The organism is Clostridium tertium (assembly GCF_017873245.1).
Classification (GTDB): domain Bacteria; phylum Bacillota; class Clostridia; order Clostridiales; family Clostridiaceae; genus Clostridium; species Clostridium tertium.
Map to the genome: position 1 here is coordinate 1 of NZ_JAGGJY010000009.1, position 57671 is coordinate 57671.

At 26.8% G+C, this 57671-nt stretch carries 47 protein-coding genes and 1 pseudogene; 9 read left to right on the forward strand and 39 right to left on the reverse strand.

What is annotated here, in order from left to right:
* The 11 genes from J2Z25_RS10880 to J2Z25_RS10930 all read right to left on the reverse strand — a co-directional run.
* The coding region (locus tag J2Z25_RS10880) for a hypothetical protein (protein WP_209740462.1) at positions 1-391 on the reverse strand (391 nt) is incomplete at its 3' end.
* A complete protein-coding gene (locus tag J2Z25_RS10885) occupies positions 392-1120 on the reverse strand; it encodes a LytR/AlgR family response regulator transcription factor (protein ID WP_097032957.1) in 729 nt (242 codons plus the stop codon). It abuts the gene before it with no gap.
* A gap of 307 nt (positions 1121-1427) precedes the next feature.
* Entirely contained in the window at positions 1428-2663 is a 1236-nt protein-coding gene (locus J2Z25_RS10890) for an MFS transporter (protein ID WP_245173276.1), read from the reverse strand.
* Positions 2664-2966: 303 nt separating this feature from the next.
* Positions 2967-4553 carry an alpha-glucosidase gene (locus tag J2Z25_RS10895; protein ID WP_209740464.1) on the reverse strand — a complete coding sequence of 529 codons (1587 nt, stop codon included), beginning with the start codon at positions 4551-4553 and terminating at the stop codon, positions 2967-2969.
* 11 nt (positions 4554-4564) lie between these two features.
* Positions 4565-5482, reverse strand: coding sequence for a DUF1861 family protein (locus J2Z25_RS10900; protein WP_209740466.1), 918 nt, complete (start codon positions 5480-5482; stop codon positions 4565-4567).
* Positions 5483-5532: 50 nt separating this feature from the next.
* Complete coding sequence (locus J2Z25_RS10905) at positions 5533-5922, reverse strand: cytidine deaminase family protein (protein WP_209740468.1); 390 nt, start codon at positions 5920-5922, stop codon at positions 5533-5535.
* Positions 5923-5938: 16 nt separating this feature from the next.
* Positions 5939-6979 carry a LacI family DNA-binding transcriptional regulator gene (locus J2Z25_RS10910; RefSeq protein ID WP_008680745.1) on the reverse strand — a complete coding sequence of 347 codons (1041 nt, stop codon included), beginning with the start codon at positions 6977-6979 and terminating at the stop codon, positions 5939-5941.
* A gap of 307 nt (positions 6980-7286) precedes the next feature.
* Positions 7287-8372 carry a glycoside hydrolase family 130 protein gene (locus J2Z25_RS10915; RefSeq protein WP_209740470.1) on the reverse strand — a complete coding sequence of 362 codons (1086 nt, stop codon included), beginning with the start codon at positions 8370-8372 and terminating at the stop codon, positions 7287-7289.
* Between the two features lie 14 nt (positions 8373-8386).
* Positions 8387-9214 carry a carbohydrate ABC transporter permease gene (locus tag J2Z25_RS10920; RefSeq protein ID WP_008680747.1) on the reverse strand — a complete coding sequence of 276 codons (828 nt, stop codon included), beginning with the start codon at positions 9212-9214 and terminating at the stop codon, positions 8387-8389.
* Between the two features lie 22 nt (positions 9215-9236).
* A complete protein-coding gene (locus tag J2Z25_RS10925) occupies positions 9237-10133 on the reverse strand; it encodes a carbohydrate ABC transporter permease (RefSeq protein WP_111928294.1) in 897 nt (298 codons plus the stop codon).
* A 64-nt stretch (positions 10134-10197) separates the two neighbouring features.
* Positions 10198-11580: an ABC transporter substrate-binding protein gene (locus J2Z25_RS10930; protein ID WP_209740472.1), complete on the reverse strand. Its 1383-nt coding sequence runs from the start codon at positions 11578-11580 to the stop codon at positions 10198-10200.
* 340 nt (positions 11581-11920) lie between these two features.
* On the opposite strand from J2Z25_RS10930, the gene J2Z25_RS10935 reads away from it, so the two are divergent.
* Positions 11921-12223, forward strand: a complete 303-nt coding sequence (locus J2Z25_RS10935) for a hypothetical protein (protein WP_209740474.1) — start codon at positions 11921-11923, stop codon at positions 12221-12223.
* Between the two features lie 614 nt (positions 12224-12837).
* Here the strand turns inward: J2Z25_RS10935 and bsh are convergent.
* The 9 genes from bsh to J2Z25_RS10980 form a co-directional block, all read right to left on the reverse strand.
* Positions 12838-13830 (reverse strand): choloylglycine hydrolase, encoded by a 993-nt coding sequence (gene bsh / locus J2Z25_RS10940; RefSeq protein ID WP_209740476.1) that lies wholly within the window; start codon positions 13828-13830, stop codon positions 12838-12840.
* Positions 13831-14272: 442 nt separating this feature from the next.
* Positions 14273-14527 (reverse strand): PspC domain-containing protein, encoded by a 255-nt coding sequence (locus J2Z25_RS10945; protein WP_245173278.1) that lies wholly within the window; start codon positions 14525-14527, stop codon positions 14273-14275.
* 16 nt (positions 14528-14543) lie between these two features.
* The gene (locus J2Z25_RS10950; RefSeq protein WP_209740478.1) at positions 14544-15275 is read right to left on the reverse strand and encodes a lantibiotic immunity ABC transporter MutG family permease subunit; all 732 of its coding nucleotides are present in this window, start codon (positions 15273-15275) and stop codon (positions 14544-14546) included.
* Positions 15272-16033 carry a lantibiotic immunity ABC transporter MutE/EpiE family permease subunit gene (locus J2Z25_RS10955; protein ID WP_209740480.1) on the reverse strand — a complete coding sequence of 254 codons (762 nt, stop codon included), beginning with the start codon at positions 16031-16033 and terminating at the stop codon, positions 15272-15274. The genes J2Z25_RS10950 and J2Z25_RS10955 overlap by 4 nt, the downstream gene beginning before the upstream one ends.
* Entirely contained in the window at positions 16033-16734 is a 702-nt protein-coding gene (locus tag J2Z25_RS10960) for a lantibiotic protection ABC transporter ATP-binding subunit (protein WP_209740482.1), read from the reverse strand. Before J2Z25_RS10960 ends, J2Z25_RS10955 begins: the two co-directional genes overlap by 1 nt.
* Before the next feature lie 248 nt (positions 16735-16982).
* Positions 16983-18320: an ATP-binding protein gene (locus J2Z25_RS10965; RefSeq protein ID WP_209740484.1), complete on the reverse strand. Its 1338-nt coding sequence runs from the start codon at positions 18318-18320 to the stop codon at positions 16983-16985.
* The gene (locus tag J2Z25_RS10970) at positions 18296-18970 is read right to left on the reverse strand and encodes a response regulator transcription factor (RefSeq protein WP_209740486.1); all 675 of its coding nucleotides are present in this window, start codon (positions 18968-18970) and stop codon (positions 18296-18298) included. The genes J2Z25_RS10965 and J2Z25_RS10970 overlap by 25 nt, the downstream gene beginning before the upstream one ends.
* A gap of 646 nt (positions 18971-19616) precedes the next feature.
* Positions 19617-20525 carry an ROK family protein gene (locus J2Z25_RS10975; RefSeq protein ID WP_209740607.1) on the reverse strand — a complete coding sequence of 303 codons (909 nt, stop codon included), beginning with the start codon at positions 20523-20525 and terminating at the stop codon, positions 19617-19619.
* Between the two features lie 64 nt (positions 20526-20589).
* Positions 20590-22008, reverse strand: a complete 1419-nt coding sequence (locus tag J2Z25_RS10980; RefSeq protein ID WP_209740488.1) for a glycoside hydrolase family 1 protein — start codon at positions 22006-22008, stop codon at positions 20590-20592.
* Between the two features lie 313 nt (positions 22009-22321).
* On the opposite strand from J2Z25_RS10980, the gene J2Z25_RS10985 reads away from it, so the two are divergent.
* Entirely contained in the window at positions 22322-23035 is a 714-nt protein-coding gene (locus J2Z25_RS10985) for a GntR family transcriptional regulator (RefSeq protein ID WP_209740490.1), read from the forward strand.
* A gap of 68 nt (positions 23036-23103) precedes the next feature.
* On the opposite strand, the gene J2Z25_RS10990 is transcribed toward J2Z25_RS10985, so the two are convergent.
* The 7 genes from J2Z25_RS10990 to J2Z25_RS11020 all read right to left on the reverse strand — a co-directional run bounded on the left by J2Z25_RS10990 (position 23104) and on the right by J2Z25_RS11020 (position 36577).
* Positions 23104-25065 (reverse strand): beta-N-acetylhexosaminidase, encoded by a 1962-nt coding sequence (locus J2Z25_RS10990; RefSeq protein ID WP_209740492.1) that lies wholly within the window; start codon positions 25063-25065, stop codon positions 23104-23106.
* Between the two features lie 113 nt (positions 25066-25178).
* Entirely contained in the window at positions 25179-27695 is a 2517-nt protein-coding gene (locus J2Z25_RS10995) for an FN3 associated domain-containing protein (protein ID WP_209740494.1), read from the reverse strand.
* Positions 27696-27856: 161 nt separating this feature from the next.
* Entirely contained in the window at positions 27857-30988 is a 3132-nt protein-coding gene (locus tag J2Z25_RS11000) for an alpha-mannosidase (protein WP_209740496.1), read from the reverse strand.
* 85 nt (positions 30989-31073) lie between these two features.
* Positions 31074-32036, reverse strand: coding sequence for a carbohydrate ABC transporter permease (locus tag J2Z25_RS11005; RefSeq protein ID WP_008680783.1), 963 nt, complete (start codon positions 32034-32036; stop codon positions 31074-31076).
* Positions 32037-32055: 19 nt separating this feature from the next.
* Positions 32056-33015, reverse strand: a complete 960-nt coding sequence (locus J2Z25_RS11010; RefSeq protein WP_008680784.1) for an ABC transporter permease — start codon at positions 33013-33015, stop codon at positions 32056-32058.
* A gap of 307 nt (positions 33016-33322) precedes the next feature.
* Complete coding sequence (locus tag J2Z25_RS11015; protein WP_209740498.1) at positions 33323-34843, reverse strand: response regulator transcription factor; 1521 nt, start codon at positions 34841-34843, stop codon at positions 33323-33325.
* Positions 34844-34846: 3 nt separating this feature from the next.
* Positions 34847-36577 (reverse strand): sensor histidine kinase, encoded by a 1731-nt coding sequence (locus tag J2Z25_RS11020; RefSeq protein ID WP_209740500.1) that lies wholly within the window; start codon positions 36575-36577, stop codon positions 34847-34849.
* A gap of 282 nt (positions 36578-36859) precedes the next feature.
* Here J2Z25_RS11020 and J2Z25_RS18595 point away from each other — a divergent pair.
* A pseudogene (locus J2Z25_RS18595) lies at positions 36860-37063 on the forward strand (DUF624 domain-containing protein); the annotation flags it as partial.
* A gap of 47 nt (positions 37064-37110) precedes the next feature.
* Here the strand turns inward: J2Z25_RS18595 and J2Z25_RS18600 are convergent.
* The gene (locus tag J2Z25_RS18600) at positions 37111-37407 is read right to left on the reverse strand and encodes a hypothetical protein (RefSeq protein WP_245173285.1); all 297 of its coding nucleotides are present in this window, start codon (positions 37405-37407) and stop codon (positions 37111-37113) included.
* 261 nt (positions 37408-37668) lie between these two features.
* Between J2Z25_RS18600 and J2Z25_RS11030 the strand changes: the two genes are divergently transcribed.
* Complete coding sequence (locus tag J2Z25_RS11030) at positions 37669-38958, forward strand: glycoside hydrolase family 125 protein (RefSeq protein ID WP_209740505.1); 1290 nt, start codon at positions 37669-37671, stop codon at positions 38956-38958.
* Positions 38959-39008: 50 nt separating this feature from the next.
* On the opposite strand, the gene J2Z25_RS11035 is transcribed toward J2Z25_RS11030, so the two are convergent.
* The gene (locus J2Z25_RS11035) at positions 39009-40778 is read right to left on the reverse strand and encodes an ABC transporter ATP-binding protein (protein WP_209740507.1); all 1770 of its coding nucleotides are present in this window, start codon (positions 40776-40778) and stop codon (positions 39009-39011) included.
* Positions 40779-42521 carry an ABC transporter ATP-binding protein gene (locus J2Z25_RS11040; RefSeq protein ID WP_209740509.1) on the reverse strand — a complete coding sequence of 581 codons (1743 nt, stop codon included), beginning with the start codon at positions 42519-42521 and terminating at the stop codon, positions 40779-40781. It lies immediately after the preceding gene.
* A gap of 212 nt (positions 42522-42733) precedes the next feature.
* Here J2Z25_RS11040 and J2Z25_RS11045 point away from each other — a divergent pair, with 212 nt between their 5' ends.
* The gene (locus tag J2Z25_RS11045; RefSeq protein WP_008680800.1) at positions 42734-43588 is read left to right on the forward strand and encodes an AraC family transcriptional regulator; all 855 of its coding nucleotides are present in this window, start codon (positions 42734-42736) and stop codon (positions 43586-43588) included.
* A gap of 181 nt (positions 43589-43769) precedes the next feature.
* On the opposite strand, the gene J2Z25_RS11050 is transcribed toward J2Z25_RS11045, so the two are convergent.
* From J2Z25_RS11050 to J2Z25_RS11075, 6 genes are all read right to left on the reverse strand, one after another.
* Entirely contained in the window at positions 43770-45221 is a 1452-nt protein-coding gene (locus J2Z25_RS11050) for an ABC transporter substrate-binding protein (RefSeq protein WP_008680801.1), read from the reverse strand.
* A 175-nt stretch (positions 45222-45396) separates the two neighbouring features.
* The gene (locus J2Z25_RS11055) at positions 45397-46389 is read right to left on the reverse strand and encodes an aldo/keto reductase (RefSeq protein WP_209740511.1); all 993 of its coding nucleotides are present in this window, start codon (positions 46387-46389) and stop codon (positions 45397-45399) included.
* Positions 46390-46425: 36 nt separating this feature from the next.
* Entirely contained in the window at positions 46426-47337 is a 912-nt protein-coding gene (locus J2Z25_RS11060; protein ID WP_209740513.1) for an ROK family protein, read from the reverse strand.
* A 241-nt stretch (positions 47338-47578) separates the two neighbouring features.
* The gene (locus J2Z25_RS11065) at positions 47579-48289 is read right to left on the reverse strand and encodes a GntR family transcriptional regulator (protein WP_209740515.1); all 711 of its coding nucleotides are present in this window, start codon (positions 48287-48289) and stop codon (positions 47579-47581) included.
* A 208-nt stretch (positions 48290-48497) separates the two neighbouring features.
* Positions 48498-49433, reverse strand: coding sequence for a type I phosphomannose isomerase catalytic subunit (locus J2Z25_RS11070; protein WP_209740517.1), 936 nt, complete (start codon positions 49431-49433; stop codon positions 48498-48500).
* Between the two features lie 231 nt (positions 49434-49664).
* Positions 49665-50423: an HAD-IIB family hydrolase gene (locus tag J2Z25_RS11075; protein WP_209740519.1), complete on the reverse strand. Its 759-nt coding sequence runs from the start codon at positions 50421-50423 to the stop codon at positions 49665-49667.
* A gap of 186 nt (positions 50424-50609) precedes the next feature.
* Here J2Z25_RS11075 and J2Z25_RS11080 point away from each other — a divergent pair, with 186 nt between their 5' ends.
* The 3 genes from J2Z25_RS11080 to J2Z25_RS11090 all read left to right on the forward strand — a co-directional run bounded on the left by J2Z25_RS11080 (position 50610) and on the right by J2Z25_RS11090 (position 53057).
* Complete coding sequence (locus J2Z25_RS11080; protein WP_099345776.1) at positions 50610-50840, forward strand: hypothetical protein; 231 nt, start codon at positions 50610-50612, stop codon at positions 50838-50840.
* Between the two features lie 95 nt (positions 50841-50935).
* Complete coding sequence (locus J2Z25_RS11085) at positions 50936-51094, forward strand: hypothetical protein (protein ID WP_008680812.1); 159 nt, start codon at positions 50936-50938, stop codon at positions 51092-51094.
* Positions 51095-51257: 163 nt separating this feature from the next.
* A complete protein-coding gene (locus tag J2Z25_RS11090) occupies positions 51258-53057 on the forward strand; it encodes a methyl-accepting chemotaxis protein (protein ID WP_209740521.1) in 1800 nt (599 codons plus the stop codon).
* Between the two features lie 46 nt (positions 53058-53103).
* On the opposite strand, the gene J2Z25_RS11095 is transcribed toward J2Z25_RS11090, so the two are convergent.
* From J2Z25_RS11095 to J2Z25_RS11105, 3 genes are all read right to left on the reverse strand, one after another.
* Entirely contained in the window at positions 53104-53436 is a 333-nt protein-coding gene (locus J2Z25_RS11095; protein ID WP_209740523.1) for a hypothetical protein, read from the reverse strand.
* A gap of 158 nt (positions 53437-53594) precedes the next feature.
* Positions 53595-54968 carry a HAMP domain-containing sensor histidine kinase gene (locus tag J2Z25_RS11100; RefSeq protein WP_209740525.1) on the reverse strand — a complete coding sequence of 458 codons (1374 nt, stop codon included), beginning with the start codon at positions 54966-54968 and terminating at the stop codon, positions 53595-53597.
* Positions 54968-55636, reverse strand: coding sequence for a response regulator transcription factor (locus J2Z25_RS11105; protein ID WP_209740527.1), 669 nt, complete (start codon positions 55634-55636; stop codon positions 54968-54970). The genes J2Z25_RS11100 and J2Z25_RS11105 overlap by 1 nt, the downstream gene beginning before the upstream one ends.
* A gap of 525 nt (positions 55637-56161) precedes the next feature.
* On the opposite strand from J2Z25_RS11105, the gene J2Z25_RS11110 reads away from it, so the two are divergent.
* Positions 56162-57115, forward strand: a complete 954-nt coding sequence (locus tag J2Z25_RS11110; protein ID WP_245173280.1) for an IS1595 family transposase — start codon at positions 56162-56164, stop codon at positions 57113-57115.
* Positions 57116-57671: the final 556 nt, after the last annotated feature.

Here is a 57671-nt window from a genome sequence, read left to right on the forward strand (position 1 = left end):
CAATCCTGCTTATTATAATATTATCATTATTAACATATAAATTATAAGTATAAAAAGGAACTGAAATTTTTTTTATAAAAAATAATACTAACTCTATAATTGTAAATATTAGATATGATAATCCATTAGATAAATAAGCTATGCTCCATTTGTAATTATGTAATATTAATGATTCTATTAATATTATTAAATAAAATCCTATAATTACTTTATTATTAAATAGATTATATAATGTAAAAATTATTGAATTAAAAAGAAATAATAATATGAACTTTAAAATTTTTCTTTTATCAACTTTATGACAATTATATAATTTACTGTTGTCTTTCATTATAACTATACTTGTTATTACTCCTAATAACATATTAATTAATACATTTTTTAAATCCATTTATTCCTCCTTATTATATTCAAAAATATAATCTAGATATGCTTTTTTTACCCCTTTACTCCTTAATCTACTTAGTAAAACTTCTTTTCCAGACTTTAATTCTATACTGCTTGTACCTATATGTTTTATTTTTCTCACATTAACCAAATAAGATCTATGGGTTAATATAAAATTTTTACATAATAATTCATTTTGCATATCTTCCATTTTTCCATTAAAATCTATAGTTTCATAATCCGTATTAATTGTAATTGTTCTATTTCTTACCTCAATAAATTCTATGTTTTTCAAGCATATTGTTCTTATAAAACTTCCTGATTTAATCATAATATAGTCATCATAATTTTTGTCAGTCTTCTCTATTGCTTTTAATAAGACTTCTTCAAGTTTTTTATCTTCTTGTCCTTTTATTAAATATCCAAGTGCTTCAACATCATACCCCTGCAATATGTAATCACTAGAACTAGTTAAAAATATTATTTGCATTCTGTTGTCGAAGGTTCTAATTTCTTTTGCTACGTCCAACCCATTTATATCACTCATTAATATATCCAGAAATAAAATATCATATATACCTTTATTTTCTTTTAAAAATTTTATCAATTTATCTCCAGAATCGTAGCAATCTATTTGTGCTTTAATGCATTCTTTTTTTAATAGCAAATTCAATTTATTTTTTATAGTTCCTTGGAAAATATCTTGATCATCACATATTGCAATCCTCACCATATTACCAATCTCCTTTTAATATAATTTAGATTAATCTACTATCAAGTAAAGCCTTACTTTTTATTAAATTTTTCAAACTATTTCGCTCATATTATTTGATGATATATATTATAAAATGATAGTATTTAACATTGTTTAACTTTATATAAACATAATATATATTAATAATTTAACATAATTATATCCATTTTTATATATTTTTCTTCTTATAATGTTAAATAAAAATAGACTATTAAATAGTTTTTACAGTCTATTTTTTATTTATATATATCACTGTATAATTGTCTTTTCCATTATTATTTTTATTTTAATTTTTTATTTCATAAGATTTTAATTTTTTATTTTTTAAAGCATTATATATTAATACAAAACTAGCTATTAATGATAGCACTAAATATACAAATCCAAATACTTTTATCCCAAACTTACCATACAAATCTCCAGTTATTAAATTTAATAAACTTGGTAGTATTGTTGTGGATAAAGAACTTATAAGCATAAATGCTAAAAAGTGCTGATTTGATGAGACAACCTTGCCAACTATTTTATTCTGAATTTGTAATACTATTCCCGTTACTATCCCATGAAGCATAGTAATTATTAATATCAATATATATGATTTAGCAAAGAACATTATACTCCACCTAAAAACTAAAATTACTAATGCTATTAATAGTGCTAAATCATTTTTTCTTAAAATCCTAACCTTATCAAATACTAATAGAAATATAACTTCAAAAATAACCATTATAAAAGGAATTAATCCTATAATAACTTTAGATACATTTAAATCAATCATCATTATTTGAATTCCATATCCTGAAGCTGCATTTTGCGTTCCCCAAATAATAGATATTATTATTAGATATTTAAGATACATTTTGTTTTTTATAAGATCAAATAAAGACTTAAAAGTATTTCCTTTATCATTTTTCATATCTTTATTTATTGATACATGATCATCACTTATTTCTGGTACTTTACTTAATAATATAATACTAAAAGAAATTAAAATCATTCCAACTATTATCGCTAAATATACATCACCAATTCTTATGGCTATAGGACATATTATCCCTGCCAAGCCATATCCTATAGTTGAACGTACTCTTATCTTCCCATAAGTACCTTTATTAATACTAGAGATGTTTAACATGTACTTGTCATTTAATGTCCCACTAGGCTGAAGTAAAATAGATCTTATTATATTAATGATAAAAAACAATATAAAATTATTTGTTATAATTAATAATCCCATAGTTATTATATTTGATAAATTTAACAATTTACTAAATCCTACTACCCTTTGATATTTGTCCAACAAACTTCCCCATAAAAAAAATATTGGGAATATTATTAGTGGTGTTGTTCCTACAATTAAGCTTATTTCTTTAGCATTAAAGCCTTTTATGGAACTTAAGAAAAGAACAAATATACTCCCAAGGATATTTCCCCCTAAAGAAGAAATAAGGAGATAATTTGAAAATTTTTTAGATAAGTTCTCCATTATTTTAATTCTTCCTTCCCTTTTTTTATTCTTCATAAATTAGCTTACTACCTATATAACTTTAATTAAATAACTAGTTACTTTAAATAACTTAATTAAAAATAGATGTTATTTATCCAAACTTTAATTTACTATTTTACTCTTATATTCTAAAAATAAATAGCACCAAATAAGACGTAATTTCTCTTATTTGGTGCTCTTATTTTTCATTATAAAGTAGTTAAATTAATCTATTATTTTTAATATTTGCTATCTCTATACAAATACTTATATCTAATTATTTAAGTACTTTAATTATTTCTGAAATTATTTTGTACTTTAATTATTTATATAATTATTTTAACACTTTATTATTGCAAACTCATATTGTGCTAAAGAAATCTTGTCCACTTCCTTGCTTAAGCTATACAAAATATTTCCATTAATATCTTCTTCATAAATATTTTCGCTAAAGTTAATTATAACTTTTATTACTTCATCATTTAATTTTCTTTCAAAAGAAATTACATCATCTTCTAAACATACATTATTATATCTGCCATATAATAAGCATTGATTGTCATACCTAAGCTTAATTAACTTTCTATATATTTTTAACAAGCTATTTTCATTACTTTCGCACATCTCAACAGTCTCAATATCTTTTTTATCATCAATATTAATCCAAGGTTCTACTTGTGAAAAACCATAATATTTGCTATTATCCCATTGCATAGGACTTCTAGATTTATCTCTCGAACTTTTATTTGCGCTTTCCAATGCTTCTTTTTCACTTTTCCCGTTATTTATCTCTATATTGTATTTTGTAACTCCTTGTATATCATTCATCTTGCTTATTTCTTTACAAAATAAATTCTTCATTCCAATTTCTTCTCCAAAATACATAAAAGGTACTCCATAAGAAGTTAATAAAAGTGCTGCCATAGCTCTCTCTATGCCATCTTTATCTCCATTCGGATTAAATCTTGATATACTTCTTTCCATATCATGACTATTGAAAAATATAGTTGGAATTTGATCTTCTGAACATCTATTATCCATTCCAATAATTTCCTTATATATTTTTTCTGTTGAAAAGTTCTCCATGCTTCCTAAATTGAAATTAAAAACTACATCTAAAAGATCTTTCCCTGAGTAATCTATTAATTCATCTAAATCTTCTGAACCAACTTCACCAACAAGAAATGCATCTTTCTTTATATTTTTAATATCTTTTGCAAGCTTTTTAATTATATCCAATACTCCATTTTGGTCCTTATCAAATTTATGAATTTGCTCACCTTTTTCATCGTAAGGATTATTATTTGATAAATCTTCATTAACAGTTAGGAAATTAATTACATCAAATCTAAATCCATCAACTCCAAGATCTAACCAAAATCTTAGAACCTTTATCATCTCATCATAAACCTTTGGATTAGCCCAATTTAAATCTACTTGCTCTTTTGCAAAAGCATGATAATAATATTCTTGAGTTACATTATCATATTCCCATGCATCTTCACCGAAAAATGATTCCCAATTGTTAGGTTTATCATTTCTCCATATATAAAAGTCCCTCTTTTCATTATCCTTTGAGCTTTTTGACTCCTTAAACCAATGATGTTCACTTGAAGTATGATTAAGTACTATATCGCCTATTACTTTAATATCTAATTTATGCGCTTTTTCTAAAAAGTCTTTAAAATCTTCTAGAGTTCCATAATCTTTATCTATATTATAGTAATCCGATATATCATACCCGTTATCAACCTTAGGTGATGGATAAAACGGAGTTAACCAAATCCCCTTAACTCCAAGTTTATGTAAGTAATCTAATTTTGAAGTTATCCCTTTAAAATCACCTATTCCATCATTATTGCCATCCTTAAAGCTCGGCATATAAATTTCATAAAAAACAGTTTCTTTCCACCATATTTTCCTCATGATAATTCTCCTTACTTAAATGGATTATCTATTTCTATTAATTGAGCTTCTGCATCACTGATTCCTGCATAAAGAACTGCTTTATCTCCATTTAAAACTAATCCACCACTGAAGACTACATCTTCTAAATCTGCTCGTTTTGCTTCACCTGGTTTGAAATTTTTTCTAATTGCTATAATTTTTTGGTTCTTTACTTCCAATGTATTTATATTTAGCTTAAAAGTCATAGGATAATAATGCCTATTACCAACCTCATCAAAACAAGCAATATGGCCAAGAATTCCTAGTGTAGAATCATCTAAATATCTTGCTTCATTAGCTCCTCCCCATTCTTCATCAATGAATAAATCTTCTAGTAAAGGAGCTTCATTTATAATATTTATATCTAAATCATCTAAATTATCTATTGTAGCAAATCCAATTTTACCTCTACCACCTTTTTCTCCTTGTGGTCTTGTAAGAATTCCAATTTTGTTATTCTTTACTTGAACTAGTCTTAAATCCTTCATTCCATCTGGGCCAACAAAGAATTTTTCTAGTGAACATATATCTTTTCCTTTATAAAAAATAGTTCTCCACTTCAAAGTATTTTCTAATTCAGGATGTGGAAATACTTCAACTCCTCCAAATATTAACTCATCATTTATTCGTGTAAAAAATGGATCTTGAAGCTTAAATTTTGGGTATCCTTCTACAGGTGACCAACTATCGCCTATATTTTCAAAAAAACAAACAGTAGAATCTTCACTATCTCTAGCTTCTACTCTACCTGCAATAATTGTTTTCATATTATCTTTAAAAGGAGCTGATATATTATAAACATCGTTTTCCCCTACATTAATAAATTTTAATTTTTCTACATTATATATATTTGAATTATTTTTTAAATATTTTTCTAATAGTGTTGAACATGTTTCCTTAATATTCATATCTTTACTCCTCCACTAGGTAGTTAATTATATAACTTCTTTTATTGATTTTAATTAGCACTTTCTCTCCAGTCATATGGAAGAAGTTCCTTTAGCTTAACTACTATATCTTCTTTTACCATTATCTCTGCATTTTTATTTTTATCATTAATTTGCATTATAAATTCTCTACATCTTCCACATGGTGGAATAACACTTCCATCCCAATTTATTGCTACTAATTTTTCTATTTCACTTTCTCCATTAGTAATCATTGCTGCTGCAGCTGAATGCTCGGCACAAACCCCCATTGAACAAGCTGTATCTATACAAACACCTCTATATAAATTACCTGATGTGGTTAGTATTGCAGCTGCCACTCCTCCAACTTCTACACAATCTGAAAGTCTTCTTGGCTTAAGCACTTCTTTTGCATATTCAATTAGTTTATCAAAATCCATAATTACCTCCGGCAAATTAAATATTTTTATTTCCAACTGAATCTCTTTCAATTACTTCTACACTAAGTATTGTTTTTTCATCTGGATCTTTTTTATTTTCAATTCTCCAAAGTAATCTATCTACTGCTTTTCTTCCCATAAAATCCTTTTCAACTCTAACAGTCGTGAGCTTTGGCTCTATAAGCGAACTTAATACTATATCATCAAAACCAACTACAGCTATATCTTTTGGAACCATATAACCTAACTCTTTCAAAGAAGTTATTAGTGCTATTGCAGCATTATCGTTAGAACATACAAAAGCTTCTGGAATTTTATTAATTCTATTTATTCTTTCCTTAATTCCTTCAATATTCTTATCGATTATATTTTGCTCAACATCGTATAATACAGATTGCTCCTCTATAAACACTTCTGCTTCTTTAAAATTATTAAACTTTAAGAACTTCTTTATAGCCTCTCTATATCCAAAGAATCTTTCCTTAATACTTAGTGAATACTCTAAGTCCCCAAAAAAGCCTATATCTTTATAACCTTTTTCTATAAGTAACTTTGTTATATTGAAACTTCCTAACTTATTGTCAGTTAATATGCTATCTGTGCTTTCTAATAGTGATGTATGATCTACAAGCACTACAGGTATCTTATAATTTTTTAATTTTACTAGATACTCATCTTCTATAGTTCCTATAACTATTATCCCGCATACTTTCTTACTTTCTATACAGCTTGGAATACTTTCTTCTGTTTCATTTATTAAGCATGTAATTATATCGTACCCTTTGCGTCTTGATTCTTCTCCAATACCCATCATTATTTTTGAATAAAATGTATTATCCTCAAAATAATATTTCTTTATAATAACGCAAATATTCTTATTAGCAAATGATTTTACAAATTTAGGCGATTTATCTAAATATCCTAATTCTTCTGCTACATCTAAAACCTGTTTTCTAGTTTCTTCACTAACTCCAGCTTTACTATTTAATGCTAATGATACTGCATTTATTGAAATATCTAATCTTTCTGCTATATCCTTCATCGTTATTTTTCCCATACTCAATCTCCTAATAATCTCATTATTGATTCTAATTAAATAATTCTCTATATTGATATATTAATCCTTCATTTAAATCTACATTTTGCCTATGTTTTATTAATTAGTTTTTAATATATTAATAATTTTTTATAATATTTTTAGATATAAATTAATATGTGCTACTTTCTACCTCATTTATAATTTATTTTACTATTTCTATATATTACTACAACTTAAAAAGATTAAGATTAGGAATCATAATTTACTTTTCTTTATAAATATTGGCTACTACAACTTATTCTTTTTTTGTAATAGCCAATATGTATTATTTAATTAACTTGAAAATTTCTTCAATTTTTATATCTGCTCTACAAACTTTATCATCTGCGGCTCCATAATAAATTTTTACGATTCCGTCTTCATAAATACATCCACATGTGAATACTACATTTCCAAAGAATCCTTCTTTTTCATAGTCAGCTTCTGGCTCTAATATTGCTTTTTCTGTTTTACCCAATATTTTGCTTGGATCATTTTTATCTAATAAAAAGGCACCTAGACAATATTTATCATTTTTATCTGCTGCATGATAAATCTTTATCCATCCTTTCTCTGTTAAGAAAGGTACTGCTCCTCCACCAACTCTTCCATTTTCCCAAGATTCTTCATTGGAAACTCCATAAAAATGTTTTTGTTTTCCCCAGTGTATTAAATCTAATGACTCAGCAATCCACATATCAGGTCCTCCAATTGCTGAAGGTACTGGTCTATTAAATGTCATATACTTTCCATTTATCTTTTCTGGGAATATTGTTACATCCTTATTTTCTGGTGCAAATATAATTCCATGTCTTTCATAACTCTCAAAATCTTTTGTTGATACTAAAGATGTCGCAGCCCCATTCCTAGTAACCGATGTATAATTTATATAATAAGTATCTTCTATCTTAGTTATTCTTGGATCCTCTATTCCCCACTCTTCTTCTGAAGCAATTGGTTTTATAAATGCTTCATCATCAATTTCAAAATTTTCTCCATCTTTTGATCTAGCTATTCTAATATGAGATAAAGATGTTAAATAAGCTATTTTTTTAGCTCCTTTACTATTTAAAGTCCATAAAGAACGGGAGTCTGAATAGTCATATTGTGTATCTATCTTTTTATTGAATGAAATAATATCTATAACATCTTTTCCATCTTTATTAACTACCACTGGTATCTTAACATCGTCTTCATTTTCTACTTTAACTGACTCTGCTACTCTACAAAGTAATATATATTCATCTTTATATTTACATACTCCACAATTAAATACACCATCAACCTTAAAATCTTCTCTGCTAGGTTTAACATCACTAGGCTTTATTAGTGGATTTCTTTCACTTCTTTTAACTACTATATTATTTGTCATATCTAATTCTCCTTTTACTTTAACATAAAGTTTATACCCTCTTTAAAATATTTAGAGAAGCATAAGAACATGATTACTATTGGTAATGTTAATATTACTGATGCTGCATACATAGGTCCTGGTAAATTTCCCATTGGCTTAAATTGTGTTGAAATCAATACATTTAATGTTTGCATATTTATCTTTGGTGATATAAGCATATCCCACATAAGTTCTGACCATCTTGTCATAAATGTTGATAAAAACACTATAGTAGTAACTGATTTTGTTACTGGAAAGGCAATATGCCATAATATTTTCAGTTCTGAAGCTCCATCAATTCTAGCAGCTTCAAATACTGCATCTGGTAATGACTTAAGATAATTTATATACATAAATATACCCCAAATTGATACTGATAACGGTAATATCATTCCTAAATATGTGTTTGTTAATGGTTTTGATATCATATATCTAGGAACAAGTAATATTATTACAGGGAAAAACATTTGAAATAATAATGAATTCATTACTAACTTTTCGCCTCTAAAATTCTTCATCTTAGAAACTGAATAACCAACTAATAATCCTACTAATACTGAAACTATTGCAGTAGGAGCAGAAACTATAAAGGAATTTAGTAATGCTTTTATCCACATACCTGCGCTTGCTCCACCGCTTCCCCCTAATAAATATTCATAGCTTTTTAATGTAATCCCACTTGGAATAAATACTTTATCGGTTTGATCCCATGGTGCTAGTGATTGAATTATCATATAGAAGTATGGGAATAATGAAATTCCTAGTATTATAATAGTTGCTACTATTACTAAAATAGTTTTTATATTTAACTTCTTTTTCATAACTTATCCTCCAACTTAATATTTACATACCATACTTTTTATTAATCTTTTCCATTATAAATGTGATTATCTTAATTGATACAAAAATATGCACTGCATTAGCTATTGCAATAGCTGCACCATATCCTGATTGGAAATTAGTAAATGACGTATTATAAATTTCAAGTTGCCATGTGGTTGTTGCTAAGTTTGGTCCTCCACCTGTTAATAAATATGGCTCTGTAAAAATACCAAATGCAAGACCAGCTGCTAATACGACTACTGTTGTTAAAGTTGGTATAATCATTGGTAATGTCACACTTATAAACTTTCTTAACCCAGTTGCTCCATCTATCTTACATGCATCATGTACATCATCTGAAATAGATTCTAATGCTGATAATATAAATAGTGCATAATAACCTGACATTTTCCAAACTACTATTCCAACAACTATTATAAATGCCCACTTTGGATCTCTAAACCAATCTATATTAATTCCTTTTTCTCTTAAGAAAACATTTAATGCTGAATTATAACTAAAGAAATATCTTACAACTACTGATATAGCAACACCTGAAGTTAAGTAAGGTATAAAAAATAATACTGATGTGATTCCTTTAACCTTATCTGGTAACTTATGAACTAATAATGCTATAACAATTGCTATTGCTACAGTAAAAATAACAATAGGTATTAAATATTTAAATGAATTTATAAATGCTGCTTTAATTCTTGGATCGGTAAATAATAATTTAAAGTTATCTAACCCTACGAAATTTTTATTCTTAGACATTAAGTTCCAATCTGTCATAGACAACCAAAATGCCCATACTAATGGTATTAAAAAGAAAATAATTGAATATGCCAAATATGGTATGTTAAATAGCCATCCTAAAAATCCGCCCTTATTTTTTAAACTTTCTATTTTATTCTTCATTTAGTGCCACTCCTTTACAAATAAAGCAAAGATAAATTTCTCATCTTTGCTTTATTATAATAAACTATTCTAAGCCACCAGCTTGTTTCATTGCATCAAATGCTTCATCTACATACTTTGTAGCATCAGTTACAGTTAAAGCATCTGATGATAATGTAGTTTCTAAGTATGCAGCTAAACTATTACCTAACGCTTCTTGTATTTGTGCCATTTTATCGTGTGGCATACCTGGAATAGCATATTCTACTTGTCCAGCTAAAGCCTTTAACTCTTCATTTTCTGCTAAATACTTAGAAAACTCTTCATTTTCTAATAAGTCTCCTCTTACTGGTAACATTGTAGTAGCTTCTAACCATTCTAAATCTGTTTTTGCTGAATTTTCTTCATTATATAACCATTTCATAAATTCTATGGCACCTTGATGAATTTCATCTGTAATATTATCAGCTTTATATAAAACTAGTCCCTTTGCATCTGCATAGTTATAAGGTGTATCTCCTTGATTTTTCACTATCATTGGACCATAAGTATAATTTTCTCCATAAACTTTTCCGCCTTCTCTTAAAGCTTGAATTTCCCATGGAGCTGCTATTGTGAATAAAACTTGTGGATTTTCTTCTGCCCATATATTAGGTACTTCTGATGTTAATAGTGTGTTACCTAATGATCCAAAGAATTCAAATGATTCCTTTGCAATTTCTTTATCTAAAACTAACTTATTTCCCTCTACCCATGACTTTCCGCCACTAAATGCTAAGTAGATATTTTGGAAATCTGATGATCTGTCCCACCATTGATCTGGTCTAATTAAAGAGTTTCTATAGAATACATGTGTCACTCCTATAGCTGACATCTTATCCTTATTTTCATTAAACTTAGCAATTACACTATCAAATTCTGCTTTAGTTTCTGGTGCTTTATCAAATCCTAACTCTTTTAAAGCTTTTGTATTCCATTGTAATACCATTGGATTAACATACATTGGAATTACATATTGACTTCCTTCAATTTCCCAACCTGGCATTACTGATTCTAATGCTCTGTTTTTTACTATATCTTTAAACCAATCTTCATTTTCTAATGAGTAAACTGCTTCTGATTGCGCTAATGTTGTAGCAAATCCCCTATTTATATTTTCTGAAATCGCTGGTGCTGTTCCTGTTGCTAGTGCATTTTGTATTCCGGCTTCTGATGATGGTGTTTCAGGCATTTGTTGAACTTCAAGTTTTACAACCTTGTCCCCTACCTTAGTATTAGTTGCATTAAATGCTTCTGCTTTACTTGTCCAGAAATCATATTGAACTTTTTGAGGTGCTGTCCAAAAATTTACTGTTATAGTATCTCCTGATGAAGACCCCTCATTATTTCCACCTGAGCATCCAACTAATGAAGTTACCATCATTGTAGATAAAGCTAGTGCTGATATAATCTTAGTAATTTTACTCATAAAAAAATCCTCCCTTTAATTTACTTTAAATTTAATTTATTATTAATTATAAATATTTAATTTTTAATATAAATTAGGCTTAATTTCTAAAAATTAATACTATAATTTTAGTAAAAACTCTTTTGTAAACCTTTCAATTATTATTTTAAATTTACTTTACTTTAATTTCAACGCCAATTTACTTTAATTTTATAAATTTTATAAATTACTGTCCTTATTTTTTTAATTTAAATTACCTTTGTTTTATACATTTAAGGTGATTCAAGTGATACTCCTAAAAAATCAGAAAATGTAGTTACTGATTTTAATAATACAGTAACCACCTCAAATAAAATAAATAATGAATAATCCAACAAAAGAAAAAACTATTAATGTTAAATTAGACTATGATGGGGAACTTACTTCTACTTATCCTACTTACAACAATGGATGGACTTTTGATGCTAAACCAGACGGTACATTAACTAACTTAGAAGATAATAAGGAATATTCTTATTTATTTTGGGAAGGAAATCCAAATGTAGACTTAAATATTTCAGAAGGATTTGTTGTAAAAGATGAGCATACAAAAGATTTTCTACAAGAAAAACTAGAATATCTAGGCTTAACACCAAAAGAATATAATGAATTTATAGTTTATTGATTTGAAAAAATAGGTTTTTCCGTTGTAGAAACAAGTAGACTAAGAGTTATTTAGTTTTTAAGCTCTTTTTAATATTTACAGCTTCCATTTTTTATTACTATCGGTCCATTGTAAACATTTTGATAAATCAATCGTTTATTAGAGTTTCTAAGAATTTACCATTGATTTATTTCTATATATTAATCCATGTAAAATTCCATTCTTATCTAAAGGAAATCAGTTTATCAACATCAATTTATGTACAATCTATTTTATCTTGAAAATTTAATTTAGCGAAATAATTATTTCTATAAAGCATTTAGGGAGAGTAGATAGGTTTTGTTCTACACAATCCCTCTACTCTCCCTAATATTAAATTTTCTTATTAAAATACTGTATAAAAATAACTTGGTCACAATAAATTTATATTAGGCTAATTTTAAATTTCTTATATTTAAATATGTTGAAGGCTAATTTAAGATTGCCATAACTCATTTATAAACTACATTCTACAATATATTTGTTTTCAATAGATTTTACTTCTTTTGCTTCTTACCCACTTATTACTCAAGTAGCTATATGGAGTTTTTGAATCTCTTTATTATTCGCATGAACTTTAGCTAAATTTATTAATTCTATCTATTTTCAAAATTTACAAAAGGCTTATCTCTATATTCAAATATCTTTATTTCTTTGGCATCTAAATTTTCTTTATTCATATCAATTGCATTTATTGTACTATTATTATAAGTATTGTAATAGTAGATTCCTTTTTCTTGAATCATACAAGAAGTATATTGTGTTATATCATTAAGGTTTTGTGGAGTAACAACTGATCCTTTTACCATTGCTACTGAATTTAATATATGAAAAAATTCATTGATTGCTGATATATAATCATCTCCAACTACTGCATTACTTCTTAAAAAAGTAGCTTTTACAAATCTTGATGGTGATGAAAAATCTCCTGGCAGACCTCTTCCTCCTGCACCTTGACCCAAAGCTTTTAATTCTATATCTCCCCATTTTACTTCTGATGGTTGATGCGAAGATACACCCATATATTGGGTCAAGTTAGTCATATGCCAATCAAAGGTTGGAGCATTAGTTAAAATTCCTATCTTATTTTCAAATATACGAAGCCCATCCTTTGTCTTTTCTACAACTAAACATTCACCTTTTGCATCATATATAATCCAGTGAAGCGCTGGTAAAGGTACATTTTCATTTACAGGCCTTGCTACTAAATTTAGATTTTCTAAATGTCCCCTTAAATCTTCAATACATTCAAAGTTTCCTAAAGCCCATAATATTAAATCATATGGAACAATATTTATTTTTCCATCTACACCATCTTCTTCCCAATAAGAATATCCAGGAAAGTTTAATCCAGCACAAGCCAATCCTTTTTCATTCATTGCTTCAGCATAACATGGATGTTCGTCTATTATAGTTCCCATTCCAATCATTGCATATTTAGTATTTTCCATTTCATTTGTAGCTCTATTTTTATAGGTAAAATTTCTTGGAACAAGTGCTACTGATTGATTAAAAGAGACCTCTATATCCATATTCCTTCCAAATAAATGATATCCTTCTTTTGTTTCTAAAGTTAAAGCTGTACACATATCGCTCCTCCTATATACTTCTATGATTTTCTTTTATATTTTTATTTGTATTATCTTTACTTGTATTATTTTTGCTTTATTTATATTCCCCTAAAATACTTAATTTAATTTATTATTACTTTATTTAATTATTAGGCTCTGTTTTTATTAAATGTTGATTTATTATACTATTGTGAAGTAATTAAAAAATATAATATTAATATTTTTATGTAAATATAACATATAATTAATATATAATAAAAATATTCACTAATTGTCAATTGTATTATAAGACGAGTTAGGTTTATTTCAAACTACTTTATAAATAGGAATTTATCAGGAAATTAATTATTAAAATATAAAAGTTAAAACAGGTAATACAGCTATCTTATATTTACTGTAGTACCTGTCTCTATTTAAAGTTTATTTAATATTATGCAATATAAATCAATGCTATTTGGATTTATATTAGAGTATTATGTATTGCTATCGTCTTAATTCTTAAGTTTTTTGGGAATAAAATTGCAAATATAATATATGCTAATATTCCATTTGCATACGCTGCACAAAATACTACAAAAAGCAATCGCACAATATTAGGTTCTACATCAAAGTATTGAGCAATTCCACCACACACTCCAGCAATAAATTTACCTTCATTAATTCTATATAACTTTTTCTTCATAAATATATACATTCCCTTTCTTTGTTTCAACATAATCTTTACGTGTATTTTACTCTTGTGTCATTCTCCCTTCCCATCTGTTGAACCATAAAATTGATAAAATCAGAATAATGGAAGTCAAAATAATCATAGAAATAATTCCAGAAATAATAGGTGAATTTAAAAAATTAAAATAGTTTTCTAAAAATCTTATACTGCATTCCCAAGGAATGATTGGCCAAATTTTATCTCCGATAGCAGTTTGAAAGTAACCTGCTAGAATTGTACCAGCTACTCCTAGTAACACAGAGACAGTAGAACCGAATCGAAAAGCAACTGATAAATGTAATGAGTATATAGACAAATTACTGAGTAAGAATATTAGAAATATACCAATATATAAATTCAATGAAAATGCATCCATATCTAAAAATAAATTGACACCAATATAAAAACATAATTCATACAATATTAAATTTATAGCTGATAGAAATAGTATAAATAATAGTTTCCCTAGGTACATACTTATTCGTGATTCCACTAGTCCTAGAGTATTTTGAATAGCGTTTATATTTCTTTCCAATTGAGTAAATGCAGATACAGAAATACCTATAAAAATTGGATAACACATCTGTAATATAATAAAAAATACCCTCACGTCAGTAATGATGCGATATCCTGCAATAGTGTAATAGTATAAAAATAAAAATGTAATCACTATAGGTGTTAACAAATGTAATAAAAGAAGGGGAGTTCGTTTTAGTTTGATAAAATTAGAACTGAACTCTCTCAAAATTATCATTTACGATACACCTGCTTTCCATACCAAACTGAAAACAAGACGGTAAATGCAACTACAATAAATATCGAAATTAACACTAAAAATGAACTTTGTCCTAAACTTAAAATATATCTTGAACCTGATTCAACTAATAATCCGTTTGGTAAAACTCCAAATAATGTAGTCATCAATCTAGCAGTCCAGCTATATGGAAAAATCCAAAATAAAGGAGTCAATGCAAAGAATAATCCGCCGAAAGCACTTAAAAATAAACTTAATATCATAGAAGCAATAAAACCTACTTTTTGATCTAAAAATAAGCATAAGGGTATCTGCCATAATAAAGAAAACCATAATAGAATATATCCTAAAATATAATATCCAATATACCCAATTGCTACTGAAAATCCTGATAATACAAATTCAGAGATAATAGATATAAATGACAATAGCAATGATATTACTAAAAGGTTAAGTGCTATCAAAATCGTCTTTGAAATAAATATTTTCTTTAGATCAATAGGTAAACTATAAAGCGTTCTGTATTGATGTTTTTTTTCTTTGTTATTCACTTGATGACATAAAAACATAATTGATAATGATGCAATGGGCATACTCCAATTACAAACTATAGAACTCGAAAAGCCTCCTAAACCAATACCAACAAACATGAAAATCATAGCTATCAAAATTAAAACTAATGGTATTAATATGGTTAGTTTTCTGAATAGTGAGTGCTTCAATTTTAAATTTTCTGCTTTTAAATATGATTGTAACATTAGGCTTTACGCTCCTTTCTGATAATATCCATAAACAATTGCTCCAAATCTTCACTTGTATCAATTGAACCTTCATATATGAGTGTTCCATCATATATAATTCCAATATCATCAGCAACTTGTTGTATTTCGCTTAAAATATGGCTAGATATAATAATAGAAATTCCTGAGTCTACTAAGCTTCGAATCATTTTTCTTAATTCTTCAATTCCAAAAGGATCTAGTCCATTTGTAGGCTCATCTAAAATAAGTAGTTTAGGATTATTTAATAGTGCTAATGCAATTCCCAACCTTTGCTTCATTCCTAATGAGAAATCCGATATTTTTTTATTTTTTGTATCCATTAAGTCCATTTTTTCTAAAACTTCACTACACTTCTTTAGTGGAATACCTAAAAGTATTGCACGAACTTTTAAATTTTCAAATGCGGTTAAGTTCTCATATAGTGGTGGTGATTCAATCAATGAACCAATATTTAATAAGTCTTTTCGTGTCCAATCATGATTATTGAATAATATTTCACCTGATGTGGGTCTAACAATTCCTGTAATCATCTTTAATAAGGTAGATTTGCCTGCACCATTAGGTCCTAATAAACCATAGACAGAATTTTTTCTTACAGAGATAGATAAATTTTTTACTGCATATGTCTTTTTAAATTTTTTAGAAACACTATTTGTTTTCAAAATATATTCATGCATTATTATTACCTTCTTTCCTTTTGTATTTAATAAATCGCATTCCGTAGAGTATATTTTCTATTATTTATAACTCCTACGTTTCATCATAATTATAGTAACAACCAATTATAAGGATTTTATAAGGAAAGAAAAATATTCTATTTGAATAAAAAAAGTAAGTCACTAGAATGCCTTCCAGTGACTTAAATCTTTCGATTGATGCATGACTAAATAGTAAATTGGTAATCACTTAGTTTTTTTGGGGAAGTTTATGTGTATTGAAATTCAATTGTTACCAATCCACCACAATCATAATTTTGTAGTTTAATCTGGCCTGCATGCATTTCTACTACTTGCAAAGCAAACCATAGCCCAATACCATTATGATTACTCTTAGCACGAGCTGTATCATCACGCCAAAGGCGTTCAGTTGCGTGTTGTAATGCTACATTACTGAAACCAGGACCTTCATCACGCACAATAATTTGCCATCCGCTATTTATCATCTTTCCTTCTAAGTAAACATTTCTGCCTACCTCTGTATGTTCAATGGCATTTTGTACTATGTTTCCCAAAGCTCGAAGCAAGCGTTCTTCCTGTATATTTGCAATACCATCTAATCTATTTTGTTTTTGCAAACAAACTTTCTTATTTTCTGCAATAGGCATAGTATTTTGATATAACTTATTAAGTAAATCGTATAAGCTTATTTTTTCAAATTCTTCATCTATACCTATTGAAGTTTCTAGTAAACTCGCTACATAGTTTTTTGATCTATCATTGCTTGATATGATTGTTTTCACCATTTTCAGAGTATTATCAGGTAAGCCTTCATCTAACAGAAGTTCAGCATTCCCACCTATTAAGGTAAGTGGTGTTTTTAAGTCATGTGCAAGAGCTTGTATTTCTGACTCACGTTCTTGCTTCGCTGCCCACTGTAAAGATAAAGAGTTATACAATGCTTTTCTCATATTTTCCATAGCGTCAAGTGCCTGATCATACTCCCGTATGCCTGCATGAGGAATTTCAAATTCCAACTCTTGTGCAGCTACTTTTTCACTTACTTCACTAAATAGTTTTAATTTTGCAGCAAGACTATATCGAAGCCATAAAGTATTAAATATTAAGCAAAGAATCCATGCAATACCTAGTATCCCCCACCATAGATATTCAAAAGGAGGTAATATACTTCGTACACTAGGATTTACAAACTCTCTCCTGTAATTCCAACGAATTACTATAGTATTTCCATCTGGGTAAGTATATTGTAAACTATGTATATCATCTATATTTTCTTTTAAATACACAGTTAATATTTCCAGCTCTTTTCCTTCTACATTACTTTCTAATATCTCACCACTTTTGCCAAATAAAGCATACTTTGCTAGAAAATTATTATCAGGTGAAATGAAATTTAATGGTTTTCCAGCTAGCATTTTCTCCACTTGTTGGTTAGATACTGATCCATGATAAATAATCTCATTTTTTTCTAGTAGCTGTAATGTGGCTAACCATATTAAGAAACAAAGTAACATACTTCCCATCATGACAATAGCAAAACGTAAAAGTACAAAAGAAAGACTTATAGAATGTTGTCTTTTCGCCATTTATAACCTACCCCCCAAACAGTTTCAATAGGATTAAGATTATAAACTTTTAGTTTAGCACGAATATTTTTTATATGCTCTACAATAGCTGATGAATCACCATCAGCATCAAAACCAAAAACAGCTTCATATAATTGTTCTTTAGTAAATACTTGTCCTGTATGTAAAGCTAAGTGTTCACTTATAGCATATTCACCTTTAGTAAAGAGAATGGTATCCTCACCCACAATAGCCATTTTTTCTTGAATGTTAAAACGCACCCCACCTCTACTAAGTGTGTGTGTCGGCTGACGAACTTCTCGACGTAGGTGGGCATTTACTCGTGCTCGTAATTCTGCAATGCTGAAAGGCTTCTTAATATAGTCATCAGCTCCTAATCCAAATCCTTGTAAAAGAGCTGCCTCTTCAGCTTTTGCAGTTAAGAAAAGAATTGGGCAATCTACTTCAGAGCGTATACGACTACAAAGCGAAAAGCCATCTTCACCAGGCATCATTACATCAAGTAACAGAAGATCATATTGTTGACATCTACTAGACTGTATTGTGGTAGCATCTACTTCAGTATCTACTTGATGACTATCTTTTTCCAATGCAGCACGCACTAAATCTAGCATATCAATATCATCATCAATAACTAATAATTTCGACATATGCTATCCTCCTAAGATTAAAACATTTTAATTTGATTATAATATAAAGATTTTTATTTCTCTACTGAAAATTTTATAAACATTTATTCTTAATAAGAGTTGTCTGCATACTTATTTCTAAGAAACTTAGGCTCTCTCCAGTTGATAATTAACCAAAATGTAAAGCATGATTCTTCCTTCTCCCAATAGTACCAATAGTTATTGCCATTTTGCAACCTATGTGATTTTGCTTTCTGCTGGAATCAATACGTCAGCCATCTGGTCGTTAAAATTTTGGATCTCAATAGCATTTAAAGCCTACTTACTCGCTGTCTACGCTTACCCCCATCATCATTACACATGACAACTCAAGACTCGCTACTTGTGGTTGGCTAGACATTATTCAGCCAGGATTTCCATCTGTTAGGCTAATTCCCCTTAGCTGGGAGCACAATTTCAATCTGGCAATTAGATTCTGATGCACAATCTTAAATTACTGCGAATTAAAAACGGACAATCAATTGTTCATTTTTTTATTGTCCAATATCAACATTAGTTTAAAACAGAGCCAATTATTAGTTTAAAAGGTTGCCCTTGATGGACAACCTTTCTTATCTTTATATTAACTTTCTTTGTATTAATCTCTTTATATTGCAGTAAAATTTAATTAGATAATTAAGAAACCTGCTCCTCTAAGTCCAGCATCATCTCCGATTTCTGCTATTCTTATATCTATAGCATCTTTATTAATCACTTTTTCTTTAACTTTTTGTGTTATTATCTCTAACAATTCCTTATTATATAAGATTACAGAACCTCCAAGAACTATTACCTCTGGATCAACAACTGATATTATGTTTGAAATTCCTATAGATAAATTTTCACATACTCTATTAATTAAGCTTTTTATTGAATCATCATTATTTTTATATAACTCAAAAACTTCTGGTGTATCTATGTGTTTTCCTAATAAATCAGTTGCTTGTCTAGATATATTAGGCCCACTACATTGTCCTTCAAGTCCACCTTGAACTAGTCCTGAATGGCTGTATTTATCTTCATTTATTATTAGGTTACATATTTCTCCTGCAAAGCTATTTGCACCATTTATAATTTTATTATCAATTATTAAAGCACCACCAACACCTGTTGAAACTGTAATATAAAAAACACTTTCAGCTCCTTTTGCAGATCCAATCATAGCTTCAGCAAGTCCTGCAACATTAGCATCATTATTTACTTCTGTTTTTAATGATGTTTTTTCTTCAAAGTATTTCTTTACATTAAAGTTATCCCATCCTTGTAAATTAGGCGCTTTTAATATAATTCCATTTTTAATATCTAAAGGTCCTGGACTTCCAACTCCAATTCCTTTTATATTTCTATCTTTCCAGTTATCATTAATATGATTTATAATCTTATCTAAATTATATTCTGGACCTTCTTTTACTTGATTTTCTATTTTTATCTTTTCTATAATATTTCTTTCTTCATCTAATAATGCAGCTCTAATATTTGTTCCACCAATGTCTATTCCTATTATGTATTTATCATTACTTATTGAACTGTTTTTCATTTCTTTCATACCCTCTTCATATTTTCAATTTACCTTACCTTAGGAGAAATGCCCATGGGGCTATCTAAAATCCATTATTTTCAGAAACTTCTTTTATCCATCTTCCTGATTTTTTTATTGTTTTTTCTTGTGTTTTTAAATTTAAGGCTATAAATCCATATCTATTTTTATATGCATTACACCAAGACCAACAATCAATAGGAGTCCATGTATGATATCCAAAGCAATTTGATCCTTCTTCTATTCCCTTATGAAGATTTTCTAAATGCTCTTTTAAGAATTCTATTCTATAATCATCTTCTATAACTCCATCTTCATTAATATACTTTTCTTCACCTTCTACTCCCATTCCATTTTCAGAAATAAACCATGGAATATTATTGTAATTGTCCCTTATGTTAATTGCTATATCATACATTGCTTTAGGATATATTTCCCATCCTCTATAAGGATTCATTCTTCTTCCTGGCATTTCATAATTATCAAAGTATTTATCTGGCATCCATTCAGATGATTTATCCACAGATTCACTAGAAATTTCCACATTTTCCTTTGATTTTATTCTACGTGGGAAGTAATAGTTCACTCCAAGGAAATCTATAGTATTTTCCTTTATTATCTTAAGCTCTTCTTCATTAGAATCCCATAATACATTATCATTTTTTAGAATTTCTACTAAATCCCTTGGAAACTCTCCTTTTATTGCTGGATCAAGGAATGATCTATTGAAGAATGCATCTGCTATATTTGCTGCCTTAACATCTTCAGGATTATTTATATCTCTTGGATATGATGGTGTTAAATTTAATATTACTCCTATTTGAGATCCATTCTTATCATATTTATTGTCTTTAAATAATTTTATAGCCTTTGCTGATGCTAAATTTATATTATATAAAACTTGCATTGCTTTTCTTCCATCAACAACTTTAGGATAATGAAACTTATATAAATATTGTCCTTCTACAACTACTATTGGTTCATTGAAAGTTGTCCAAAATTTTACCTTATCAGCAAAAAGCTTAAATGCTGTTTCTGCAAACTTTACAAATAAATCTACAACATGCTTTGATTCCCATCCACCATATTTATCATAAAGTTCTACTGGTAAATCAAAATGATGTAAGTTCATTACAGGTATCATTCCATTTTTTATAGTTTCATCTATAACATCATTATAAAATCTAATTGCGTCTTCATCTGGTTCTCCAGTTTCAAGATCCTTTATAAGTCTTGTCCATTGAATTGATGTTCTAAAACTATTTAATCCTATTTCCTTAAGCATTTGTAAATCTGTTTTATAACTATTATAAAAATTAGATGTAACCTCTGGTCCAACTTTATCAAAAAATGCTTCTGGCTCTACTTCATACCAATAATCAAACACGCTTTTATGCTTTTTATTAAAGCTACCTTCGCTTTGTGGACCTGAAGTTGCTGATCCCCACCAAAATCCTTCTGGAAATGTAAATTTGTTTTTCATTACAACGCCTCCCTTAAATCTGTAAATACTCTTTATTTTTTATTAGTAAATTTTTATTATTTATTATCGTTTTCATTAAAAACTTAAATTCATAAGCTTTATTTTTATTTTCCTAATACTTCATTTAAAATCAGTATAAATACTGAAATTTAATATCTAAATTGAATTTTATAACTTTATCCTATAATAATTATATAGCCAATTCTATTATTTGTCTAGACAATTAAAATTATTATCTATAGTTTTATCTTGATAAAATTATAATTTATAGTAATATATTTATATAATAATTAAAAGCGAAAGGATATCTAATATGCCTAAATATAAAGAAATAAGTGATGAAATTAAACTTCGAATTGAAAATGGAGTCTACAGTGATCAAAATAATCAAATACCTGATGAAATTAGCCTTTGCAATGAATTTAATTGTAGTAGAATGACTATGAAAAAAGCATTAGATTTATTGGTTTTAGATGGCATTATATATAGAAAACGTGGACACGGAACTTTTATAATGGATAAACTACCTGATAATTCAAAGATAAATATATTTGATAGAGATTTAAATGGATTAACTAGACTATCTCATGGTAATGTAAAAACAAAAGTTTTAGATTTCAAATTAATATTTGCTGATACTAATTTATCTAACAAATTAAATATAGATGAAAACTCTCCTGTATATGAAATATTAAGGGTGAGATATATTAATAATGAGCCTGTAGTCCTTGAAAAAACCTTTATGGATGCTACACTAATCACTGGAATTAACCATAGTATTTTAGAGCATTCAATATATGATTATATAGAAAGTACCTTAAAATTAAAAATAAGTAGTGCAAATAAAATTATTCGTTCAGATAAAAGCAATAAAGAAGATATTGAGTACTTAAATTTAGGTGAGTATGATCCTGTTTTAGAAGTTGAGCAAATTGCTTATATAAATAATGGAAAAGCATTTGAATATTCCATTGCTAGGCATAGATATGATAAATTCCAATTCACCTCTTTTTCAGTAAGAGTATAAACTAACTTCAATTTTAAAAGCCCTAGGGGTAATTCCCCTTGGGCCTAAATAAATAGACATTTTTTATGTTATATATCCCGTAAATAACTACAAGTATATTTTATTACATCTCTTATTCTATATAATTCACTTTCTTTATTTGTTTTTCTCCATATAACTGAATAATCGTAAAACCATTCCTCAAATTTCTCTGCTAATTCTTTAAAGTCATTATTCATACTAATGCTTTCTTTTATTACATCATTATTTATATCACTATACCCCTTTATTATCTTATTATTTATGCTAATATTTGTACTATTCATATTATCATCAAGCTTACCCTTGTATATTTCATTATTTATTATTACTATCATTATTTTATTTATTATTAAGATACCTCTAGCTGCAACTATAAACTCTTGTATCATTTCTTTTGATTTTCCATATTTTGTATTATGTGATAAATTTTCTAACTTTTCTTCTATTTTTAATATTTTTTCCTGCTGTTCCTTTAGTTCATGAATTTTTGCTGTTTTCATTTTCCTTATAAGTTCATTTTCGATATGTTCATTTGTATTAAACTTTTCCTTCCATATTACTAACTCTGACCATCCAAATTCCTGATACTTACTTAGTTCTGCTAATAATGAAATTAGTGTCCCACTACTATCTCCAAATTCTAAAATAGAAATATCTTTATACATTTTATTAAAATCTTTTTCTATACTAGGATTCCATGATAAAGCAGCTCCATATATCATTCCTGGAATAGAACTAGATAATAAATTTATATGTCCATAATCTCCCCAATTTGTATTAAGTACTCCTATTGCATCATACTTCACCCCATATGAAATCATTCTATATATATTTTCAAATGCATTGTCCATTAAATTCATTAAGTGGCTCCATCCCCCTACTCCAGGACATACATATTGTTTCCTTCCACTTTCTGCAATTATTTTTGTATCCTTTTCTTCAACACCACACCAGTAATTCCAATTTAGGCAAATTGCATCTTTATCTATAGTATTTATTAAATCTGGGTGATTTAATATAACATCTCCCCAAAACATTATTTCCTTATCATATTCTTTTACTATAGAAATAACTTTATTAAGAAAATCAACATAAAGCTTTCCAATCCCTAGTCTATCAGCCTCCTTACTACTTTTCCCTTTCCCTAAATCAAAGGTTTCATCACAACATATATTAAACTTATTAGATGAAAATAAAGGTATAAACTGTTCTAGCATATTTCCAACTAATTTTATACTATCTTCATTAGTTACATTTAATGTATGATGAGCCATTCTATCTACAAAGGAATATTCAGGTTTTGTTGTTTCTGTTAATTCGCATAAATTCTTAAAGGATTTAGTTCTTAAAACTTCGTATAAATGCCCAAAGGTAGATATAGATGGTATAAGTTCTATATGCTTATTTTTACAATACCTATCTAATAAAATTATTTCTTCTGAAGTTAATGGATCTTTATCTATCCAAACTTCGCTCATCCCTTTAAATGCAAAGGTGTGCTCAATATACAACTGAAGTTCATTTATCTTATAAAATGATGCTTTATCTACTAAGTTCATTAAAGTTTCTAGCTTCGGAACTTTTCCCCTAGTAACATCATGATAAAATCCTCTATGTTTAAAATAAGGTTTATCTTCTATTATTACTCCTGGTAAACTATATCCATACTCTCTTATTATTTGTATTAATGTCTGAATTCCATAAAATAATCCTTTAGAAGTAGAGGCATTTATTTCAATATTATCTTTTTTTATTGATAACTTATATTCCTCATCCTCCATTGAAGACTTTTTCTTTAGACATATAAAAGTATTATAAATATGATAATTTAAAGCCTTTGTTATATTTACTTTAAATCCAAAAGTATTATTTATTTCTTCTTGCAACAATATTGCAGAGTTCAAATCATCAAAAGAACAGTTGTAATCTAAAATTATATTAACTTCTTTTTTTAATTTAAATTCTTCTTTAATATATTGTATCTTTCTAGGCATTGGTATTAAATTCATTTTCACCATCTCCCTTTTTAGTCAATAAACATCTTTTTAATCAATAAAATTTATATTTATTACTTAGTAATTTCATAACTCTATTCTGAAACCATTAATATATTTTAAACCGACTACTCCACAGTAATTTCGTCAACAAACATAAACGCTGGCCCTTCACCTGCCATAATGCTCCAACTAGGACATACTTCTTCATTCTTAGCAAAGATTCTTATATACCTAATCTTTATATCGATATTAAAAATTGAACTTATATTATCTACAGCAACTTCTTTTCTTGGTATTGAATTTCTATAATAAATTCTTTCAATATCATTAAATTCTTTTCCATCAACTGAATACTTAAAATCTACAAATCTAGGATAATAAATCCATGCTCTAGTATCTTGTAAAAAACCTACAGTTATTTTGCTTATGTTTCTTTCTTCTCCTAAATCTATAATTACATCCAAATCATCATGGTATCCAAGCCAACGTCCATCTGTATAATCATTACTTCCCTTTTCCCCATCTATTAAATCATAAACACCATTTTTATTATATTTTTCTATTTCTACTGGATTTGTAAATGTCTTTATATCCTTAATCCCTAATGATTTATATAGACTACCTTCTTCTACTTCACTTTCTTTAAAGCCATCCCTAAAAGCCCTTGCTTTAATTGTTGTACTCTCCTCTATTACTATTGGCTCTGTATATAATAATGATTGAATATTTGGCTCACTTCCATCTAATGTATATCTAATTTCACCAGTTTTATTTGGATTATATATATCAACTTTTTTATTAATTGGTTCCTTTAACACAATATTTTTAGGTGAAATTTCAGGTTTTAGTGCTCTTGGCATTATTTTAGACTTACTTTTTATTCTTTGATATTTTGGAATATAGTTATCAACTTCATCTGAATTTTTCAAATAATCCTTAGTAAAGATTTCTTCATTTATTATTCTTTCATCCTTAGAAATTAATAAAGATATCTCATTTTCTTCTGAAACAATAAACAATTCAGAATTCTCTAATTTAGAATTTCCATTTAATATAAACTCTCCCTTAGATAAATGTAAAGAGTACTCAAAACCATTGTGCATACACACTAATTCTTTTTTATATACATTCTTCACTACAGGAATTCTATTAAAGTACAATGCAAATTTTTTCTGATTATCTTTGTAGCAATTTTCTTTCAATGTATTATCTTTATATCTATTTTCCTTAAATACATTTTCTTTGTATCTATTTTCTTCAAATATATTTTCCTTAAATACAATTTCTGAATCTTTGCATATTATATTTATTGTTGAACCTTCACTTGTTTCCCAAATTACTTCATATGAAAATTCATCTATTATTGAAAACTTTGGTTCTTCTCCAATTATTTTATTTATATCATTATTGCTATCTATTTTTACTAAATCTATTGATGCTCTTAAATTTTTATCGCTCCAATAATGAGCATTTAATATAGGAAGTGAATCAAAAATACTCTCATTGTCTTCCAAAGTACTTTCATAATATCTTGACTTATAATTTTCATTAAATAAATGCAAGTCTCTTATAGAAAGACTATTTTTTTCCCAAAGAAAACTTATTCTATAAAATCTACTATTATACCACGCTGTTCTTAAATCATCTTTATTCCAGTCCTTAGATATTGTGATAGTAGTAGGTGGTGTAACTAAGTATTTTTTCTTAAACCATTTTCCTGATTCTTTTAAAGTTTCAACTCTTACTTTTTTCTCTTTTGCAAGCTTTGCTATATATGGAATTTGGAGTTCATATCCTTTTTTCATTGTATTCCATAAAAAAGTATTTTCTTGTCCTGTTTGTATATATGAAAATCCTAAAACTGGTTCATTTATATATCTATCAAATAACCATTCAATCCACTCTTTAGTTTGTCCTATTACGCAAGCTGGCTCCATAGTATAAACACCATTTATAGATTTTCTTAATCCATCTTCAAAAGCATAAATTGAATCAGGTCCGAGCATTCTAAATATTGGTAAATCCAATTGCATCTCCTTACTTTGAGATGGTATATATTCATTTAATTTACTTGGATAATATCCTTGGTTATAATATCCTCCCCAAAGTGTAAATCCATCTGTACCAATTTGATCTCTGCATAAAGCAGCGGCTTCAACATTATATTTTTCTTTAAAATACGTTAAAGTTATAATATCCATTACCCAAGACCCTACTGATTTGGGATAATACCCAAAAATTGATTTGAAATCTTCCATATATACATCTACCATTTTTAATCTATCTTCTTTTGAATATCCTAATGAATATCCTATATTTACATGATCATCTACTGGAGTCTTTCCCTTCCATTTAACTCCTGCTTTTTCTGCTAGTTGCTTATCAATTTCCCACCAAACACCAACTTCGTCATATTCATCAATACTTTCTTTTATCAAATCACTAAACCTTTTATCTATTAATGCATCATATTTTAGTGCATATGTTGCTGGCAATCCGTATTGCTTCAAAATTTCTAATTGATATATTATTGTTTTAAAATCATCTTCAACAAACTCTCCACTTGGATATACCGTCTTTCTTATAAAGTTATATATATTTACTATTGTTGGTGTCTTTAATTTTTTACTTGTTAAACTCATACTTAATACTTTTTCACTAGATAGAATATATTAAACTCTATACTACTGATTACTTTCTCCTTATTTTTATAAGTAATGTTAAATATTAAAGGTAATAAAATATCTTAATTTTATAAAAATCATGATATAATATTACCTCAATTATTTTGAATTTATTTAAATTATCTCAACCTAACTTTTAATGTCTTTATTTCAAAAGGCTTTATTATAAAGTTAATACTATTTCCATTTATATTTACACTTGATAGATCATCTTCTAATAAGTTACACTCAACAGCACTTTCTATATTTTTAAAGAAACTTAAATCTACATTTGTTCTCTTGTTATGGAATTCATATAGTCTAATTATTAAATCATCACTATCTTCGGCCTTCTTTATAACTTCAATCATAACATTATCTTTATTTACACTAGCCAAGCTTAATTTATTATCTAAAATTCCTTTATTTTCTTCACAAACTTTTGTAAATAAAGGTGTATTTAATTGATAAGCTTGATTAACTATTTTTGCTTCTTTCCATGTTCCAGTATGAGGATATATTGAATATGTGAAGAAATGCTCTTCCTTATCTGCATCTGGGTTTGGATCACATGTTGATTTTAATAATGTCAATCTCATGTTTCCGTCTTTTATGTCATGGCCATATTTAGAATCATTTAATAATGAAACTCCAAAATCACCTTCTGATAAATCAGCCCATTTATGACCACAAACTTCAAATGCTGCAACATCCCAAGATGTATTGTTATGTGTTGGTCTAGTTACATTTCCATATTGAATTTCGTAAGTAGCTTCCTTAGCATTAATTTCTACTGGGAAAGCTGCCTTAACTAATACATCTTTTTCTTTCCAATCTGCAAAGGTTTCAAAATCTATTCTTTCGATATCATTATAAATATGAATCTTTTGAATTATCTTTGATTCTAAGAATTTTCTTTCTACCTTTAATGTGCTTCTTACTGGTCCTTGTTCTATAACTTCAATATTTTGAACATCATTTATTTTCCACATTTTTTCTTTATAATATATATCTATATCCCAGTTATCAAAGCACATTGGCTTATCTTCAAAAGCTTGAAGTTCATTACCTATTGCTCCATCTTTTAATATTTCTCTATTTACTTCTTTATTTATAAATGATGTAATTTGTCCTTGATTATCAAATATAATCTTGAAAAATTTATTTTCCGCTTCTTCTTTCGAAAGCTTAACTAATTCATTTGTTTCTTTAGTTGCTTCTACAATTCTAAATGATTTATATCCATTTGCAGGAATCGCCTTTGCAAAAAATATTGCTTTATTTCCATCTATTTTTTGACACACAATCTCTAAATCATCTTCATCAATTACTGCTGGATTTTTTATATCTTTTGGAATTTCAAATGTTGCAATATCATTTCTCTCAAAACCTAAAGTATTAGAAACTACTACACTTCTCTCCTCAAGATTTATTTCTGAAAGTATATTATCCATGCTATTTTCTATTAAATTATCTACATTTTCTAATAACTCCTTATACTCAACTTGTGTAACATCATAAACTTCTTTAATAGATGATCCTGGAATAATATCATGGAATTGATTTAGAAGCACTTTTTCCCATGAATTATTAATATTTTCTTTAGGATATTCATTACCTAATAGCATTGATAGAGAATTAAGCTTTTCTGCTGCTGTATATAAATTTTCACATTTTCTATTATCTCTTTTATTTCTCGCCATTGAAGTATAAGTACCTCTATGGTATTCAAGATATAATTCTCCAACCCATTTTTTTAACTCTTTATTTCCTGATACTTTTTCTTCTAATCTTTTAAAATAATCTAAGGATGTTCCCATTTTAACTCTTGGAGCACCTGGTATCCCCTTTGCTAATCTTCTACCATTTTCAAGCATTTCGATAGTAGCACCACCACCACCATCTCCCCATCCAAAGGAAACTAGTACATCGTTATTTATATTCTTATTTTGATATCTTCTCCACGATCCCATTATTGCATCTGGCTGAATATGTCCATTATATGTTGTGAAGTGAGATTCTCTATCTTGTCCTGGACCTGTAGTTGTTATAAAATGCGTTAGTACTTCACTTCCATCTATACCCCTCCACATAAATGTGTCATTTGGAATTTTATTAAATTGATTCCATGCTATTTTAGTTGTCATGAAATAATCTATATTTGATTTCTTAAGTATTTGAGGTAATGCTGCTGAATAACCAAAAACATCTGGTAACCATAATATTTTATTATCTACGTTGAATTCTTCTTTAAAAAATCTTTTACCATGAAGTATTTGTCTTACTAGTGACTCTCCTGATGTAACATTACAATCTGCTTCAAGCCACATAGATCCTTCTGGCTCCCAAACTCCTTCTTTAATTTTTTCCTTTACTTTTTCATATATTTTAGGATGATCTTCCTTTAACATCTTATAAAGCTGTGGTTGAGATGACATAAATATATACTCTGGATACTCTTCCATTAGTTTCAATACTGTTGAAAAGCTCCTAGCAACTTTTTCTCTTGTTTGTGCAACAGTCCAAAGCCAAGCTACATCTATATGAGTATGTCCTACACAAGTTGCAATTACATCTTCATGTCCACATAATTCTCCATAAAACTTTTCATTTAAGAAGTTATTTGCTTCCTTAATACTTTCATCATATTCTTTTGATTTAGGTCTTCTTAAATCAATTAAATTGATAGCCTCATTTAAAACAGTTATCATATCTATTCTATTTTTATTTTCTTTATCTAACTCTTTGCATACATCAACAGGGACTTTTAGATTCCAATATAACTCTCTAGAATCCATATCTACTTCTACTAACTTTCCATATAATGTAGCTTTTTTATCAGCAAGCATTCCTGCATATGCATGTAAATCTATATCATACTTTGTGCCTGCAACTGCATTATGCGTTAAAATTACCTCTCTATGATTTATATCTAACCCTTGAATTTCTTCTCCATTAACATATAAGATAAATTGAGGATTTGTAGCATCCCATCCTTCATCAAAAGTATGAAAGTTAAGGGCTATTACTTTCCCTTCAAAGTTATTTGGAACTTCTACAGAGCACTTAAACCATCCATGACAATCTTTGCCTCCCCATAAATCTCCACTTTTAAACTCTCTCCATCGCTCTTTTGGAGCATCCTTTATTAAATCTATGTTATGATAATTTCCATCGATATACATATAATTTTCAAGGCTTATTTCATTTCTATATACATTTTTAGCAATTTCATTACAAGTCTTTTCAATTCTTTCTAATAAATAAAACATAACTTTTCTCCTATGAATATTAAATATTTTAACTTACACTTTTATTACTATATTATTAACTTTACAACCCAATCATTCATTAAATTTACTCCTTTACTGCTCCAACCGTTAATCCACTAACAAAATATTTTTGGAAAAATGGATAAGCAAAAATAATTGGTAAAGTAGTTATAACAACTATTGCCATCTTTACTGTTTCTTTTGGCATTTTTGATACTGCTTCAGTTGCATTTAAACCAATAGATTGAGAATTATTCACCAGAAACTCTATTGATGTTTCTAACTTTATAAGTAAATATTGCAATGGTATTAAACTATTTTTATCTATATATAGCATTGCATTAAACCAATCATTCCAAAATCCTAGTGTTAAAAATAAAGCTATTGTTGCTATTGCTGGAAGTGATATTGGTAAAACTATTCTTAAGAATAGTAAAAACTCTGAAGCTCCATCTATTTTTGCAGATTCTATAATTGCATCTGGTACAGTAGTTTTAAAGAATGTTCTCAAAATTATAATGTGAAATGAACTAACACAAATAGGTAGTATAAGAGCTAATATATTATTTTTAAGTCCTAAAAATCTTGTTACAACTAAATATGATGAAACCATACCACCTGAAAATAACATAGGAATAAATATTAACTTAGTAAAAAACTTTCTATATGCAAAATTCTTTCTTGATAACGCATAAGCATAAGTTGTCATTATAATTAATCCAAGTATTGTTCCAGTAATTGTGACTACAATAGTTACTCCATAGGCTCTAATTATATTGCTTCCAGATTCAAATATATATTTATATGCTTCTAGACTCCACTCCTCTGGCCAAAATCTATATCCATTTGCTTGTAAGGAGCTCTCACTAGTCAACGAAATTATTAAAACAAATAGAAATGGTACTATACATAATGCTGCTAAGATTCCAAATAATACATTTAAAATCATATTTGTTTTTTTTGAAATTGAGTTAAATTTATTCGAATGATCTTCTGCTTCATTTTGTTCTTTATTAGTATCAAAAATATTTTTAAATTTATATGCCATATTTTACACCGCCTTTACTCTAGAAAAATGCATTTTCATTATCTACTTTTCTAACAATTCCATTAGTAACTAATATCAAAATAAGTCCTACAAAGGATTGATATAATGCAGCTGCTGAACTCATTCCTATATTCCCTAAGTTAGTTAAACCTCTATAAACATACGTATCTATAACATTTGTTACTGGATATAAAGCTCCAGAATTTTTTGGGAGTTGATAGAACAATCCAAAATCAGCTCTAAACATTCCTCCTACTGCTGTTATAAACATTATTATCAAAACTGGTTTTAATGATGGAATGGTAATATATTTTATTTGTTGCCATTTACTTGCTCCATCTATCATAGATGCTTCATAATATGACTTGTCTATTCCACATATAGATGCTAAGTATACAACTGTACCATATCCAACAGCCTTCCATTGACTCATAAATATTATTATTACAATCCAATATTTAGACTCAGTGTACCAAGATATTTTTTCTCCACCTAAAGCTGTTATAATTCCATTTACATATCCTTTTTCTGGACTTAAAAATGCAAATAAACAGTAACTTACAACAACCCATGATAAAAAGTAAGGTAAGAACATAGAGCTTTGATAAAACTTAGATAATCTTTTATTTAACAGTTCCTTTAATAAAATTGCTAATGTAACAGGAAGTACTATACCTAAAATTATAAAAACAATATTATATAAAACTGTATTTCTTGTAATTAGCCAAGCATCACTACTATTAAATAGAAATTTGAAATTATCAAATCCTACCCATTCACTTTTTATTAAACTTTCTATAAATCCACCGCTAATTCTCCAATTTTTAAAAGCAATAATTATACCTATCATAGGCAAATATGCAAATACTAAAAACCATAATGTCCCTGGTAATGTTAAAAGTAAAAATTCTCCATTCTCTTTTAGCTTTTTAAATATTGACTTATTTCTCTTTTTATCTAACTTCTTAACTTTAGACATTGCTCCAACCCCTTTTCTGTAAACGTTTCTTTAACTACTTAAAATATATCATACAAGCCTTTTACCTTTAAAGTTGAAATACTTTAGATTTAGTGAATAAATTAAAGTTTCTATTTTTCGGCTGAATAAAAATGGAGATATCTCATAACTATAATTTACTAATTTATTTTGAAATTCTTCAAAATAAAATCACCTAATAAGAGTAATTAAATCTTATTAAGTGATTTTTGCTTAATTATATGTTATTTAATTTTCGTACAACACAAACTGTTGATTTTAAGACTAACTATTCAGCAATCTTCCTCTATTAATAGTTTTTCATTTCTCTTAATGTTGATGGACACACTCCATAATATTTTTTAAACTTTCTATAGAAATAGCTTGTATCAATGTACCCAACTGCTTTAGCAATATCATTTATCTTCATATTTGTATTAAGTATTAATTCCTTTGCCTTCATATTTTTCGTCTTATTTAAGTATTCTGAAAATGAGCTTCCTGTTTCCTTTGAAAAAATTTGCCCCAAATATGAACTATTTATATTATATTGATGAGCTAAAGTTTTTAAGCTTAGCTCTTCATAATATCTGTCATCTACTATATTTACTATTTGTTGGACTACAGGACTATATTTTACTGTACTTTTATACATAGCCTCTATAAGTTCCTCTATTTCTCTAATTATAAATGCCTTAACACTTTTTCTAGTACTTTCATTACATAATTCTATGATGGTATTACTTAAACTATCTCTTCCATACTTTTTTTCTAACTTAAATTCATTTGATATATCATCTATTAATATTATTATTTTTATTGAAAAATCATAAATATTTTTAGGAGTTAGCTCTTTATTTTCTAATATCTCTGATATATATTTTTCTAAATCTTTATTACTTTTTTCTATAATTAACTTATTAATATAATCTATTTCTTCTTTAAAGTTCATCTTCTTTTCTTTTATATCTCTAATATTTTCTTTATATATACATTTATTGGTACCTTCTGTTAATATATACTTTTTTAAGTCATTAGCTACTTTATAGCTTTTTCTTATATCTTTTATATCAAAAACAGTATCTCCTATAGACATAAAAATTTCCTTCTTTGATTCTTTAATAATATTTTCCTTAATGCCTTCATAATAATTAATAATTTCATTTCTAGATATATTTTTATCCCAAGAATTTATTAATATAGCTTGGTCATCATATTTATAAAGAATCTCATACTTATCATTTGTATATCCGTCTACTATATCTTCGATATCTACACGCTCTTCTTCATCTTCTTTTTTCATAAGTTTTATATTAGCTACAGTATATATTTTATTATATATATCTATTGATATTGAATCCTTCATATCATAGATAAAATTCTCATCTAACATTTCTTCTAGGTATTGAATTAATCTTCTATTCTTATCTAAAAGTATATTTTTCTCTTTCTTCTTATAATCTAAACTTCTAACAATACTCTCCATAACCTCTTCAAGTTCTTCTTCATTTATAGGCTTTAATATATAACTTTCAACACCATATTTTATTGCCTCTTTTGCATAAGCAAATTCATCATATCCAGTAAGTATTGTAAATCTTGTTTTTGAATTTATTTTTCTTATTTCACTAATTAGTTCTAATCCTGTTAATTTAGGCATGCTAATATCTGTTACAATAATATCTACTGCTTTTTCCTTAAATTTATTTAAAGCTTCTTCTCCATTATGTGCTATTTCTCTTACTTTTAACCCGAGGTTTTCCCAATCAATAATATTCATTAGCCCTTGTGTTATTAATTTTTCGTCATCAACTAACATAACATCATACATAAATCACACCTCTTTACATAATATTTTTACTACTAAAGTTATTCCTTTATCCTTATTTTTTAATATTTTTAGTCCATCCCCTTCCCCATATTCATTAATAATTCTCTTATTCACATTTTCTATGCCTATTGAATTACTATCTTGTCTATCGCTTAATAATTTATCATTTATTTTTTCTAATTCCTCATTAGGAATTCCTCTACCGTTATCTATAATTTTTATAAAAATATCATTTTCTTCTTTAGTTACATCTATCTTTAATTCGTTATCATAATCTTCAAATCTAATCCCATGTATAAAGTAATTTTCTATTAATGGCTGTATTGAGAATTTTACAATTTTATATTTTTCAAGATCATTTTGGCAATTTATCTCAAAATTAAAATTATCATAATATCTAAATTTAAATATTTCTATATATTTACTACAATAATCTAATTCATCCTTTAAGGTTATTATATTGCTATCCTTTACTTGCTTTCTAAATAAGAAGGAAAGTGTATATAACATTTTACCAACCTCTTTATCGCCATTACAAATAGCCTTCATTCTTATTGACTCTAAAGTATTATATAAAAAATGTGGATTAATTTGATTTTGTAATGCTACCATTTCAGCTTTTTTTTGTTCAATTTCTGCTAGATATATTTTCTTAATATATTCATTTAATTCTCTACACATTTCATTAAAGTTTTCTGAAATATAATTAATTTCATCATTATCAGATGTTATTGGAATTTCTACATCTAAATTACCGCCCTTTACCTTTTCCATAGCAACTAATATATTATCTGTTCTATCACTTAATAATTTCAGCTTAATATATAAAATTGATAATGAAATTATTAAAACTAAACTATCAACAAAAACTAAAGAATTAATTAATCCTATAGATATTTTATTAACATCACGCTTTGCCATCTTAGAAACAGACATTATTGCTGAAGAATTTATACTTTTATTTATATAATAATTTTTATCTAATTTTACCTCACCATCACTTTTTGCTATTTCATCGTAATACTTACATTTTTCATAATTGTACTCTCCATCAGAGCTATAAATAATATATCCATTATTATCAAACACCATAACTTGATGCTCATTTTCATATTTTTTTACTATTTCTTTTATATGGTTCAAATTATATGTAAGCAGTATTATACCTTCGCTTTTTAAGTTAACTGGATCTCTTACTTCCCTTACAAACTTTAGTGTATTTTTATCTGCAAAAATATTATTAAATCCATCTTCTATTGGTATATCTTCCTTATCCACACTCGTTACTTTTATTTGATCTTGTCTATTGAAAGAACTTTTCTCCATTCTACTGTAGCTTATAAAGGCAATTTCCTCTAAATTATAATTTAAATTAAATGAAGATCTTACAAATCTTTCAGTACCATTATAATAATAACTAGAGCTTTCAGATAACCTGTCCAACTTATTCTTTAAATAGGAAATTGTATCTGTATTCATGAATCTAAGTATATCTTCAACAACATTCAAATCACTATACATATTCTTTACAATTAAATCACTTGAATTGTTTATCCTATTTATTTCATCATTAACATCATAAACAACTTTTTCATTAATATAAGATTTAGAATCTCTATTGTTTTGTAAAAATTTTTTAACAAAATAGAAATCTAATGTTGCTATTAAAAAAATAGCAACTAATATATTAGCTACAAATAGTCTTTTATATACTGTTGATTTTTTTATTTCCATATTATCTATCCTCTCAGAGCATCCTATATATACATTTAATCACAATGATTTCCCTATTTAAAGCTTTTCATAAGTGCTAATTTATATTTTTATTGTACTTTTTCTAGATAAAAATATAATTTATACATAAAAAATTGAATTTATGAATTCATTAAACTATACTACTTATTACAAGTAAACATTTACGGAGGGATTTATGTGTTTGGTAATTTCTTTAATTTTGAAAAAATCTTTGATTCATTTAACTATGTATTCTGGTTTTTCTTATTGAACTTATTTTTTATGCTTTTTAATATTCCTTTAATACTCTTCTTTATATTTATAGGCATAAGTAATATTTTTAAATACTTTCCTTTATTCTTGATTTGTTTACTTCCAGCTATGCCAACATTTACAGCATTACTTTATTGCATGAATAAAATAATTGTAAATAAAGATTTAAATATTATAAAAGATTTCACAAATGGAATTAAACTTAATTTCAAGCAATCATTTCTGATTTGGTTCATTGAACTCTTACTAATAATTATAATTTATTTTAATATAAGATTTTTCTCATTAATAAAGTATAATGTTGTTTTAGTTTGTTTATTTTCTGCTATTACTATTATTATAGCTGCTGTTACACCTTTTATCTTTATACTTATTAGTAGATTTAAAATGAAAACTATTGATATATTAAGAACATCATTTATTTTATGCTTTACAAGACCAATACTAACTATAACCAATTTATTATTATTTATTTTTTCACTTATTTTATTTGAAATAACTCCTGGAACAATAATATTATTTATTTCTAGTCTACTATCTTTTTCATTACTATTCATAAATAAATCTTTATTGTATGAGCTAGAAGGTATATCAAAGAAACAGAATATTTCTTAATTTAATTTTGATATCTTAGCTTATATATATAATCTAAATTTAATGTTTAAACTCTAAAAATATATAACTTATTCTAGAAAAATAGCAATTGATATTTTATTCAAAAATGAAAACATATACAATAATGAATATAGTTTTAATATTCTAAAATATAAATATCAAAAATAATTAAATACAAGTTATATATTACAGGAGGGGTGTTAATGCAAAACACTAATAATGAAAAACTAAACATATTTAAAGATACATTAAAAGAAATAGGAACAGATCTTTCAAAATCAATTAATGATGTAAAACTAAGAAATTTATTTCTAAATTGTTTTATAAATACTATTGATACAACTGTGCTTTATGAAGAAAATGATACTTTTATTATCACAGGAGATATCCCTGCAATGTGGCTTAGAGATTCAACTTCTCAAGTAGAACATTACTTACCATTCGTTAATAAATATCCTGTATTGAAAGATTTATTTACTGGATTAATTAATAGACAAATTAAATGCATTATGATTGATCCCTATGCTAATGCTTTTAATAAAGAACCTAATAGTCTAAAGTGGGACAATGATATAACTAAGGATAGCCCTTGGGTTTGGGAAAGAAAATATGAAATTGATTCACTTTGTTTTCCTATAAGATTAATTTATAAATATTGGAAATCTACAAATGATGCAAGCTTTTTCAATGATAATATTAAGGATACTTTTTATTCAATCATAAATTTATGGGAAAATGAACAATATCATTTTGAAAAATCTGATTATTCATTTCAAAGATTAAATTGTCCAGAAAGTGACACTTTAACTAACAACGGATTAGGAACTCCAGTCACTTTTACAGGTATGACTTGGTCAGGTTTTAGACCTAGTGATGATGCATGTAAATACGGTTACTTAATCCCATCAAATATGTTTGCAAGTGTTGCTCTAAAATATATAGAAGAAATTTCTGAAGTAATATTTAATGATTATTCCTTAAGTCTTAAAGCTAAATCTCTAAGAACACAAATAGATGAAGGAATCGAAAAATTCGGTATAGTTAACCATGATGAGTTTGGTAAAATTTATGCCTATGAAACAGATGGATTTGGTAATTATAATTTAATGGATGATGCTAATGTTCCTAGCCTTTTATCTATCCCATATATAGAATACAAACCAATAGATGATGAGGTTTATCAAAATACTCGTAAATTTATTTTAAGCAAAAATAATCCTTACTATTATGAAGGTACATCCGCTTGTGGAATAGGTAGTCCCCATACTCCTGATCAATATATATGGCATATATCACTTTCAATGCAAGGATTAACATCTAATAATAAATTAGAAATAAATGAATTATTAGAAACTTTGATTAATTGTGATGGTAATACTAACTATATGCATGAAGGTTTCAACTGTAACAATCCTATGGAGTTTACAAGAGAATGGTTTGCTTGGTCAAACTCATTATTTGCTGATTTTATATATAAAAAGTTCATTAAGTAATTTATATTTTAAAAGCCCTAGAGGTAATTCCCCTAGGGCCAAAATAAATTTTATATATCAAGGTATTGTGATTTATATAAGTTATAATACAATCCCTTTTGCTTTATTAATGAATCGTGGGTTCCCTCTTCTAAAATTTGTTTTTCTCCTATATACATTATCTTATCTGAATTAACTATTGTTGATAATCTATGCGCTATAACAAAAGACGTTCTTCCCTTAAGTAATTCTTCTATTCCCTCTTGTAATAATGCTTCTGTTTCTGTATCTATACTTGATGTAGCCTCATCTAAAATTAGTATCTTAGGGTCAGATAATAATACTCTTGCAAAAGATATAAGTTGCTTTTGTCCAACTGAAAGTCCATTTCCTTGCTCATTTAAATATGTGTTATATCCATCTTTAAACTCTCTTATAAAATCATCAGCTTTAACTATTTTTGATGCATTTATAACCTCTTCATCTGTAGCATCTAATTTTCCATATCTTATATTTTCCATTATTGTTCCTGAGAAAACAAATGGATCTTGTAGCATAACTCCTATTTCTTTTCTAAGAGATTTTAAAGTAACCTCATTTATATCTATCTCATCTATAAGAATATTACCTGATTTTATCCTATAGAATCTTGATAAAAGATTTACTATAGTTGTCTTTCCAGCTCCAGTTGGTCCAACTAAAGCAATTTTTTCTCCTGCATTTATCTTCATATTTATATTTTCTAAAATAGGACTATTTTCTTCATATTCAAAATATACATTTTTAAATTTTACATCACCATTAATATCTTGTAATGATATTGCATCTTCCTTATCAAATTCAGGTTCTTCATCCATTGCTTCAAATATTCTTTCTAAATATGCCATTGCATTTATCAATGTATTATAAAAATTCCCTATGTTAGTTATTGGTGCCCAAAATATCCATACATAAGATATAAAAGCTGTTAAAAGTCCAAGAGAAATTCCATCTGCAAATACTAAAATTCCAAAGATATAAATAAGTGAAATTGATATAACTGATATTGTGTCTATACTTGGCCAAACAAGAAAGTTTAAGCTTACAGCCTTCATCCAAGAATCACTACATTCATTACAAAGATCTTTGTATATTTCCATATTTTTATTTTTTCTTGAAAATGATTGTGTTACTCTTATTCCATTTATGCTTTCATGTATATAAGCATTTAAGTTTGATTGTTTTGCACTTACTTTTTGATGAGCTCTTCTTTGTGCATTTTTAATAGATAACATAACTACTAATAATATTGGAATACAAATAAGTGTTACTAATGTTAATCTTATACTTAGAAATGACATAAATATTATAGTCATAACTAAAGTAACCATATCTGCAATTAAATTAACAAATCCATTTGATAATATATCACTTAAAGAATTTATATAATTTACAACTCTTACTAAAATTTTCCCATGAGGTCTAGAATCATAATAGTTAAATGGTACATATTGAAGATTTCTAAATAAATCATGTCTAATATCTACTAATATATTTTGTCCTACTTCTCCCATTGTGTACATTCTATGTCTCATAATCACTGCTATTGATATAAATATTATTACATATAAAATAGACAATAATACAAGGCCACCAATATTTTTATTTGGAATATATACATCTAATGCTGCCTTTACTATTACTGGTCCAATTAATGAAATTGAACTTGATAATAGCATTAACAATATTGAAGTTAAAATTTTTGTTTTGTAAGGCTTCATATATTTTAATAATCTTTTTAAATACTCTAAATTAAAACCAACTTCTAATTCTTCATCTACATTATATTTATTTCTTGCCATTTATACTCCCTCCACTTCTAAATTCAAATTGCCATATTGAGTATAAAATATACTTGAATAGTATCCATCTTTCTTTACAAGCTCATTATGATTTCCTCTTTCTACTATTTCTCCATTATCTAAAACTAATATTAAATCTGCTTGCTTTAATGAGGATATTCTGTGAGCAATTATAAATGTTGTCTTTTTCTCTTCCATATTTTTAAGTTCATGTTGTATTTTCTTTTCTGTTTCCATATCAACAGCTGATGTAACATCATCTAATACAAATATTGATGCATTTTTCATCATTGCTCTTGCTAAAGATACCCTTTGTTTTTGTCCTCCAGAAAGTCCTACTCCTCTTTCACCTATAATTGTTTCATATCCTTCATCTAATCTCTTTATAAAATCATGAGCTTGAGCTTTTTTAGCTATTCTTTTTACTTCTGGAAAGCTTGCTCTTGGATTGCTAAACGCTATATTATCCTTAACAGTATCTGAAAATAAAAATATATCTTGCATTGCAATTGCTACATTTCCTCTTAATATATCTAAATCCATATCCTTTATATTAATTCCATCTATAAAAATTTCTCCCTCAGTTGCATCATAGAATCTAGATAATAAATCTATTATTAAAGATTTTCCAGCTCCAGTATGTCCAACTAATCCTATTGTTTGTCCTGCTTTAACTTCAAATGAGACATTATTTATTACTCTTCTTCCATCTATATCTAAACTTACATTTTTGAAGCTTATATCTCCTCTAAATTTATTAAGGTTAATTGTCTCTTCATTATTTTTAATATTACTTTCTGTTCTTAACAACTCAATTATCTTAGCTGATGATGCTATAAATCTTTGTGTATCATTAATTAAATATCCACACATTCTCATTGGATTATTTAATGCCCATAAAAGACTATTAAAGATTACTAATTCTCCAAGAGTTATTTTATTTGTTACAACTAATACTCCACCAACTAATATCATTACAACAGATAAACTATTTGATAAAAACTCTAATTTAGGTATATATTTTCTTGTAACTTTAATTGTATCTAAGTTTCTATCTCTATAATTTTTATTTTCTACATTGAACTTATCTATTTCAAAAGTTTCCCTTCCAAATGCTCTAACCACTCTATTTCCACTTATATTTTCCTGAACAACAGAATTTAATCTTGAATATGCTTCTCTTATATTATGGAATGTAGGTGAAATTTCTTTACTCATTTTAAAAGTAAAGAATCCAATTAAAGGTGATACAAAGAGCATAAATATTGTTAATGTAGCATTTACATACATCATTGATATTATTGCAAAGGCAAATGTTGTTACAGATGAAAGAATATTATAAACTACCCACGCAACAAAGTGTCTTATAGCATCAGTATCACCTGTCATCCTAGCCATAAGATCTCCAGTTTTAACTTTGCTATAGAAATTAACATCTAACTCTAAAAGCTTTTCATATAAATCTGTTCTTATTTTAAACAATATCCTTTGTGAAATCTTTTCTAATATCATTTGATATGCATAAGTTATAAATCCTTTAAATACTACAATTGCAATCATAGTTAATATAAGAGGTATTAATAAATTTGTTTGATTTTCTCCTAATACCTTATCTACTATTCTTCCTGATATAAATGGATTAACCATATTAATTGCTGACGTGAATAGTACTAACAATAGTGCAAATAAGTATTTGAACTTGTACTTTTTTAAATAACTAAATATCCATTTTAAACTGTCCATACTCAAGTCTCTCCTTATATTATTAATTTGTAAATTTGTACATGTTTTAATAATTAAATACCCTCTTAAAAATATCCATAACCAAGTTCTCCTTATATTATTTATTTCTAAGTAAGATTATAGCTAAGTTATTGAAAATAAAAATGTATTATATTAAACTTTAAATGTATATTATTATACTAATTGAAGTAATTATTTTTGGAGATGTTAAAATGAATAAAGTACATGCAAATATAGATTGTTATAATCCTCAAATACTTTTTGTAATTGATGGATGGTGTTCACCAGAAATACCAGTTCCAGAAACTAATTATCACTGCCATGAAGATTTTATTGAACTTTCTTTTATTACTTCTGGTTCTGTAGATTATTTAATTGAAGGTGAAAAATATACATTGAAAAAGGGACAAGTGCTTATTTCTAATCCTGGAGTATATCATCAGGAACTATTTGAAGCTAATACAAATTGTAGAGAGTTACATATTGGATTAACTAATTTAAACTTATTTAGTAATGTAAAAAAAGACTATATTGATATAGGTAATAAAAACGTTCTCACTTTTACTAAATATAAAGATGAAATATTGAAAAGTTGTTTAGAAATTGTTGAAGAACAAAAAACCTATAATCAAACTTCTCCATTTATGCTTAAATCTCTAGTTATGAAACTACTTGTATTATTGTATAGAGAAATAAATGAGGAAGATACGACCCGTGATTCTAAAGAATTTTCATTTAAATCTCGTGAAAAGAAAGCATTAGTTGAAAGCATAACAAAATACTTAACTGAAAATTATACAGAAGACATTTCATTGTATACATTATCAAAAAATATGTATTTAAGCCCTGTTTATATATCTAAGATTTTTAAAGAACTTATGGGTGATTCTCCTATAAACTACTTAATACAAATAAGATTATCTAAAGCAAAAGAACTATTAGATGACTCGAAACTTTCAATAAAATCTATTGCAAAAATGGTTGGATATAGTGACCCATATTACTTTAGCAAACTATATAAAAAGTACTATGGGGTTTCACCTAACAAGTCACGAAATGCCAGTTAAATATACTATAAGAAAATGGGCTCCAGGGGTACTGTCCCTAAGGCCCAGAAAAATGAAAATATAATGTAGTATTAATACTTATACTTATACTTTTAACGTTAAAAATAAATGGCTATGAAGCTAAACTTTCATAACCATTTATTCTTATTTAATTTATTTATATATAAATTTATGATTAGTTTTATTTAGTCTTCTTCCATTCATCTACTTGCTTTTGCATTTCAGTTATAACTTTATCTATTCCTTGCTCCTTTAACTTAGCATTTAATTTTCCTAAGTATTCATCAATATCTACTGATCCACTATAAAGAGTTGACTTAAATTCTTCTAAGACATTATTTATAGCTGCAATTTCATTAGAAACACTTGAAGAATCAAATTTAAATCCTAATGCTGGTGATACTTTTGATTTATCATTGAAATCTTTAAACTCATCCCATTTTGATGCTGGTTCACCTTCTAATTTATACGTTATAAATAAATTTCCTAATGAGAAGTATGGCACATCATAATTTTTTTGATCTGGATTAGTTATCTTTATATGATCATCATCTACCTTTTCATAATGAACGCCTTCAACACCATAGTTTATTAAATTTCTTAAAGTTTCATCTGTATTTAATAATGTTAAAAATTCAAAAGCCTTATCTTTATTTTTTGAGTTATTTGATATTGCAATTAATGATCCTGTTGTTGATCCATTAGTTATTAATGTATCAACTATTGGAGATGATACTACTGGGTAATTCAATGCTTTTGACCAAAGTGTATCTGCATATGGTTGTCCATCACCCTTTGTTACAAACCTCTTAACAGATTTATCATCTTGAGCTGTAGCAGAATCTGCATTTATATATCCAGCTTGATAATACTTCCTTAAAGTATTTAATCTATCCTTCATTTCTTGTGTTTCAAACATATTCTTTATAGTTAAAGATGTATCCTTAGCTTCTATTCCAACTGGATCTACTAATTGATCAAAGAATACTGTGTAAGAGAATCCTTTAGTTATATATAGAGGAACTACATCAGGTTCATTTTCTTTTATAACTTTTAACCATGGTTCTAAGTCTTCTAAACTGTGAATATCTTGATATGGTATATTATATTTATCAACATATTCTTTAGTAAATGTCCACATAGGAGCTACTCCTAATTCTTTCTGATTTGGTACACCATAAATCTTACCATCTATAGTTGCTCCTTCCCAGAATCTTGAATCAACAGTTTCTTTTAACTTCTTTCCTGTATCAGAATTTAAATATTCATCTAACTCTAAGAAAGCTCCTTTTCTTGAATTTCCTAAATAGTCTCCAGCCCATGAACATGTAAATGCTAAATCATAATCTTCTCCTGAATTAATTACCACGGACATTTTTTGATTATAATCACCAAATCCTATAAATTTCATATCTAGATGAGCATTTATTTTATCTTCTAAATATTTATTGGCTTCAGCTAATACTTTATCAAGATCTTTTGGTTCCTCTCCAATTGCATACCAAGTTAAAGTAGTTAGCTTATCTCCATTTGAACTAGAGGCTCCTGTTGACTTACCACATCCCGTGAATATAGCTGAGGTTGCCATTATTGCACAAGTTGCTAATGCAACCATCTTTTTTATTTTTCTCATTATCTTTTTCCCCCTTAATTTAATAACGTTTACAAATATAATTATAATATTTTGAATTAACACTTTACAGTGTACTTATTTCATATTTGATTAACTAACTCTAGCTAAATTCTATACTTTAAACAAAAAATAAGCTTCCAGGTGTATTGCACCTGGAAGCCAAATAAATAGAGATCTACTTTAATATTTCCTCAATAATTTCAAGTTCTTTAACACTAAAGCTTAAATTATTTATTATTTTCTTATTGTCCACTATTTGTTCTGCCTTACTAGCACCTATAAGAACAGTTGTAACAGCATCATTTCTTAATACCCAAGCTAATGCCATTTGAGCTAATGTTTGCCCTCTTTCTCCTGCTATATCATTTAATTTTCTTATTTTGTCAAGCTTTTCAGCAGTTATATCTTTTTCATTTAAAAATTTACTACTTACCTTTTTAGCTCTTGAACCTTCTGGAATTCCATGAAGATATTTATTAGTTAATAGTCCTTGAGCTAAAGGTGAAAATGCTATTGAACCTATTCCTTCTTCCTTATGAACATCATGTAAGCCTTCTACCTCACTTAAGCGGTTAAACATACTATAACTAAATTGATGGATAAGACATGGAGTACCATTTTCCTTTAATATTCTAGAAGCTTCTTTTAATTCTTTTGGATGATAATTTGATAAACCTATATATAATGCTTTTCCTTGCTTTACTATATCAGTTAATGCTCCCATAGTTTCTTCAAGTGGTGTGTCTGGATCTGGTCTATGGTGATAGAATATATCAACATAATCTAAGTTCATTCTTTTTAAACTTTGATCTAAACTTGAAATTAAATATTTTCTTGAACCACCATTTCCATAAGGGCCTGGCCACATATCATATCCAGCTTTTGTTGATATAATCATTTCATCTCTATATTTACTAAGCTCACTATTTAGTATTCTGCCAAAGTTCTCTTCTGCAGAACCATATATAGGACCATAGTTGTTTGCTAAATCAAAATGTGTTATTCCATTATTAAAAGCCTCAAATATTATCGCTTTTTGATTTTCAATTGTATCTACAGATCCAAAGTTATGCCATAAACCTAAAGCAACCCTAGGTAAATATAATCCACTGTTACCACACTTAATATATTTCATTTCATCATACCTGTTTTCATTTATATTGTGCATATTCTCTTTCCTTCTATTAAATCGCTATATTCCCAATTATATTTTATTTCTTTGTAAGTAATTAAATAATGCTCCTAATAAATTTGCATCATTTTCAAATTTACACTTTTCAATTATAGGTCTAACTTTTCCTTCTTGTACATTTTTCATTATTATATCTATTTTTTCATTTATTTTATCTATGAAATCTGGTCTACTACTTATTGCTCCTCCAAGAATAATTTTCTCTGGATCATACATATATTGAATATTGAATATCCCCATTGCATTATTTAAATAAAACTCATCTATAGCATGAATACAATCTAAATCTCCATTATCAGCTAACTCAAAAACTTTTTTCCCGTCTATTTCATCTATAGAAATGTTTTTTAATTTCGCTACATTTTCTAATAAAGCTCCAACAGCACCTGTCTTACTCCAAGTTTTAAAGCTTACTTTATCGCCTTCATGAACTCTATCCAAAATACAATATCCAAATTCTCCACCATGTAGATTATTTCCTTTATGGATTTTTTTATCCTTTATAACTGCTCCACCAATTCCTGTACCACATACTACAAATAATACATCATTATTATCTTTAGCAGCACCTTTCCATACTTCACCTAAGGCAGCACAATTTGCATCATTTTCTATTTCTAAAGTTAATCCTAAATCTTCCCCAAATACTTTTTTGAAGTTTGGTCCATGAATACAAGGTAAAGCACTTGCTCCTCCAATTAATCCCGATTCACTGTCTACTCCTCCAGGTGCACTTACAGCTACACCATCTATGTTATGTTCTTCCTTTGCTTTGTTAATTACATCAATCATAGATACTTTGAATAATTCAAAATTATCTTTTTCTGATTTATAGCTTCCCTTTGATACAAACTCTCCTTCGTCTGTTATAATTGCGTACTTTACACTGCTTCCACCAATATCAAATACTATATAGTTCTTCATATCTTTCCATCTCCCTATTATTAAAATTTTTATGTTCTAAATTTATATAATTATAAAAACGTTTTCTGGAATACTATAAATCAAAAACTACTAACAAGTAGTTTTTATAATCAAATTAAATCGTATGCAAACTTATTTACTTTATCTAATTATTTACTTTATAATTTAAATCATATATAACAATTTTATATTTTAACCTATATTTTTTTATTAATCTAGTCTATTAACTTTAAACCTATATCTATCTTACTATTATAGCTTTAAATTCATATGTATCATATCTATGCCTTGAAAATGAATATTCAAATACTTTACCATTGTCTAAATATCCTATTCTTTCAACTTCTAAAACTGGTTCATCACTCTCTAAATGTAAGTATTCCTTATCTATTTCATTTGATTTTCTGGCTCTAACAGTTGAGTGAGAACTTTGTATTTTCAACTTCATTTTATCTTGTATATAGCTATATAAAGAACCTTCTGCATCAGATCTTTTTATCCCAGGGAAAAGATATAATGGCATATATGTCTTCTCAATTACTAAAGCTTTTTCATCTACATATCTAACTCTATGTATAAAACATACAAAATCATCTTCATCAATTTTTAGATTTTCTGCTATTTTTGAATCTGCATTTATAATTTTAAAATCTAACAATTTACTCTCTATCTTATGTCCAGCATTTGTTACTGTTAATCCTGCAAATTGATTTTTAATTGATAAATCTTCAATTTGATCTTGAGACATATCTTTTACAAAGGTTCCTGCTCCTCTTCTTTTAACTATTAGCCCCTCCATTACTAATAAATCTAATGCTTTTTTTACAGTCATCTTGCTAGCATTAAATTTTTCACAAATTTCCTTTTCAAAAGGTAATTGTTCATTTGCTTTATATTCGCCATTAATAATTTTTTCTTTTATGTATATAGCTATTTGCTCATACTTAGTCATGCTATTCTCCCTCTTATACATCAATATTAATTTAAATTAAACATAGAAGATATATATTATAAACTATAATTTTACGTAATTAAATTTCTAATTTAATTACTATTATATACTAGCAAAGATATAGCTACAATCAAATTATACCCCTGATATACAAATAATTGGGAACTTTCAAATTTCGTTGACCTCAGGGGCATTAATTAACTAATTATTATACTGGATAACTCTTTAAAACAGTAACATTACCTTTTATTTTATATTCTCCTAAAGTTGCTGGTATTAAATAACTATCCCCCATCTTTATAGTTTCTGAGAAATCCTTGCCCTCTATAGTTCCTTCACCTTCAACGCAAGTATACATATCAAATTTTTCAACATCACTTGCATCTTTATATTCTGAAGTAATTACTATCTTTTCTATTCCAAAATACTCATTTTTACATAGTAAGCTATGATTATATCCATTATAATTTACTACTTCTTTTTCACTTAAATTTTCACATTGAAGATCAAAATTTATAACATCTAATGCTTTTTCAACATGAATTTCTCTTGGTCTTCCATAGTCATATACTCTATATGTTACATCACTATTTTGTTGAATTTCTGCTATTATAACACCCTCACATATAGCATGAACTAATCCACTATTTATTAAGAAACAATCACCTTTTTTAACTTCGATTTTATTTAAATAATTTTCCACATCATTATTTTTTATAGCTTCTTCAAATTGTTCTTTAGTACAATCTTTTGTTCCTACTATTAATGATGCGCCTGGCTTAGCATCCATCACATACCAAGCTTCTGTTTTTCCGTAATCGCCTTCATACTTTGCGGCATATTCATCTCCTGGATGAACTTGTACAGATAGTTTTTCTTTTGAATTTATAAGTTTTATAAGTAAAGGAAATTTTTCAAGTGTTATCTTTTTCCCAACAAGTTCATGTCCATATTCTTTTATTAAGTCATCAAAGCTAGTTCCTTTTAATGAACCATTTACAACAATTCCTGTTCCATTTGGATGACAGGCTATATCCCATGTTTCTCCTATTTCACCTTCTGGCATATTATCCCTAAAAGCTTCAAAATCTCTACCACCCCATATTTTTTCATAATAAAGGTTTTCAAATCTAATTGGATACATTAATCTTCCTCCTCTTGTAACTATAATTATACTCTTACTACTGTATAGTATATAACAAAAATATATACTTTTTAATATATTTTCCATACTTTTATGTAATTGTAAAATATTCTTTCTAATATATTTCTTATTATATAATCTTTTTATTAATTTTCATAATAATATTATTTAGATGTTTATTAGCATATAAATATCAAATAAATTCCTATTCCATATCTTATATTCTTTAATCTATAAAATGTACTCTTCTATGCAATCTGCTACAGAGTCAACTAAATATGATGCATGCTCCTTTAGTTCTTCTTCTACATGATGAAATGTAAATGAATTTTTAGTTATATTAAACATAGTAACATCATTCCATGAATCACCTATAGTATATATGTAATCATCTTTTATAAACTCTTGTTTAGCAATATACTTTATTCCATTTCCTTTTGAACACCCTAATGGTACTATATCTATATAAATATCATTTCTGTATGCAATTATCTTATCTTCATATTTTTTATTAATTTTATTTTTAACTTCCTCTATTTCTAATATATCTTTTTCAGGACTGTATATAGAAATTAAACTTAATTCCTCTTCTATTTCATCTACTGAATTTACTCTTTCCTTCTTAGGATATGGTAAATTATCTCCATCTGTTAATAAATATGTATTAAAGCCTGATTCTACTGAAATAGCTACATTTTCTTCTTTTATTTCATTTATAATGCTTTTAATTATATCTTTTTCAATTATTTCTTGCTTAATCTTTGTTCCTAAAGTATCTACTATTAAAGCTCCATTTAGTAATACATAATAATTTGCAAATATCTTATATTCATCCTTTAACATTTGTACTCCATTATATGGTCTTCCTGTTGAAACTACTAATAACTCTTTTTGCTTTTGAAGCTTAATTATAGCATCCTTATCTCTTTTTGTAACTTGATCATTTTTTATTAGTGTCCCATCAAGATCTGTCGCTAGTAATTTAATCATTTATTCCTCCAGTAGTATATTAATATTTTTATACTACAATTTTACCATATCATTACTTAAATTTTTATAAATAAATTTTTACACCATTATATTTTGTTTAAAATAATCTTTATGCATTTTTAGAAGATAATACTAGGAATTAAAAACTTCATATTTCAAATAATATAAGTATAAGGAGGGATTTATATGCCAACAAAACCTAACAAGAAAAAAATTTATTTACCTAATGAAAGAACTGGATATGCACCAGAAAAACATTCTCTAGTTAGTCATGGAAAGATTGAAGGACCATCCAGTCCATTACCTAGCACAGTAGAGGATGATATAGTTGTAAATAATATTGCTTATATGGAATTTGATTATACGGAGCAACCAGAAGTAGATCCTGAAATTGATACAAATGCTCCAAGTAAATAAGCTATATTAATTGAACAATGCCTAAGAAAATAATTTATATGCTAATATTTCTCTAGTTTTTAAAATAAGATTTTATTATAAAGGAGAGATACAATATGTCTAACAATAAGAAAAAAAGAACAGATGGAAAAATTCCAATGAAAAATAAAAGTTTCGCGACTCCTGTTACCTCAAGTAATATATCTACCTCATTTTATGAATATACTAAGAAAGAACAAGTTGCTAGAAATACTAGTAAAAATCAATTATATTAAAATATAGACAAATATAATTTAAAATAAACTAATATTACATTTAAATGGACAACTACTAAATTATCAGGAAAATTTTCCGATAATTAAAACAGTTGTCTATTTTTTTTATTTTTATACAACTTATTTTAAAATCACTTATATTTAGAATTTATGGGAGGGTTATATGAAAAAATTTTTTGAAATTAAAAATAGAAATAAAGAAAAAAAATTTAAATTACGAAAAAATTCAAAAATAGAAAAAAATAAAAGAACTAAGAATAGGAGAGCACATAAAATATCAAATAGGCTTATAAGCTGTTTCCTTTTAATTATAGTCTTAATAATATTTATCTGGAGACTAGGGCTTTATAACATGAAGCAAATTAATGACGCATCTGAAAAGCTTTATTTTAATAATACTTTAGGAATAACTTACATAAATGAACTATCAGAAAACTCTACTTACAATTATCTTGCTAGTAAACAATTAATTATAAGCAGAGATGATAATGAAAATAAATTATTGATGCAAAATATTTATTATAATAATCAAAGAAATGAACAACTTATACAGTTATATAGTAATTCAATTACCAAAGAAGAAGATAAAGAAAGATTTGATGAAATAATATCTTCATTAAAAGAACTAGAAGAAACAACTAATAAAATAATTTCATTAGTTAAAGAAAAAAAATTTACTGAAGCAAATGCCTATGCATATGATTTAGATACTAATCGTGGACATTTTATTATAAAAATAGATAGATTGGTGGAATTAAATAGTAAGTGGGCCCAAGAATCTATTATATCTAATAAAGCTATCTATAATAATTCATTAAAACTTACTTCAATTGTAATAGTAATTTCAATATTAATAATTTTAATATCATCGGCAAGAATTACAATTAGAATTACGAAATCACTAAAGAAAATAATGGCTTTATCTAATAGAATAGCAAAATATGACTTAACAGAATCTATAGATGTTGCTTATAATGATGAATTTGGAGCCATTGGTACATCTCTAAACATAGCTCAAGAAAACTTAAGAAATATAATAAATTCCTTTAAAAACAGTACTGAAATGGTTAACAATTCATGTGAGAATTTAGCTATCTCAATAGAAGAAGTAACAGCTCAATTTGATTTGATAAACGAATCTTCTAATGACATTAATTCTACAATCCAAGAAACTAGTGCCATAACTGAAGAATTATCAGCTTCAATTTTAGAAGTAAGCTCTAGTATAGATGTACTTTCAGAAAAAGCTAATGATGGAAATATGAATTCTGAAAAAATTCAAAAACGTTCAACTAATATTAAACAAAATACTGAATATGTTATTGATAATACAAGTAACTTATATAGAGATGTTGAAAATGATATAAAATCATCAATCGAAAAAGGAAAAATAGTTCATGAAATAGTTAATATGGCTAACTCCATTGAAGAAATTGCTGAGCAAACTAATCTTTTAGCTTTAAATGCAGCAATTGAGGCTGCTAGAGCTGGTGAGCAAGGAAAGGGATTTGCAGTAGTAGCCGAAGAAGTTCGAACTCTAGCCGAACAATCTCGTTCATCAGTACAAAACGTAAAAGATACTATAAAGCAAGTTCAAATATCCTTTAATAATATAACTGATAGTAGTAATAAACTATTACAATTTATGAATAATGAAATTATGAAAGAATTTAAAGGATTTATTAAAGTTGGTGATAAATACGAGAAGGATGGAATATTTATTAAGGATATGAGTGAAGATATTGCTGCAATGTCAGAAGAAGTTTCTGCAACAATGAACGAATTAAATGATGCTGTTCATTCTGTAGCCTCAATGACTCAAAGTTCATCAGCAAATGTAAATTCTGTTAAAGATAGCATAAATGATACTACAAATGCAATAATCACAATTTCTGAAACTGCTCAAAATCAATCCCAGTTAGCTCAAGAACTTTTAGATTTAATATCAAAATTTAAACTTTAAACTAATAGGTAGATTCATTCGAATCTACCTATTATTGTTTTGATAATTAATATCTAAATCCCATCATAGAACCAGATCTTCTACAAGTTCCTCTTCCTCTACTTTCTGAATTAAATCCATATCTATTTTCTTCTTCACTTTTTTGTCCTTGACCTTGGTATCCTTCCCCGTAATAAGGACAATTTTGATTTCTCCATCCTGAGTAATTATTGTCCTCATTTATATTATAATCTTGATCTATATTAGAATTATCAGTTTCGCTTACCTCTGCTCCAACTGAATTTGTTACCGGACTATCTTCCTCAGCTGCAAAAGCTATAGCTCCTGTCCCTATTGTAATAGCACCTATTATAGATAGTGATAAAATTAATTTTTTCATAGTTATTATACCTCCAACAAATATCTTCTTAATGGATTAAATATTACTCTAATAAATAAACATTTCTATCAATCTCTTACTTATTAGGTATCTTTAAGATTATAATAACTCTTAGTTTTAATAAGTTAATGGTTAATTTGTGATGAATTTGTGAAAACTTATTTTTCTTTTATTAAACTTCTAGGAATATCAAAATAAAATTTACTTCCTTCTCCTATATTACTTTCAACTCCATAATTAAATCCATGTGCTAATATTATCTCCTTGGAAATTGCTAGCCCTAAACCCATTCCCCCACTTTTATCTTCCTTATAATATCTATCCCAAATATAATTAATAGATTCCGGCACTATTCCCTTTCCATAATCCTTCATATATACTTCTATATTATTTTCTACTTCTCTCATTCCAAATACTATTTTATCCTTGCTTTCAGAATGTTTTATAGCATTAATAAAAAAGTTAGATAATACTCTAAATAAATAATTATTATCTATAGATGCAAATATATTCTTATTATATAAATTTTTATCTATTTTAAGCTGTAAATCATAGTTATTATAATTGCCATTAATTAAATAATTGTTTAACTTATCATAACTTTCCTTTACAAACCTCTTAATATCATACTCAGACGGCTTAATTATTTTTTTATTATCTCTTAGTTTCGTTAAAACCAATATTTCTCCTACAAGGTCTGTTAATACATCAACTTCTTCAATTATACTAGATGCATATTCAACAACTTCCTTATCAGAAACTAATCCATCCTTTATAACTTCACTATTAGCTCTAATTACACTTAATGGAGTTTTTAAGTCATGACTTACATTTGCAATAAATTCCTTTTGCATATTATCTTTGATTTCAAGCTCCTTAGCCATATTATCTATACTGTCATTTAATTCCTGAATCTCATCTTTCGTATTAATTTCAATCTTACTACTATATATTCCTTTAGAAATATCATTAGCCCTTTTTCTTAAAGATATTATTGGTTTTGTAAATTTTCCTCCGAGATAAACAGCTATAAAAGTAGATATAATTAATGAAAATAAAAATATTGATATCATTATTAAATTAACACTTTTTATTAATGATTTTGTTCCTTCATAACTTTTATAAACAACTATATCACCATAGCTAGAATTTCTTTTAAGACCTATATATGTATTACCATCACTAGACTTAAAAACCTGCCTACCTTTTATACTTTCGTAATCTATAGAATTCATTTTCCCCATCATGCCCATCTTACCCATTTGCCCCATATGCCCATTTCCATTATTAGCTTTGCACATATTCGTAACTTTGCCATTATTAATTAATACAGCATATATATTCGCCAAATCTGTAACAGTATTATTCTTTGCTGCTTCTAAAACATATTCACTAGCTTCTTCCAAATCAATATATTCATTATTTATATAAATCTTTGGTAAAATAAATGATGTCAAGATCAATCCAATAATAGCCACTACTAAATTCATTAATATCATATATTTAACTATTCTTTTACTTATCTTATTCATTATTCTATAGTAAGGCTATAGCCTACCCTCCATACAGTCTTTAGATTCTCCCTAAAAAATTCTAACTTTTCTCTAAGCTTTTTAACATGAGTATCTACGGTTCTAGTATCTCCGTAAAAATCATATCCCCAAACACTAGTTATTAAATCCTCTCTTGTAAAAACTCTATTCTTATTTTTCATTAAAAACATTAATAAATCATACTCCTTAGGAGTTAAAATAATTTCTTTCTTATTTTCAAAAACTCTTCTATTATTATCATCTACTCTTAAATTACCTAACTTAATTTCCTTAGTATATTCATTTTTAACACTATTAATCCTTAACCCAACTCTTAAAACTAATTCTCTCATACTTATAGGCTTTACCATATAATCATCCGCTCCAAGCTCAAATCCAAAGATCCTATCTTCCTCTTCACCTCTAGCGCTAGTTATAATAACCTGAGTTTTATTATTTAAAGATTTTACTTTCTTTAAAAGATACCAACCATCCTTATTAGGCATCATTATATCTAATATAACTAAATCATATGTATTATTTTCGATTAAGTCCTCTGCTACTTTGCCATCATTAGCCAAAGTAACCTCATACCCCTCTTTTTCAAGATATAATTTCATAACTTTACTTATTTGCTTCTCATCTTCTGCTACTAAAATCTTGCTCATATATCCTCCAATTATAGAAAATAACGTATAAAATATAAAACATAAATTGTAAAACATTAAATATAAAATATAAGATATTAAATATAAGAGCTATACAATTTAATAATTATATATCCATAAGTAACCCATATTTTTATATAATAAAAAAACTTTAAATATTGTATTATTTTATATTTTTTATACAAAATATATATTTTGTACTAATATATATTCTCTACTGACATTTCCAAATATTTATTTATACATAATATATCATAACATAAAAACTATATATAATTATTCAAATCACAAAATAAAGACTATATATTCATACCATTAAATTGTTCAATTAATTCTACTCTATACTTCATATTTTTTCCTATATATGTGTTTTAAAAACGTGTTGTTTATTAATATTATTAACTTATAATTGATTAATCCATAACTTAATTGTCTAAAATTAAAATGTATATTATATGCATCTAAAAACACTCTACCTTTTCAATATTGAAAATAATAATAATAATAATAATAAGGATGATTAAAATGAAATGTAAAGTTAAAACTATTATTGAATATAGCACTGATCCTATAAAAGAAAAAGCTATTAAAAATAACTTTAAATCAATTAATGATCATTTAAACTCTCTGAACACAATAGACATATTTAAAAATAAAGAAATCAATTATTGCCCTTATTGTAAAAATAGTACTTTTATTAAAAATGGAAAATTTAAAGGGATTCAAAGATATAAATGCAAAAATAGAAACTGCTCTAAAACATTTTCTGCAAAAACTAATTCGCCTTTTATTTACTCAAAGAAAAATATTACCTTATGGATGAAATATTTATCACTTATGAATAGTGGCATGTCTATAAGATCTTGTGCACACATTTTAGGAATAAATATTGCAACATCATTTTATTGGAGGCATAAAATACTTGTTGCAGAGGCATCTAATAATAATTTCAAAATTTTAAAAGATTATGTTGAAGCAAATAAAATAATGATAAAAGAAAATTTTAAAGGGAATAAAAATTCTAAAACTTTTAGTAAAGAAAAAATATTTATAATTTGTGCCATGGATAATAACAAATCAATTTTATCTAAGGCAGTATGCAGATATTCTATTTCCTTGGCATCAATATCAAAAAACTTCTATCCAAATTTAGATAAATCAGCATTTTTAGCTACTTCTGGAGATAGATGTTTAGTTGCCTTTGCTAAAAAGCATAACTCTACACTTCCTAAAACAAAAATCGATAAATTCAATGAAATTAAATCTGAAAGTTTAAATGCTAAAAATACTTTTTCCTATATTACCTTACCTCATATACATAGTTTCTCTTTTAATATTTATAGGTGGCTTAAGAGGTTTAAAGGTGTTGCCACAAAATATTTAGAAAACTATTTAAGTTGGTATATTCTTGACTATAAATCTAACTATTCCCTTTGTAACTCTAATCAAATTATCTTATCAATATACTTGTATTGGTAATTATTGATTAATTTTCTATATAATCATTTTTTATAATCTTTTTTTAATTTATTTCATAACACTTTTTTAATTGAAAATAAATTTTATAACCTATTCTGGTATCCTACACCTATATTTATTATAAAATTTTGTGATATCAAACAATTTTCATTTTAGAAATTCAATGCCAATCTGTATTTTATATCTTTATATCGCTTATATATATTTTTTGTAATTTATATTTTATATATTTTTTATAGTGACTTAATATAATTTCCTTATAGCACTTTATTTTATAGCACTTTTCTTTGATTTCTTTATAACATTTCTAATTAATAACATCATAAATCTTCATTATTAATAACAACATAAATTTTTATTTTTATATCACTATTCTTATATTTTCATTTTATAAAACCAACAATTTGTTAAAACACATTTACATAGTATTAATATTTAAACCACACGTATATGTATTCTACTAATATGTGTATATAATTCTTATTGTATTATCATCATGCATATTTCTAATAGTACAATTTATTTTATTGTAATACTTTAATCATTAAACTATTAA

Coding starts and splice junctions, on each gene's coding strand:
- J2Z25_RS10885 (WP_097032957.1), bottom strand. CDS start 1,120: ATGGTGAGGATTGCAATATGTGATGATCAAGATATTTTCCAAGGAACT.
- J2Z25_RS10890 (WP_245173276.1), bottom strand. CDS start 2,663: ATGAAGAATAAAAAAAGGGAAGGAAGAATTAAAATAATGGAGAACTTA.
- J2Z25_RS10895 (WP_209740464.1), bottom strand. CDS start 4,553: ATGAGGAAAATATGGTGGAAAGAAACTGTTTTTTATGAAATTTATATG.
- J2Z25_RS10900 (WP_209740466.1), bottom strand. CDS start 5,482: ATGAATATTAAGGAAACATGTTCAACACTATTAGAAAAATATTTAAAA.
- J2Z25_RS10905 (WP_209740468.1), bottom strand. CDS start 5,922: ATGGATTTTGATAAACTAATTGAATATGCAAAAGAAGTGCTTAAGCCA.
- J2Z25_RS10910 (WP_008680745.1), bottom strand. CDS start 6,979: ATGGGAAAAATAACGATGAAGGATATAGCAGAAAGATTAGATATTTCA.
- J2Z25_RS10915 (WP_209740470.1), bottom strand. CDS start 8,372: ATGACAAATAATATAGTAGTTAAAAGAAGTGAAAGAAATCCACTAATA.
- J2Z25_RS10920 (WP_008680747.1), bottom strand. CDS start 9,214: ATGAAAAAGAAGTTAAATATAAAAACTATTTTAGTAATAGTAGCAACT.
- J2Z25_RS10925 (WP_111928294.1), bottom strand. CDS start 10,133: ATGAAGAATAAAATAGAAAGTTTAAAAAATAAGGGCGGATTTTTAGGA.
- J2Z25_RS10930 (WP_209740472.1), bottom strand. CDS start 11,580: ATGAGTAAAATTACTAAGATTATATCAGCACTAGCTTTATCTACAATG.
- J2Z25_RS10935 (WP_209740474.1), top strand. CDS start 11,921: ATGAATAATCCAACAAAAGAAAAAACTATTAATGTTAAATTAGACTAT.
- bsh (WP_209740476.1), bottom strand. CDS start 13,830: ATGTGTACAGCTTTAACTTTAGAAACAAAAGAAGGATATCATTTATTT.
- J2Z25_RS10945 (WP_245173278.1), bottom strand. CDS start 14,527: ATGTTGAAACAAAGAAAGGGAATGTATATATTTATGAAGAAAAAGTTA.
- J2Z25_RS10950 (WP_209740478.1), bottom strand. CDS start 15,275: ATGATAATTTTGAGAGAGTTCAGTTCTAATTTTATCAAACTAAAACGA.
- J2Z25_RS10955 (WP_209740480.1), bottom strand. CDS start 16,033: ATGTTACAATCATATTTAAAAGCAGAAAATTTAAAATTGAAGCACTCA.
- J2Z25_RS10960 (WP_209740482.1), bottom strand. CDS start 16,734: ATGCATGAATATATTTTGAAAACAAATAGTGTTTCTAAAAAATTTAAA.
- J2Z25_RS10965 (WP_209740484.1), bottom strand. CDS start 18,320: ATGGCGAAAAGACAACATTCTATAAGTCTTTCTTTTGTACTTTTACGT.
- J2Z25_RS10970 (WP_209740486.1), bottom strand. CDS start 18,970: ATGTCGAAATTATTAGTTATTGATGATGATATTGATATGCTAGATTTA.
- J2Z25_RS10975 (WP_209740607.1), bottom strand. CDS start 20,525: ATGAAAAACAGTTCAATAAGTAATGATAAATACATAATAGGAATAGAC.
- J2Z25_RS10980 (WP_209740488.1), bottom strand. CDS start 22,008: ATGAAAAACAAATTTACATTTCCAGAAGGATTTTGGTGGGGATCAGCA.
- J2Z25_RS10985 (WP_209740490.1), top strand. CDS start 22,322: ATGCCTAAATATAAAGAAATAAGTGATGAAATTAAACTTCGAATTGAA.
- J2Z25_RS10990 (WP_209740492.1), bottom strand. CDS start 25,065: ATGAATTTAATACCAATGCCTAGAAAGATACAATATATTAAAGAAGAA.
- J2Z25_RS10995 (WP_209740494.1), bottom strand. CDS start 27,695: ATGAGTTTAACAAGTAAAAAATTAAAGACACCAACAATAGTAAATATA.
- J2Z25_RS11000 (WP_209740496.1), bottom strand. CDS start 30,988: ATGTTTTATTTATTAGAAAGAATTGAAAAGACTTGTAATGAAATTGCT.
- J2Z25_RS11005 (WP_008680783.1), bottom strand. CDS start 32,036: ATGGCATATAAATTTAAAAATATTTTTGATACTAATAAAGAACAAAAT.
- J2Z25_RS11010 (WP_008680784.1), bottom strand. CDS start 33,015: ATGTCTAAAGTTAAGAAGTTAGATAAAAAGAGAAATAAGTCAATATTT.
- J2Z25_RS11015 (WP_209740498.1), bottom strand. CDS start 34,843: ATGTATGATGTTATGTTAGTTGATGACGAAAAATTAATAACACAAGGG.
- J2Z25_RS11020 (WP_209740500.1), bottom strand. CDS start 36,577: ATGGAAATAAAAAAATCAACAGTATATAAAAGACTATTTGTAGCTAAT.
- J2Z25_RS18600 (WP_245173285.1), bottom strand. CDS start 37,407: ATGAATAGTAATGAAAAAGATAGTAGACTAGAAATAAATAATATTATT.
- J2Z25_RS11030 (WP_209740505.1), top strand. CDS start 37,669: ATGCAAAACACTAATAATGAAAAACTAAACATATTTAAAGATACATTA.
- J2Z25_RS11035 (WP_209740507.1), bottom strand. CDS start 40,778: ATGGCAAGAAATAAATATAATGTAGATGAAGAATTAGAAGTTGGTTTT.
- J2Z25_RS11040 (WP_209740509.1), bottom strand. CDS start 42,521: ATGGACAGTTTAAAATGGATATTTAGTTATTTAAAAAAGTACAAGTTC.
- J2Z25_RS11045 (WP_008680800.1), top strand. CDS start 42,734: ATGAATAAAGTACATGCAAATATAGATTGTTATAATCCTCAAATACTT.
- J2Z25_RS11050 (WP_008680801.1), bottom strand. CDS start 45,221: ATGAGAAAAATAAAAAAGATGGTTGCATTAGCAACTTGTGCAATAATG.
- J2Z25_RS11055 (WP_209740511.1), bottom strand. CDS start 46,389: ATGCACAATATAAATGAAAACAGGTATGATGAAATGAAATATATTAAG.
- J2Z25_RS11060 (WP_209740513.1), bottom strand. CDS start 47,337: ATGAAGAACTATATAGTATTTGATATTGGTGGAAGCAGTGTAAAGTAC.
- J2Z25_RS11065 (WP_209740515.1), bottom strand. CDS start 48,289: ATGACTAAGTATGAGCAAATAGCTATATACATAAAAGAAAAAATTATT.
- J2Z25_RS11070 (WP_209740517.1), bottom strand. CDS start 49,433: ATGTATCCAATTAGATTTGAAAACCTTTATTATGAAAAAATATGGGGT.
- J2Z25_RS11075 (WP_209740519.1), bottom strand. CDS start 50,423: ATGATTAAATTACTAGCGACAGATCTTGATGGGACACTAATAAAAAAT.
- J2Z25_RS11080 (WP_099345776.1), top strand. CDS start 50,610: ATGCCAACAAAACCTAACAAGAAAAAAATTTATTTACCTAATGAAAGA.
- J2Z25_RS11085 (WP_008680812.1), top strand. CDS start 50,936: ATGTCTAACAATAAGAAAAAAAGAACAGATGGAAAAATTCCAATGAAA.
- J2Z25_RS11090 (WP_209740521.1), top strand. CDS start 51,258: ATGAAAAAATTTTTTGAAATTAAAAATAGAAATAAAGAAAAAAAATTT.
- J2Z25_RS11095 (WP_209740523.1), bottom strand. CDS start 53,436: ATGAAAAAATTAATTTTATCACTATCTATAATAGGTGCTATTACAATA.
- J2Z25_RS11100 (WP_209740525.1), bottom strand. CDS start 54,968: ATGAATAAGATAAGTAAAAGAATAGTTAAATATATGATATTAATGAAT.
- J2Z25_RS11105 (WP_209740527.1), bottom strand. CDS start 55,636: ATGAGCAAGATTTTAGTAGCAGAAGATGAGAAGCAAATAAGTAAAGTT.
- J2Z25_RS11110 (WP_245173280.1), top strand. CDS start 56,162: ATGAAATGTAAAGTTAAAACTATTATTGAATATAGCACTGATCCTATA.